This window comes from Microbacterium sp. CJ77, assembly GCF_002911615.1.
Taxonomy (GTDB): Bacteria; Actinomycetota; Actinomycetes; order Actinomycetales; family Microbacteriaceae; genus Microbacterium.
Genome location: NZ_PQBR01000023.1, coordinates 343,568 through 400,310, shown reverse-complemented (window position 1 = coordinate 400,310; position 56,743 = coordinate 343,568). Strand labels below are relative to the sequence as shown.

Genomic DNA, 56,743 nt, shown 5'->3' with positions numbered 1-56,743 from the left:
GTCAGAACCCGAGACCGACACCCGAATCCCGTGCCATCATGGCGCTGGTAAAGGCAACTTCGATGCGGTTCGACAGACACGCACGATTCGACAGACACGCAGTTCGGCAGACACACAGAGAGGTGGGTGGTCGGCTTGTCCGACACGTTGAGTACTGAGGCCCCGGTTCGTACGGGACTGTTCATCGGCGGCGAGGAACGGCAGACGGCGGAGACGATTTCTGTCGTCGACCCGGCTAAGGCAGGCGTGATCGTGGGTGAGGCGGCCTCCGCTTCGGCCGATGACGTCGCCGACGCGGTAGCCGCGGCAAAGGCGGCCTATCCGGCCTGGTCGGCCCTGTCGACGGCCGAGCGGGCGCGCCAGATGGCGGAAGCGATCGCCGGAATCGCCGACGAGCGCGACACGGATGCGGCCATCCTGTCGCAGGAGAACGGCAAGATCCGCATGGAGGCCTGGGTGGACGCCCTGGTCTTCGAGATCCGCTGGAACCTGGCGCTCATGATCGCCGACGAGGTCGACACCGGGAAGACGCTTCCCGTCATGCCCGGCATCCCGGTCAACACCGAGGTGTCCTACCAGTCGCTCGGCGTCGTCACGATCATCGTGCCGTTCAACTGGCCGATCGCGATCCTCGCGGCATCCCTGCCCCACGCGCTGCTCGCGGGTAACACCGTCATCGTGAAGCCGCCGCCCTCGGCGCCCCTCGCGACGACGCGCGTCGTCCAGCGGGTGGCCGAGAAGCTGCCGGCCGGTGTGCTGAACGTCGTCACCGGACGCGACGAGAACATGGGTGCGCTGATCCAGAACCCGGACATCGCGAAGGTGTGCTTCACCGGGTCGGTCAACGGCGGGAAGCGGATCATGGAGATGGCGGCCAAGTCCCTCACCCGCGTCACGCTGGAGCTGGGTGGGAACGACGCGGCGATCTTCACCGAGGACGCCATCATCGATGACGTCCACCTCGACCGCCTGTACGCGGCGATCTTCGACTCGACCGGCCAGATCTGCATGAACGCCAAGCGCGTCTATGTGCATCGGTCCCGGATGCAGGAGGTCGTCGACGGGCTGTCGGCACGGCTCGAGAAGGCCGTCATCGGCTACGGGCTCGATGAGGGCACCACGATGGGGCCCCTGCACTCCCCCGTGCAGAAGGCATTCGTCGCCGAGATCATCGAAGAGGCGAAGGACTCCGGCGCGACGGTGCTCGAGTTCGGCGAGCTCCCCGGCGGAGACCTCGCGGGCGGCAACTTCCTGCGCCCCGCGATCGTCGTCGACCCCGACCCGTCGCTCCGCGTCGTCACGCAGGAGCAGTTCGGTCCGGTCATCCCGATCCTGCCGTTCGACACGGAAGAAGAGGCCGTCCGAGCCGCGAACGACACCTGGGGCGGACTGTGCGGCAGCGTCTGGACCGCCGACCCCGAGACGGCCACCCGCATCGGCAGCCAGCTCGTGTGCGGCTACGTCTGGGTCAACGACCACGGCGCCACCCGCCTCGACCTGCGTGCACCGTTCGGTGGCATGAAGCAGTCGGGCATGGGCCGCGAACAGGGCATCGAAGGCATCCGGGCGTTCCAGGACACCCGCTCTATCGGAGTCATCGACCCCGAGGCACTCGCCGCGATGGCACACTGAGCGACCCCGCTCGGCGCGGCGCCCGGCTCCATACGGAGCCGGGCGCCGCGCCATACCGATCCTCGATGGCGGGCTCGTGGCCACTCGGCATGCGACAGAGAAGGACTTCGATGACGAACATCCCCCCGGTGGACGGTGTCGGGCGCCAGCGCCATCCCGATATCGTCACCGAGCCCCTCCCGAACTCGATCGACCCCGATCACTTCACGCCGCGATTGTTGGCGCTCCTGTCCAACGCGCTCGTCTGGCGGGAATCGCACGAACTGCGTCGGCGGTTCGGGCTCGGCACGAACGACTGGCGCGTCATCTCGTCGCTCGGGCTGCGCCCCGGGATGTCGGCGACCGAGATCGCGGACTTCGCGGCGATGAACAAAGCCGTCGTGTCGAAGAGCGTCAGCGTACTCACCGAACGTCGGCTCGTCGTGCTGCTCGACGGCCCCCGCGGTTCGCGACCGATGTTCCTCACGCGCGCCGGCGCCGAGATGCACGAGCTCATGATGCCGATCTCGCTGCGCGGTCAAGAGATCATGCTGTCGCACCTCGCCCCCGACGACATCACCCGCCTGAATGACCTGCTCCTGGCAATGCTGCAGGAGACCCGCGAGCTCATGACGCTCGAAAGCGAGGCGGTCGTCGACCGAAGCACGGACTCGTGAGCCCACGGTCCGCCAGTCCGCATTCGGCACCTGGCTAGACTGCCCGCGATGGCCACTCACCTCCCCCTCTCCGACGCGGTGCTCGCGCAGGCGACAGCACAGGGGCTCGTGACCGAACCACTCGCCCGCACGATCGACCGCGACTCTTACTCCCCCGCGCTCCTGGGCCTGCTCAACAATGTGCTCGTGTGGGGCGGTTCGCGCGTGTTCAACGCGCTGCATGACGTCGGAGCCAACGAGTGGCGCGTCCTCAGCGCCCTGGGCAACCACCCGGGCGCGACGGCGCGGGACCTGTGCGAGATTCTCGGCATCAACAAATCGATCGCCTCGAAGAGTGTCGGGGCACTTGTCGCGAGCGGCCATGTGGGGCAGGCGGACGGACGTCGCACCTCGCGCCATCTGTTCCTGACCACCGTGGGCGCTGCGCTGCACGACCAACTCATGCCGATCGCGCTGCGACGCACCGAGATCCTGCAGCATCGCCTGTCCGACGACGAGGTCGTCGAGCTCAACCGCCTGCTCTCGAAGATGCTCGAGTCGGCCGCCGACCTCCAAGAATACGAGCGCGCGCTGCTCGCCTCGGGGCCGACTCAGGCACCGAGCCACGCACCGAGCCACGGGCCGAATACAGAGTCGCGCACGAGCCACTAACATGGCGAGAGTTGACAGTTAAACTGAATTGCGGAATCACGAGGGAGTGACCGGACGTGGAATACAGGTTCCTGGGTAACAGCGGGTTCAAGGTCTCGGAGATCACCTACGGGAACTGGATCACGCACGGCTCGCAGGTCGAGAACGACGCCGCCATCGAAACCGTACGTGCAGCGCTCGACGTCGGCATCACCTCCTTCGACACCGCGGACGTCTATGCGAACACCGCCGCCGAGGTCGTTCTCGCGGATGCCCTGAAAGGCCAGCGCCGCGAGTCTCTCGAGATCTTCACCAAGGTCTACTTCCCGATCGGGGTCTTCGGGGCCAACGACTCGGGACTGAGCCGCAAGCACATCATGGACGGCATCCACGGATCGCTGCGGCGCCTCGGAACCGACTACGTCGACCTGTACCAGGCGCACCGCTACGACTACGAGACACCGCTGGAAGAGACGATGCAGGCCTTCGCCGACATCGTCCGCCAGGGCAAGGCGCTCTACATCGGCGTCTCGGAGTGGACCGCGGACGAGCTGCGCGCCGGTCAGGCCCTGGCGAAAGAACTCAAGATCCAGCTGGTCTCCAACCAGCCCCAGTACTCGATGCTCTATCGCGTCATCGAGGGCGTCGTCGTTCCCACGAGTCGTGAACTGGGCATCTCGCAGATCGTCTGGTCTCCCGTCGCGATGGGCGTCCTCACCGGCAAGTACCTGCCGGGTCAGCCCGTCCCGGACGGAAGCCGGGCGACCGACGCGACCGGTGGGTACTTCATCAAACGCTTCCTCGAGGACGACGTGTTGGCGGCGGTGCAGCGGCTGCGGCCCATCGCGGAGCAAGCGGGGCTGACGATGGCTCAGCTCGCGATCGCGTGGGTCCTGCAGAACGACAACGTCGCCGCGGCGCTCGTGGGTGCGTCTCGGCCGCAACAGCTGAAGGACAACGTCAAGGCCGCGGGCGTCCGACTCGATGCCGACACGATGGCCGCGATCGATGCCGCCCTCGCCGGCGCGGTCGTGGACGATCCCGCCCTGACCGAGAAATCCTCGCCGCGCACGCGCTGGAAGGACTGACATGGGCTCGATCACCCCCTTCACCGTCGCCGTTCCCGACGAGGACATCGACGACCTGCACGCTCGGCTCGCGCGGGCACGCTGGGCCGACTCCGCGACCGACGACTGGTCGTGGGGCACCCCACCGACCGCGCTCCGCGCACTCATCGACGAATGGGCGAACGCCTACGACTGGCGCACCACCGAGCGCCGGTTCAACGAGCGGGAACAGTATCTCGTGGAAGCCGGCGGCACGCGCATCCACGTCGTGCGCGCGGGAACGCCCGGCGCCCAGCCGCTCATGCTCGTGCACGGCTGGCCGGATGGCTTCCTGCGCTTCGAGAAGGCACTGCCGCTGCTGGCCGACCGGTTCGACATCGTCATCCCGAGCCTGCCCGGATACGGTTTCTCGGATCGGCCGGCGCGGCCGGGCTGGGGCCCGGTCACCGTGGCCGGCGCGTTCGACGAGGTCATGGCGGCGTTCGGGTTCGACCGCTACGTCGCGCACGGGAGCGATCACGGCAGCGCCATCGTGGAAGCGCTCGGCGCTCTGCGGCCCGATCGGGTCGACGCGCTGCACCTCGGCGACGTTCCGGCGTGGCGCCGATACACGATCGATCCCGCAGCGCACGGCGAGGCCGTGCGGGCGTACGCCGAAACCGGTGCGACGTGGTTTGCGACCGAGGGAGCCTACGCGGCCGAGCACCGCACGAAGCCCCAGACGATCGGGTTCGCCCTCGGCGACTCGCCCCTGGCGCTGGCCTCGTGGGTGTTCGAGAAGCTGCACGGCTGGGCCGACAACGACGCGCCCGGCGGCGGACTGACGATGCACGACGTGCTCGACGACATCTCGCTGTACTGGTTCACCGGCACAGCGGCCTCCGCCATCCGGTACTACCGCGATGCCGGCGACCACCTGCTGCCGCCGTCGTCCCGCGCGACGCAACCGACCGGGTTCACCGTCTTTCCGCACGACACCGTGGTCGCGACGCGCCCGTACGCCGAGCTCTTCTTCGACGTGAAGCACTTTGCGCTGCAACCCCACGGGGGGCTCTTCGGCCCGTGGGAGCAGCCCGAGCTTTTCGCCCGCGACCTGCAGACCTTCACCGACGCCCTCTAGAGCGACCGGCCCGAGGCGGACCCGGGCGGCGCGGACCTCAGACCGCGTCGTCCAGGCCGAGCAGGCGCACCGCGTTGTCTTTGAGCACGAGCCGCTCGACCTCTTCGCCGAGCTCCAGTGCGGCGAAATCCTTGAGCCAGCGGTCCGGGGTGAGAGCCGGGAAGTCCGATCCGAAGAGCATCTTGTGCTTCAGGTAGGTCCGGGTCGCGCGCACGAGATTCGGGCTGAAGTACTTCGGGGACCAGCCCGACAGGTCGATCCACACGTTCGACTTGTGCGTGGCGATCGAGATCGCCTCGTCCTGCCACGGCACGGACGGATGCGCCATGATGATCTGCAGGTCGCGGTGCCGCGCGGCGACCTCGTCGAGAAGCATCGGGTTCGACAGGCCCAGCCGGTAGCCGAGCCCACCGGGCATTCCCGCGCCCACCCCCGTCTGTCCGGTGTGGACGACGATCGGCAGGCCACGCTGCTCGATCTCGGCGAAGAGCGGGGCGTAAGCGGGGTCGGACGGGTCGAAGCCCTGGACGGTGGGGTGGAACTTGAACCCCCGAGCGCCGAGTTCGTCCGCCTGCCGTCGCAACTCGTCGACGGCCGCTTCTCCCTGCAACGGATCGACCGACCCGAACGCGATGAGCGTGTCGGGGTGCCGCTGGGCACCCGCCACGATGTCGTCGATGCTGTTCGGACGGTGCCCGGTATTGGTCGTCGCATCGACCGTGAAGACGACGGCCATGAGTCCCCGCTCGCGGTAGTACGCCGCGGTCTCGTCGAGCGTGCGCGTCGGTTCGGAGCTGCCGAAGTAGCGGTCCATCGCCTCGCGCTGCTCGCGCGAGGCCCCGTGATGTCCGTGATCGTCGATCTGGATGTGCACGTGCGTGTCGATCCCGAGAATGTCCTCGAGGCTCATGTCGTCCCTCCCGATGCGCCGCGGTCGGCGATCACTTCCCCGCGCAGTCGCCCTACGTCGATCTTGCCGGTCGGCGTGCGATCCAGCGATTCGCGGAACATGACGTGCCGCGGCTTCTTGTACCCGGCGACGATGCCCCCCACGTGGGCCGCGAGCTCGTCGGCCGTGACGTCGCCGGAGCGGACCACGACGGCCGCGACGACCTCACCGAAGCGCGGGTCGGGCACCCCGAGCACGGCCGCATCGGTGATCGCGGGGTGGGTGAGCAGCGCCTCCTCGACCTCCAGCGGGTAGACCTTCTCGCCGCCGGTGTTGATCACGCCGCTGCCGCGCCCGATGAACTCGATGTGACGGTCGTCCTGCACGATCACCCAGTCACCCGGGATCACGTAGCGTTCCCCCTCGATCTCGGGGAACGTGGCGCGTGTCTTCTCGAGGTCACGGTGATACCCCAGGGGGAGCGCTCCGCGCTGTGCGAGGATGCCGCGCGAGCCCGGGACGTCCTGAACCTGCCGGAAGTTCTCGTCGAACACCACGGCCGTCGGGAAGAGCTGCGCGCGGCCCGGCAGGTCGGCGACGCCCTTCGTCGAGGTGACCGCGAATCCGCCGCCCTCGGTCGATGCGAGCAGGTCGATGATCTCCATGTCGCCGAGCTCGTGCAGGGCCTTCTTCGTCTCGGCGCTGAAGCGCATGCCCGAGCTCATGATCGAGGCGACCGTGGGAAGCCCGACCCCGAGAGCGCGCGCGGCGTCCGCGATCGGCATGCCGATCGCGTCGCCGGCCACGATGAGCCGCGTGGCCCCCTCCGCGTTGGCGAAACGTACCGCCGCCTCGGCGTCGAGGCGCGCGCGCGAGGAGATCAGCACCGTGCCACCGACGGCGAGCGTGTTCATCGAGGTGGTCAGCGCGGTGCCGTGCATGAACGGCGCGAGCGGCAGATTGATCATCGGGGGGTAGGTGGAATCCACCGAGATCCGGATCGCGTCGTCCATCGTCTCGGGCTGCGGCCGACCCGACAGGGTGTACGCGGCGAACAACTGCACCTCGAAGAAGCTCGGCGCGCTCCACCGCACGGCCTTCGGACGTCCGGTCGTGCCACCGGTGTAGATCCACAGTTCGCCGTCCGCGGGGGCATGCGGCGGAAGCGGCTCATCACCGGCGACCGTCTCGGCCCACGAGATCGCGCCCGCCGCGATCCCCTCGCCCTCATCGACGCTCACGAGCGTGACGTCGACGTCGGCGAGCTGCGCGGCCTCGGTGGCCACGTCGGCCAGCGACGCGGGATGAATCAGCACCGACGAGCCGGAATCATCCAGGAGCGCCGCGACCTCGGCGGGGCGCAGCCGGAAGTTCAGCGGCACGGGTGTGATGCCGGCGGCCAGACACGCGAAGAACGTGATGAGGAACTCGGCGCGGTTGTGCAGCAGCATCGCGACGGTGTCACCGGGGCGCACCCCGGAGCGCTCGAGCCACGCAGCCAGCGACCCGGCCTCGCGCGCGAACCGCCCGTATGTCCATGTCTCGCCGTCGACGGTCTTGAGCGCGAGACGGTCCGGGTCTGCGCTCGCGATCGCCTGCCAGAGGTCGGAGTAGTGCCCCTCCACGATCGCTACTCTCCCGCGCCCGGGCCGGAGCGCTGCGCCAGGCCGTGGAGTTCGTCTCGCCAAGCCCGGCCGATCTGTTCGGGCCTCCAGCCGCCATCCTGATCGAGCGTGCGCAGCACCTGCGGGTGGGAGTACATCGTGAGGCGATCCCCGCCGATGCCGATCGCCTGCCCGGTCACGTCCGCCGCGTCGGCCGAGGCGAGCCAGACGACGAGCGCCGCGACGTCCTCGGCCGTCCCGAGCGCGTGGTCGCGCCGGTACTCGGTCGGAATGCCCCTGCCCGCCACATAGTCCTCGTAGACCTGCGTGTACGCGGGGATCGTCGCGGTCATCGGCGAGAGTGCGGTCGGGATGATGGCGTTCGCCGTGATCTCTGCGCGCGCCAGCTCGAGCGAGAGCGTGCGTGCCATGGCGACCAGACCCGCCTTGACAGCCGCGTAGTTCGTCTGCCCGAAGCTCCCGTACTGCCCGGCGGGCGAGCCGACCAGGATGATCCGGCCACCTTCCCCCCGCTGGCGCATCTCGATCGCGGCGGCACGCGCACAGGTGAAGGAGCCGCGCAGGTGGGTCTCGGCCACCAGGTCGAAGTCGTCATCCGACATCTTCCAGAGCACCCGATCACGCAACACGCCCGCGTTGGCGACGAGGATGTCGAGGCGTCCGAACTCGTGCACGGCCGCGGCGACGAGCGACTCGGCCGTCTCGGTCGGGCCGACCGGACCGACGACCGCAATCGCCCGGCCACCGGCCGCGCGGATCTCGGCGACCGTTTCGCGTGCCGTGACGTCGTCGACGTCGTTGACGACGACCGCGGCACCGGCGTCGGCCAGCGCGATCGCGTACGCCTTGCCGAGACTCCGGCCAGCGCCGGTGACGATCGCCGCCTTGCCATCCAGCCGTACCCGTTCGGCCGCGCTCATCGGTAGAACCTCAGGACGAGCTCGGTCGCGAGGACGGGCTTCTCGCCGCCCTCGACCTCGACCGTCACGGGCACCTCGACCTGGAAGCCGCCCGGCACCTCGGTGACGGATGACACGACACCGCGCAGACGGACACGCGATCCGACGGGAACGGGGGCCGGGAAGCGGAGCTTGTTCGACCCGTAGTTGATGCCCATGCCCACGTCGGTGACCTCGAAGATGCCGGCCATGAGCGGAACGACCAGGCTCAGGGTGAACAGGCCGTGCACGATCGTCCCGCCGTACGGCGTCGACGCCGCGAACTCCGGATCGATGTGGATGGGGTTCATGTCGCCGCTCAAGCGCGCGTAGTCGTTCACCTGTTCCTGGGTGATCTCGAGCCAGTCGGAGGGCCCGAAGGTACTCCCCTGGATCGAGGGAAGGTCGCCGATCGCGACGGACAGTCCGCTGGTCATTCGTGTACTCCTCGTCGAGTCCTGGTCGTCGATGCGAGATTCGGCTACCGACGGTCGTTTGTCAGGTTACCTGAAAGTTGAGGCGTGGGGCGTCTCGGGGCCGGGGTGGGCATCAGCCGCGAGTGAACGCGCTGATCCCCGTGATCGCTCTGCCCACGATGAGGACGTTCATCTCGCGCGTTCCCTCGAACGTGTACATCGCCTCGGCATCCACGAAGAACCGCACCACGTCGTTCTTCAGCAACAGCCCGTCACCGCCCACGATCTCGCGCGCGAGCGCGACGGACTCGCGCAGCCGATCGGCGGCCACGAGCTTGATCATGCTCGGGGCCACGTCATCCGTCACGGGATGCGTCGCCGTTCGCACGGCCAGCGCGAGAGTCTGCGCGATGTTGGCGACGATCTGGACGAGCTTCTCCTGGATGAGCTGGTAGCCCGCGATCGGACCGCCGAACTGGATGCGCTCCTTCGCGTACCGAAGGGCCGCGTCATACGCGCCCAGCTGCATCCCGACCGAGTTCCATGCGATCACCGGACGCAGCGTCCGGAACGCTCGATTGATGTCGTGAAAGGACTCGATCCGCGGCAGCCGCGCCTCGTCCGGGACGTAGACCTCGTCCAGGACGATCTCGGCGTTGTGCACGTGACGCAGAGCGGCTTTGCCCTCGATGACGGAGAGCGTCACGCCCGGGGCCGTCGCCGGAACGAGGAAGGCGAGGACCCGATCGCCATCCTGCTCGCGCGCAACGACGCACAACTCGTCCGAGATGGTCGCGTTGCCGATCCACCGCTTCCGGCCCTCGATCACCCAGCCGTCCCCGGCACGGCGCGCTGTCGTAGACAGCCCGCCCGCGATGTCGGAGCCGTGCTCCGGTTCCGTCAGGGCGAAGCACCCCGTCTTGCGAAACGCGAGGATGTCGTCGTCCCAGGCGGCTATCTGCTCGGGACTGCCGCCCTCGAGAACGAGCGTGCGGAACATCCCCACCTGTCCGCCGTAGATGATCGAGACGCCGAGGTCGAGCCGTGACAGTTCCACGGTCTTGAAGCCCTGATAGAGCGCGCTCGGCCTGCCGTCGTCGCCCAGCAGGGCCGGGTCGTCCTCCAGTCGCAGCGCGGCGAGGGGCCCGCGGATCTCGGCTGGGCACTCCCCGGCCTCCCAGGCCGGGATCAGGAGCGGGCGCACCCGGGTGTTCAGGTGCTCGCGCAGGAGCGCCAGCTTGGCTCGCTCCACGTCGGTCAGGGCATCGGCGAACCCGAGCAGATCGCCGGGATAGTCGAGCACCGCTGGATCCTGGGACTCCGTCGTCTTCAGCACGAGGGCACCGTATCAGGAAACCTGTAATTCATCGAGAGCCGCGACCCGCACCACCACCCGGCGAGTGCCCGCCCGTAAGCTACAGTCGTGCCGATCGGAGGCCCGATGCAGACGTCGAACTTCACCTACGTCATCAAGCAGGTCGAGATGGCACTGCGCCCGCATTTCCTCGCCGTGTGCAAGCAGGCGAACCTCACGCCGGCGCAGTACACGGCGCTCTCCGTCCTCGAACGGCGTCCGGGCCTGACCAGTTCGGAGCTCGCACGCCGGTCTCTGGTGCGCGCCCAGACGATGGCCGCGACCATCGAACCCCTGCTCGCGGAGGGTCTCGTCCGTCGGGAACAGGATCCGGCGCACGGCAGGCGGATGCTGCTGCACCTCACCCCTCTCGGCGTCGAACGCCTGGCCGAGATCGCGCCGCGCATCCGTGCCGTGGAAGACCTGATCGTTGCCGAGCTCGACGCGGAGTCCCGCGAGAACTTCGCGCGGTATCTGCGCAGCGCACGGCATTCCCTGGATTCCGCCGGTCCGCGGCCGAGCGGACGACCGCGCCCCACGGATTGAACATCGCCGACGGCACGGACAGGCGATCTCGTATTTCCCTCTGGACATTCCCTATGTTCATAGGTAACGTCCTTGTCAGGCGGCGCGAAGACGCGCGGCGTACTGAGAGCGGAAAGGACCTCGATCAGTGTCACGTTCTACTCAGCCGGTCAATAAGGCCGCAGCTTTGGAATTGGTCAGCAACTACTCCCTCGAGATGACGGGCAAGGATGTCCCGGGTCTGACCGAGGCGAAGGACTCGATCCCCGCTGGCACCAAGATCAACGTCACGTTCCTCGGCAACGAGGACCTCGACATGCGCGTCACCGCGTCGAAGGCCGTCCGCGACATGGGATTCATCCCGGTCCCGCACATCTCGGCTCGCCGCCTGAAGTCGCAGGACCAGCTCGAGGAGTTCCTCGGGCGCCTGCAGGAGGTCGGCGCGACCGACAGCGTCTTCGCCGTTGGTGGCGACCCCGCCGAGCCCGAGGGCCCCTACCCCGACTCGCTGTCGGTCATCCAGACCGGTCTGCTGCAGAAGTACGGCGTGAAAGAGGTGTCGATCGCCGGGTACCCCGAGGGCCACCCCGACATCGCGACGGACATCCTCTGGCGTCACCTCGAGGACAAGTCGGCCGCGCTCAAGGAGCAGGGACTCGACGCGACGATCCTCACGCAGTTCGCGTTCGACACCGACCCGGTGATCTCGTGGGTGAACGGTGTGCGCGGGCGCGGCATCGAATCCACGATCCGCATCGGCACGCCCGGCCCCGCCGGCATCAAGCGCCTGATCAACTTCGCGCGTCGCTTCGGCGTCGGCGCCAACGCGATGATCGTGAAGAAGTATGGCTTCTCGCTCACGAACCTCATGGGCACGGCCGGTCCCGACACGTTCGTCACGGACTTGTCGGCGCTGCTCGCTGCCGACCCCGCCTCGGGTGAGGTGAAGCTGCACTTCTACACCTTCGGTGGGCTCAAGGCCACGGCAGACTGGGCACACCAGTACGTCGACGGAATGAGCTAGGAGTCCCGCTGTGAGCGTGCACATCGCATCCCGGATCGATCAGGCTTGTCTGATCGTCCACGGCCCGGATCAGCCGGGCATCGTTTCGGCCGTCTCGGCCCTGATCACCCGCAACAAGGGCAACATCATCGCGCTGGATCAGTACTCCGACGACGCATACGGGGGCGCGTTCTTCCAGCGCGTCGTGTTCCATCGCCCGAACCTGTCGGCCGCGTTCGACGACCTCGAGGCCGACCTGGAGAAGACGATCACCCCGCTCGGGCTCGAGTGGAAGCTCACCGACCGCTCGATTCCCAAGCGGATGGCGATCCTGGCCTCCACGTCCGACCACTGCCTGCTCGAACTGCTCTGGCGTCACCGCCGGGGCGAGCTGAACGTCACCATCCCGATGGTGATCTCCAACCACACCAACACCGCGGACGACGTCCGCTCCTTCGGCATCCCGTTCTTCCACGTCCCCTCACAGGGGCCGGACAAGTCCGAGGCCGAGGCCGAGATCGTGCGACTGCTCGACGGCAACGTCGACTTCGTGGTGCTCGCGCGATACATGCAGATCCTGTCGGACGACTTCATCACCGACGTCGGCGTCCCCGTGATCAACATCCACCACTCGTTCCTGCCCGCGTTCATCGGGGCCGGCCCGTACAAGAAGGCCAAAGAACGCGGCGTGAAGCTCATCGGCGCGACGAGCCACTACGTGACGAAGGACCTCGACGAGGGCCCGATCATCGAGCAGGACGTCGCGCGCGTCACCCACGTCCACACGGCCGCGGACCTGCAGGCCCGCGGTGCGTACGTCGAACGCGCGGTGCTGTCACGCGCCGTCGAATGGCACGCCGACGACCGCGTCATCCGACACGGCAACCACACCATCGTTTTCTAACCCACCCGCGGGCATCCGCTCGCATTCCCTAGAGAGAGGTCCAACGTGGCACCCAAGAATCTGCAGGAAGTCATCGACGCGGCAGGAAGCCCCGTCGAACTCCTGCGCAACTCGCAGATCGGCTCGTACATCTACCCGGTCGTTCCGGCCGACTTCCAGAACTGGATCAAGGAGCAGAAGGCCTGGCGCGACACGGCCGTCCTGTACGACCAGTCGCACCACATGGACAACGTGTTCCTCAAGGGATCCGATGCCATCAAGCTGATCTCGGACACCGCGATCAACTCGGTCGCGAACTTCGCGGTCAACAAGGCCAAGCAGTACGTCCCGACCACGGCCTCCGGCCACGTCATCGGTGACGGCATCCTCTTCCGCGAGGCCGAGGACGAGTACGTCTACGTCGGCCGCGCTCCCGCGTCGAACTGGCTGATGTTCCACGGCGAGACCGGTGGATACCAGAACCTCGAGGTCGTCGTCGATCGCCGTTCGCCCTCGCGCCCCTACGGTGACGCCGTCTCGCGCAAGTACTACCGCTTCCAGATCCAGGGCCCGAACGCCTGGGCCGTCATCGAGAAGCTCAACGGCGGACCGCTCGAGAAGCTCGGCTTCTTCAACATGTCCGAGATGAAGATCGGCAACATGAACGTGCGCACGCTGCGCCACGGCATGGCCGGCGCACCCGGACTCGAGATCTGGGGCCCGTACGCCGAGCACCACCAGATCCGCGACCTGATCGTCGAGGCCGGCCAGGAATTCGGTCTGCTTCCCGTCGGATCGCGCGCCTACCCCTCGAACACGCTCGAGTCGGGCTGGATCCCCTCGCCCCTCCCCGCCATCTACACCGGCGCCGAGGAGCAGGCCTACCGCAACTGGCTGCCCGCCGACAGCTACGAGGCGACCGGAACACTGGCCGGTTCGTTCGTGTCGGACAACATCGAGGACTACTACCTCACGCCGTGGGAGCTCGGCTACGGCTCGTTCGTGAAGTTCGACCACGACTTCATCGGTCGCGACGCGCTCGAGAAGATGGACCCCGCCTCGCAGCGCAAGAAGGTCACGCTGGCGTGGGACGCCGAGGACCTCGGCAAGGTCTGGACGTCGCTGCTGAACGTCGACGGCCCGAACTACAAGTTCTTCGACCTGCCGCTGGCCAACTACGGTTCGGCCAACTACGACTCGGTCGTGGACGCCGATGGCACGGTCGTCGGATACTCGATGTTCACCGGCTACTCCTCGAACGAGCGTCGCGGCCTCTCGCTCGCGACGATCGACCCGTCGGTTCCCGAGGGCACCGAGCTCAAGGTCGTCTGGGGCGAGCCGAACGGTGGCACCAAGAAGGCCTCCGTCGAGCCGCACGAGCAGACCGAGGTCCGCGCGGTCGTCAGCCCGATCCCCTACTCCACCGTCGCCCGCGCGACGTACCAGGGCGGCTGGCGTACGGGCTACTCCAACTGAGTAGCTGATCGACCCGAGGGGGTCCGGGCCAGAGCTCGGGCCCCCTCGCACCATTCCCGCTCCGGGGGATTGCTAACCTCGGGTGACCGTCGAAGAGGAGGACAGATGAGCCTGCGTTACGCACTGCTCGCCCTCCTGCGCGTGGGCCCGCAATCGGGGTACGACCTGCAGAAGCAGTTCTCGCTCTCGGTGGGCCACGTCTGGCACGCCCCCGACTCCCAGATCTACCCCGAGCTGCGCAAGATGGAGGCCGAGGGACTCGTCGAGGGCGAGGATCAGCTGCGGGGCGAGCGCGGCACCCGTCGCCTCTACCACGTGACCCCCGCCGGCGACGCGGCGTTCGTCGCGTGGATGGCCGCGCCGCTCGACTACCAGCGCGTCCGGGATCCCGCTCATCTGCGCGCCGCGTATCTCGAGGTCGCGGCACCCGATGAAGCTCGCGCGTTCTTGCGTGCGCACATCGCGCAATGGGAGAGCGAGCTCGAACAGTGGGAGGGGGAGCTGCGCCGCATCGACGCGCGCGACAACCCCATGCTGATGCGCCGCCTCGCCGTCACTCCTCCCGAGCAGCAGGATCGCACGGTCGCCTACAAGCGCTTCGCGTACGAGGGACTCGTCGAGCGCGCTCGTGGCGAGATCGAATGGGCCCGCCGCGGGCTCGAGTTGGTGGACGCGCTCGAGTCCTGAGGCATCCGTTCCGCTCTCGTCCGCTCGCCCGTCCCACCGAGACACCCGCGGGCGTCAGTACACGTACTCCATGAGGTCTACCCCGAGGGTGCGGAACGCGTCGTGCGCACGCAGGCGATGCGCGATCGACAGGTCATCGAAGCAGACGATCAGCGCATAGGCGACACCCGCGCGCGGACCGGCCAGCGCACCCGCCTCGGCGCGCACCCCGGCATCCCGTCCCGTCTTGTTCACGAACAACAGCCCGTGGTCGTCCTCGTGCGCGAACGGATCGAGACCGGTGGCGGATGCGACCAGGCTGAGGTCCTCGTTCAGGCTCAGCCATTCCGAGACCTGCGCGCTCACGGCGGCGTTGACCAGGCTCGTGTTGACCATGGCGGAGAAGAGCCCGGCCAGCTCACGGGCCGAACCGAGCGCGAAATGGGGCGCGTGATCCGGACCGCGTCGATCGCGCAGACGATCGAGCAGCGCAACGCGTTCGAGCCCGAGCGCATCGATCCGCGCGTGCACGCTCTCGATGCCGACGCGATCGAGCAGCAGGTTCACCGCGAGCGAGTCGCCGGTGGCGGACGCGAGGACGGCGAGATCGCAGAGCGGCAGAGCGGGCGCCCGCAGATGCCGCCAGACGCCCGCACCCTCGACCTGTTCGATGCGCGCGCGCTCGACGATCTCGAGCGGATCGAGGGATCCGTCGTCGAATCGGGCCGCGACCTCGATCAGGAGGGGCAGGATGCCGAGGCCGCCGATCGGGCTCGTCAGGAAGTCGTCGCCCGCGAGCACGACCTTGCCGGTGTCGAGGTCGGCCACGTGCACCGAGACCCGCGCCCCCGAGGCGGCCAGCGCATCCAGGGACTTCAGGGACGACGCGAACGAGCGGCGTCCCGCAGCAGGTCGACGTTTCGTGCGGTGCCCGCCGCGGCGCGACCCAGGACGGGACGTTGCGTCCCGAAGTGGCTCAGGGGGCGTACCCACGAGCGAGCGTCCTTCCGATGCGGGATAGGGGCAGAGGGCGTAGCGGCGAACCGTACGTCAGGGGTGTCACCAGATGGTGACACGTTCCGCCGGATCGAGCCAGAGGGCGTCGTCCGCGGTCACCTCGAAGGCGTCGTAGAAAGCGTCGATGTTCCGGACGATCTGGTTGCAGCGGAACTCGTTGGGCGAGTGCGGGTCGATCGTCAGCAGACGGATGGTTTCGGCATCCCGTCCCTTCTGCTGCCAGACCTGCGCCCACGACAGCAGCAGCCGCTGGGTTCCGGTGTAGCCGTCGATGACCGGCGGCTCTTCGCCGGCGAGTGAGAGCGCGTACGCCTTCAGGGCGATCCCGAGCCCCCCGAGGTCGCCGATGTTCTCGCCGATCGTGAGTGCGCCGTTCACGTGGTGCTCGGGCAGCCCGACGGGCGAGAGCTCGTCGTACTGGGCGATCAGGCTCGAGGTGCGCTCCTCGAACGCGGCGCGGTCGGCATCCGTCCACCAGTCGTGCAGACGGCCGTCGCCGTCGAACCGGCTGCCCTGATCGTCGAATCCGTGACCGATCTCGTGCCCGATGACGGCCCCGATGCCACCGTAGTTCGCGGCGGCATCGCGCTCGGCGTCGAAGAACGGGTACTGCAGGATGGCAGCGGGGAAGACGATCTCGTTCATCAGCGGGTTGTAGTACGCGTTGACGGTTTGCGGTGTCATGTGCCACTCGTCGCGGTCGATCGGGCCGCCGACCTTGGCGAGCTGACGGTCGTGCTCGGCGACGTGAGCGCGGCGCACGTTTCCGACCAGATCGGATGCGTCGATCTCGAGCGCGTCGTAGTCGCGCCAGACGTCGGGGTAGCCGATCTTGGGCGTGAACTTGTCGAGCTTCTCGAGGGCGCGCTCGCGCGTCTCGGGGCTCATCCACGGAAGGCTCGTGATGCTCTGACGGTAGGCCTCGATGAGGTTGGCGACGAGTTCGTCCATCGCCTCCTTGGCCGCGGGCGGGAAGTGCCGCTCGACATAGACCTTGCCGATCGCCTCGCCGAGCGCGGCCTGCGTCAGGCTCACGCCGCGCTTCCAGCGCTCGCGGTTCACGGGAACACCCGTCATGTGCGTTCCGAAGAACGCGAAGTTCTCGGCGACGAACTCCTCGGAGAGGAACGCGGCGGCGGCGTGGATCACCTTGAAGGTCAGCCAGGCGCGCCAGTCCTCGATCCGCTCCTCCGTGAGCAGTGGGCCGAGCCCCTCGACGAAGCTCGGCTGCGAGACGACGACCTCGGCGAAGGCCTCTTCGCGACCCGGCGCGACGGCGGCGAGCCAGGGCGCGAGATCGACCCCGGCGAGCGCCGCGAAGTCGTCCCAGGTCATCAGGTTGTAGGTTGCGACCGCGTCGCGGCTCCTGACGTTGTCCCAGTGGTGCGTCGCGAGCTCGGTCTCGAGAGCGAAGATGCGGTCCGCCGTGGCCGAGACTTCGGCGACACCCGCGAGCTCCAGCATCCGCTCGATGTGTGCGCGGTACGCGACGCGGAGTTCGTCGAAGTTCGGAAGTCGGTAGTAGCTCTCGTCGGGCAGTGTGATGCCGCCCTGCAGCAAGAAGGGGACGTATCGGTCCGGTGAACCCGGATCGGGCTCGACATACAGGCCCAGCAGGCCGCCGACGCCCTCGCGCTCGAGGTCGCCGATGACCGTGAGCAGACCGGCCAGGTCCTCGATCGCCGCGACCCGTTCGAGCTGCGGCGCGATCGGGCTCGTGCCCAGCTCGGCGATCCGTTCCGTGTCCATGAAGCTCGTGAAGAGGTCACCGATCTTGCGGGTCTCGGTGCCCGGTTCGGCGAGCTGCGACTGCTCGATGATCTCGCGGACGTGCTCTTCGGCCTGTTCGGCCAGGGCGTGGAACGACCCCCAGCGCGCCTTGTCTTCGGGGATCTCGGTTCTCTCGAGCCACCCGCCGTTGACGTGGCGGAAAAGGTCGTCCTGGGGGCGGATCTCGGAGCTCAAATCATCGAGCGCGAGACCGGACCGGAGCGCGTCGTCCATAGCACCCAGAATAGGCCGCGACGACACCCGCGACGTCCCCCTTGACCGGGCGCGCCGTATCGGGGTAGTCCTCTTAGGCTCGGGGGGTGACCGATTCCGAGCGCGCTCCCGAACGCGCCGCCGCCGCTGGGCTGAACCGGGACATCCTGCGGCTGGCCGTTCCCGCGCTCGGCGCGCTCGTCGCCGAACCGGCTTTCCTGATCGTGGACGCGGCCCTCGTCGGCCACCTGGGTGTCGATCCCCTCGCGGGCCTCGGCATCGCTTCGGCCGTCCTGCAGACCATCGTCGGCCTGATGATCTTCCTCGCATACTCGACGACACCCGCCGTGGCCCGGCGTTTCGGCTCGGGCGACCCGTCCCGCGCGGTGTCCGTGGGAATCGACGGCATGTGGCTCGCGCTCGGCGTGGGCGCGGTGCTCGCGCTCGGTGGGTGGCTCACGACTCCGGCGCTGGTCAGCGTATTCGGACCGACACCCGAGGTTGCCGAACAGGCGCGCATCTACCTGGGCCTGTCGATGGGCGGGCTACCGGCGATGCTGATCGTGTTCGCCGCGACGGGACTGCTGCGCGGGATGCAGGACACCGTGACGCCCCTGTGGATCGCCGGGGTCGGGTTCGCCGCCAACGCCGGCCTGAACGTCCTCCTGATCTACGGGCTCGGCTGGGGAATCGCGGGATCGGCGATCGGCACCGTGATCGCTCAGTGGGCCATGGTCGGCGCCTATGTCGTCGTGATCGGGCGGCTCGCATCGCGACACTCGGCGCGCCTCCGGCCGCAGCGCGAGGGTATCGGCGGTTCGGCGCGCTCCGGTGGGTGGCTCTTCCTGCGCACCGCGAGCCTGCGGGTCGCGCTGCTGTCGACCGTGGTCGTCGCGACGGCGATGGGGCCGGAAGAACTCGCCGGATACCAGGTCGTGTTCACGATCTTCTCGGCAGCCGCCTTCGCCCTCGATGCACTCGCGATCGCCGCACAGGCGCTGGTCGGCAAAGGCCTGGGCGCGGGCGATGCGGCCGGGGTGCGGCGGGTCCTCGGCCGGACGGTGGCGTGGGGCGTGTGGTTCGGCGTGATCGTCGGCGCGGTGATCGCGGTGTTCTCGGGTGCCATCGGACTGGTGTTCACGGGATCGCCCGCTCTCGCCGCGCTCATCCTCCCGGCGTTGCTCGTGCTCGCGGCCGCGCAACCCGTCGCCGGTGTCGTGTTCGTGCTCGACGGCGTGCTCATCGGCGCGGGCGACGCCGCGTATCTCGCCCTCGCGGGCGTTGTGAACCTCGTCGTCTTCTTGCCCGCGCTGGTCATCGTCTCGGTGACCGGGGTCTCGGGCGCGGGCGGGCTCGCGTGGCTCGCCGCATCCTTCTTCGGCGTGTACCTGTGCGCGCGCCTGCTCACTCTCGGCTGGCGCGTGCGCGGCACAGCCTGGCAGCGCATCGGAGCCCACTAGCCTGCACACCCCCGCGCGAGACTTCACCTCTGTCACCTTTTGGGCTCAGAAACGTGACACAGGTGAAGTCTCGCGCCCGGGGCGGGGGTCAGGAGGGGGAGGGGGCGTAGCGACGGGCCCAGTCGTACATCACGACGGCGGCCGCGGCACTCGCGTTGAGTGAACGGGTGGAGCCGTACTGGGTGATCTCGACGACGGAGGATGCCGCGGCGAGCGCCTCGGGCGAGAGCCCCGGGCCCTCCTGCCCGAAGATCAGGACGCACCGCTCGGGCAGGTCCGAACGATCGAGCGGCACCGATCCCTCGACGTTGTCGATCGCGACGATCGGCAACTCGCGCTCGGCCGCCCAGGCGGCGAAGGCCGCGACGTCCTCGTGATGGATGACGTGCTGGTAGCGATCGGTCACCATCGCGCCGCGCCGGTTCCAGCGCCGGCGGCCGATGATGTGCACGGCCTCCGCGAGGAACGCATTGGCGGTGCGGACGATCGATCCGATGTTCATGTCGTGCTGCCAGTTCTCGATCGCGACATGGAACGGATGCCTCCGCTCGTCCAGGTCCGCGATGATCGCGTCCATCGACCAGTACCGGTACGAATCGACGACGTTTCGCCGGTCGCCCTCGGCGAGCAAGACGGGATCGAAGTGCGGATCGTCCGGCCAGGCATCCGGTCCGCCCGGCCAGGGCCCGACCCCGACCGCGCCCTCGGGCTCGGCGCCGGGTCCGGGCTGCGTCTCGGGCGCGCGTTCGTCGGTCACGGGGCCAGCGTATCCGGGGCGACTGTCGCGTCCGCCGCCACAGTCGCCGCGGGCGATGGAGCGCCGAGTCAGCCCTTTCACGTCGAGAACGCCGGTTGCTCACCGCAAACAGGGGGCGGACTCGACGCGAAGCGGCAGACTCGAGGCAACTCGCTCTTTTCGGGTGCCCGAAATATGGCTAGTGTTTCGGTATGCCGAAAGATTCGACGATGACGCATGAGGTTGACCGCCCCCTCAGCACGCCCAAGGTCGCGTGGCTGATCGGCCCCGCGCTGGTCGCGGGGGTCGCCTACCTCGATCCCGGCAACGTCGCGAGCAACATGACCGCGGGCGCCCAGTACGGCTACCTCCTCGTGTGGGTCGTCGTGATCGGCAATGTCATGGCGTGGCTGATCCAGTACCTCTCCGCCAAGCTCGGCATCGTGACGGGCGAGAGCCTGCCCGAAGTGCTCGGTCGGCGCCTGCGCAACCGATGGGCACGTCGCGCGTACTGGCTGCAAGCCGAGCTCGTGGCGATGGCCACCGATGTCGCCGAGGTGATCGGCGGCGCGGTCGCGCTCAATCTGCTCTTCGGCATCCCCCTGATCTGGGGCGGTGTCATCACGGGAGTCGTCTCGATCGGCCTCCTGCTCGTGCAGTCCAAGCGCGGCGCGCGCCCGTTCGAGAACGCCGTCATCGCGCTCATGGTCATCATCGCGGTCGGCTTCACCGCGGGCGTGTTCGTCGGGCCTCCGGACCCCGCCGGGATCGTCGGCGGCCTGGTGCCCCGATTCGAGGATGCGGGTTCGGTGCTGCTGGCGGCATCCATCCTCGGCGCCACGATCATGCCCCACGCGATCTACGCCCACTCCGCGCTCTCGCGCGACCGCTTCGCCCCGCCGCGCGCGACCGGCGAGGGCGGCCCCGTCCCCGCCCTGACCCGCCACGCGGGCGACGAACTCGCGACCCTGCGCGGAGTCGGCACGGCGCGTCTGCTGCGGGCGACGCGGTGGGATGTCTCGATCGCCATGATCATCGCGGGCACGGTCAATCTCTGCATCCTCCTGCTCGCCGCGGCGAACCTCGCCGGAGTGCCGGGCACCGACAGCCTGGAAGGCGCCTACGCGGCGCTTCGGGACGGGCTCGGCCCCCTCGTCGCAACCCTGTTCGCGGTCGGCCTGCTCGCCTCGGGCCTCGCGTCGACGTCGGTCGGCGCCTATGCGGGCGCCGAGATCATGAGCGGGCTGCTGCGTGTGCGCGTTCCGCTCCTCGTTCGCCGATTGGTGACACTCATCCCGGCCCTGCTGATCCTCGGCGCAGGGTTCGATCCGACGTTCGCGCTGGTCCTCAGCCAGGTCGTGCTGTCGTTCGGCATCCCGTTCGCCCTCATCCCCCTCGTGGTGCTGACCGCCCAGCAGCGCACCCTCGGCGAGTTCCGCAACCGGCCGATCACGACGATCGGCGGTGTCATCGCAAGCGTGTTCCTGGTGACGCTCAACGCGGTGCTGCTGTTCCTCGTCTTCACCGGCGCCTGACGTCGTCGTGATCGCCGGACGATAGCCTGAGGCAATGGCACCCCCGAGCGCCGTGGTCGACGACTACCTCAAGGCGATCTACCACCACACCGAGTGGCAGGATCGCCAGATCACCCCGTCGCAGCTCGCGGGCGAACTCGGCCTCGCCCCCTCGAGCGTCACCGAGATGGTCCAGAAACTCGCGGCTCAGGGTCTCGTCACCCACCGACCCTACGGTCCGGTGACGCTGACGGATGCGGGCCGCGCGCGCGCAAGCGGGATCATCCGTCGCCATCGTCTGATCGAGACCTGGCTCGTGCGCGAGTTCGGGTACGGCTGGGACGAGGTCCACGACGAGGCGGAGGTGCTCGAGCACACGATCAGCGACCGCCTGCTCGACAAGATCGACGAGCGACTGGGACGCCCGCGATTCGATCCGCACGGCGATGCGATCCCCGACGCCGAGGGCCGCGTCGAGCGCGTCGACTTCGTGCTGCTCGCCCACGCGGCGCCGGGCCACGAGGGCCGCGTCTTGCGGGTCAGCGATCGGGATGCTCCCCTGCTGCGCCGTCTCGAGCAACAGGGCATCGAGGTCGGGGCGACCGTCCGGGTCGTGTCGCGCGCGGTCCTCGACGGTCGCGACGGCCCGATCCCTCTTCCCGAGGGTGCCGCTCTGGCCGTGTGGCTATCGGCCTGACCGCCTGCGCGGCGCCTTGCGATACGAGGGCCACTGCACCGCGGTGACCTCTTCGCAGAAGGCCCACAACCGCGCCCCCCGCTCGGGGTCGGATGTGAGAGCGGCCGGTCGCGCGACGCGGGGAATGCCCTTCAGCCCGCCCTTCGGCCCCCAGAACGTCCCGCCCTCGGCATCCGGATCGAGGAGCGCACGCAGCGGCGCCCAAGCCCCGCGCTCCTTCGACTGCGTCACCGCGGCCTGCAGGTTGTCGACGAAGCGCGACCCGCGGGTCGGTTCGTTGACGCCTCGGATGCCGGGGGTCCGGCCGCTGACCGAATAGCCCGGGTGCGCGACCAGGCTGCGCACGGCGAAGCCCCGGGAGCGCAGCCGTCGGTCGGCCTCGAAGCCGAGCGCCTGCACGATGACCTTCGACTGCACATAGGCACGCCACGGCGAGTAGTTCTCTTCGAGTTGCGGATCGACGGGGTCGTAGGAGCCCATCGCCGTCGACAGGCTGCCGAGCCACACCATCCGGGCGGGGGTGTCGGCGCGCTCGAGCACGGGCAGCAATGCCCCGGCGAGCGCGAAGTGGCCGAGCACGTTCGTCGCGAGCACGAGCTCGTTGCCGTCCCCCGTCACCTCGCGCGTGCGGGGCGGGTGCACGATTCCGGCGTTCAGCAAGACGCCGTCGAGGCGATCACGACCGCCGACGGACGCCGCGGCAGCACGCACCGAACCCAGATTGCTGGTGTCGAGCAACAACGTCTCGACCGAGGCATCCGGTACCCGTCTGCCGATCGCCGCGCGAGCCGCGGCGAGGCGATTCGGGTTTCGTCCGGACATGACGACGTGCGCCCCGGCGCGGGCGAGTTGTTCGCTCGCGAAGTACCCGAGCCCCGCGTTCGATCCGGTCACGAGAAACACGCGCCCCGCCTGCGAGGGGAGGGATGTCGGGTTCCACTGGTCGCGTGGGGCGCTCATGTTTCGACAGTACGACGCGCGCCGCCGCGCACCCAGCGCCGGGGTGACGACGCGCCGCGCGCGATGCGCATTCGCCGAGCATCCGTCCGGTCTCACGGCCTAGGCTGGCGGCATGGCCGCAGACCGCATCCTCACTCGCACGAGGTCCGATATCGAGTGCTGGCTGACCGACATGGACGGCGTGCTCGTGCACGAGAACCGTCCCGTCCCGGGCGCGGCCGAGCTGCTCGAGCAGTGGCGCAACCAGGGCACGCCGTTTCTCGTGCTGACCAACAACCCGATCTTCACGCCGCGCGATCTCAGCGCCCGTCTGCGCGCCTCGGGGTTGGACGTGCCCGAGGACCGCATCTGGACCTCGGCCCTCGCCACCGCAGACTTTCTCGCGTCCCAGCTGCCCGACGGCACCGCGTTCGTGATCGGAGAGGCGGGACTGACGACCGCTCTGCACGAGGCCGGCTACATCATCACCGAGTCGCAGCCCGACTACGTCGTCGTCGGCGAGACGCGGCAGTACTCGTTCGAAGCCATCACCAAGGCCATCCGCTTCATCAACGCGGGCGCGCGGTTCATCGTGACGAACCCGGATGCCACCGGCCCGACGCCCTCGGGAGTCGTCCCCGCGACGGGCGCGTTCGCCGCCCTCATCACCAAGGCGACGGGCAAGGAACCGTACGTCGTCGGCAAGCCGAACCCGATGATGTTCCGCTCCGCCCTCAACCGCATCGGGGCGCACTCCGAGACGACGGGCATGATCGGCGACCGCATGGACACCGACATCGTGGCCGGCATCGAGGCGGGCCTGCACACGGTGCTCGTCCTCACGGGTATCAGTGACGCCGCCGAGATCGAGCGGTACCCCTTCCGGCCCGACGAGGTGCTCGACTCGGTCGCCGATCTCGTCGCGGCGGAGCCCGCCGAGACCGAGCTCCCCGAGGTCATCTGAGTCCTACCCGGCGCGGGCGGCCCCCGTTCCGGATGTCTGAGCGCGGAGGTATCGTCGCGGCATGGGTGTGCTGGATGAGGGCGAGCGGGTGCGGGCAGCGGACTCCGCCATCTGGCGCGCCTGGCTGGCTGCGAACCACGCTGATTCGACGGGTGCGTGGCTCGTCCGGGGCCGCAAGGGCTTCGCCCACCTGCACATCCCGTACGAAGACGCCATCCGGCAGGCTCTCTGCTTCGGCTGGATCGACGGGCCGGTCCGCGTATTCGATGCCGAGACATCCGGACTGTGGTTCGCCCCGCGCCGCGCAAGCAGCGGGTGGGCGGGCACCAACAAGGCCCGGATCGAGATCCTGAAGGCGTCCGGACTCCTCGAGGCCGCCGGCATCCGTGCGATCGAGGTCGCCAAGGCGAACGGGACGTGGACGATGCTCGATGGACCCGAAGCGCTGATCGAGCCACCCGAGTTCGCCGCGGCGCTCGACGCCGTGCCCGAGGCACGCGCTGCGTGGGATTCGTTCCCGCCGTCCGTGCGGACGTTCGGGCTGACCCAGATCGCCAGCGCCAAGCGCCCCGAGACCCGGGCCACCCGCATCGCCCGGATCGTCGCCGAGGCCGCCGCGGGGCGACGACCCTAGGAGCACCCCATGTCGCAGAGGGACCTGATTTTCGCCGTGTCGATACTGATCGTCGGCGGCAGCCTGGTGACGTTCCTCGTCGCTCTGTGGCGGCGTCGAGGCGACCGCGAAGACCGCGACTGAGGCGCGGCGCAGCGCAGCGCTACTGCGGGTCGAGACCCAGATCGGCCAGCCCGATCGCGGCGCGCCACTCGAGGCCCGCGGCCTCGACGGCGGCCTGCGCCCCCGTGGCACGGTCGACGATCACGGCGACCGCGACGACCTCGGCGCCCTCGCGGCGCAGCGCCTCGACGGCTTTGAGTGCCGACTGCCCCGTGGTCGAGGTGTCTTCGACGACGACCACGCGCTTGCCCGAGACATCCGCGCCCTCGATCTGGCGACCGCGGCCGTGGTCCTTCGGCTCCTTGCGCACCACGAACGCGTCGAGCGGCCGCCCCGCGTGCACCGACTCGTGCAGGATCGCGTTGGCGATCGGATCGGCGCCGAGGGTCAGTCCGCCGACCGATGCCACGTCCGGGATGTCGGCGATCAGGTCGAGCATGATGCGACCGATGGCCGGGGCTGCGCGGTGGTCGAGCGTCAGCTTGCGCATGTCGACGTAGTAGTTGGCCTGCTTGCCGCTCGAGAGGATGAAGTCCCCGCGGAACACCGCCTCGTCGGAGATGAGGGCGATGAGCCTCTGGCGGTCGGCTTCGATTTCGGGTGTCGACGCGGTCATGCGGTCGAGTCTAGGGCGCCGGGGCAGGCCATTCGGATGTCCCCGACACCTCCTAGGCTGGAGGGATGCGGCTCGCCACCTGGAACGTCAACTCCATCCGCGCGCGCGTCGAGCGCACCGTCGACTTCGCCGTGCGCGAAGACATCGACGTGCTCGCGATGCAAGAGATCAAGTGCCGACCGGATCAGTTCCCCTACGCACAGTTCGAGGACGCCGGGTACTCGGTCGAGGCGCACGGGCTGAACCAGTGGAATGGCGTCGCGATCGCGAGCCGCCTGCCGATGACCGACATCGAACATTCCTTTCCCGGCATGCCCGGCTTCGCGAAGGGACACGAGGGTCCGGATGCTCCGCTCGAGGCGCGCGCCCTCGCCGCCACGGTCGACGGGGTGAAGGTGTGGAGCCTCTACGTTCCCAACGGTCGCTCGCTCGACGACCCGCACTTCGTCTACAAGCTCGACTGGCTCGATGCGCTCGCGCAGTACACACGCGAGACCCTGCAGGGCGACCCCGACGCGGCCCTCGCGCTGGTCGGTGATTTCAACATCGCCCCGACCGACGCCGACAACGGCGACCCGACGGTCATCCCGGGCGTCACGACGCACGTGTCCGAGCCCGAGCGTGCGGCCTTCCGCGAGCTCGAGACCGCGGGGCTGAGCGATGTCGTGCGGCCCCTCGTGCCGACCGGGTTCACCTACTGGGACTACAAGCAGCTGCGCTTCCCCCGCAACGAGGGCCTGCGCATCGACTTCATCCTCGGTTCCCACGCCCTTGCCGAGGCCGTGCGGGGCGCGGCGATCCACCGCAACGAGCGCAAGGGTGAGATCCCGAGCGACCACGTCCCCGTCGTCGTCGACCTCGAGCTCGAAAGCGCCTCGGATTCCGACGATGTCCCGATGATCTTCGGCTGAGGCCTCTCCTCCGTCCGGCGGATGTCGCCGCGAGCCGGCCGTCGTACCGTGGAGGAATGAGCGAGTCCGATCGTGCGTCCCTGAGGCGTGTGCCGACGTCGGCCGACCTCCGAGCCGATGCCCTCCTCGCGGCCGCGATGCTCATCGGCAGCATCCTGAGCGCGTGGCTGACCTCGGTCGCGGGGCTCTACGGTGACGAGCAGGCCCCCTTCGGGTGGGGTGTGGTGTACTCCGCCGTCGTGACGGCACCGCTCGCCTTCCGGCGACGCTTCCCCTCCCTCGTGGCGATCGTGGTGTGCGCGGCGTACTTCGTGGCCGTGAGTCTGCGCATTCCCGAGATCTATGTCGGCAACATCGCCGTGTTCATCGCGATCTACACCGTGGGGGCATGGGTCGACGACCGCCGCCGCGCCATGCTCGTGCGGGCCGTGCTGATCGCCGGCATGTTCGTCTGGCTGCTCATCACGACGTTCCAGGGTTCGACCGCCCCGACCGACGAGGGCCTCTCGCGTGTCGGCGCCTTCTCTCCGTACGTCGCGTTCATGTTGATCCAGTTCCTGATCAACGCCCTCTACTTCGGCGGCGCGTACTACTTCGGCGATCACGCGTACGCCGCGGCCCGCAAACGCGCCGAGTTGCGCGAACGCACCGCACAGCTCGAGCGTGAGCGCGAGGTCACCGCCCGGCAGGCGGTGGCGCTCGACCGGCTCCGGATCGCGCGCGAACTCCACGATGTCGTGGCGCACCACGTCTCGGCGATGGGCGTGCAGGCGGGCGCCGCCCGTGCGGTGTTCGACAGCGATCCGGCCGCGACCCGACGCGCATTGTCGGGTATCGAGGCATCCGCTCGCGAGGCCCTCGACGAACTGCGGCAGCTGCTCGGGACCCTGCGCACGCCCGACGATTTCGTCATCGAGGGTGCCGATGACGCGGCGTCCACCGTCCGGCTCGCGGGGCTGCCCGGCCTCGTCGAGCACGCCGTCGAGGCGGGCCTGCCGACGACGCTCAGCGAACTCGGCGACCCCTGGCCCGTGCCGGACGTCGTGCAGGTGAACCTCTACCGGATCGTGCAGGAGGCGCTGACGAACGCGCGACGCCACGGCGGTCCCGATGCCCGCGCGGACGTACGCCTGCGGTACAGCCCCGACGCCGTCGAGATCGAGGTCACGAACGACGGCCGCACCGGCGTGCCCGCACGCGGAGGCCTGGGACTCGTCGGCATGCGGGAGCGCGCGAGCGCCTCGGGCGGCACGATCGATGCCGGGCCACGCTCGCGTGGCGGGTACCTCGTCCGCGTGCGCGTGCCGCGCCAGCCCGCCTGGAGCAACTCGTGAGTTCCGACGGCTCGGCGGGGCAGCCGATCCGTGTCCTGCTCGCGGACGACCACGCCGTCATGCGAACGGGCTTTCGCATGATCCTCGAGGCCGCGGGCGGCATCAACGTCGTCGGCGAGGCCGAGACCGGCGCGGCGGCCGTGGAGCGGGCGCGCACGCACCGCCCCGACGTCATCTGCATGGATGTCCAGATGCCCGTGTTCGACGGCCTCGAGGCGACGCGCCGGATCGTCGCGGACCCGGATGTCTCGGCGGCCGTCCTGATCGTCACGACGTTCGACCGCGACGACTATCTGTTCCAGGCCCTCGCGGCCGGGGCGAGCGGGTTCCTGCTGAAGAACGCGGGCCCCGAAGACCTCGTCGCCGCCGTGCGCGTCGTGGCATCCGGTGACGCACTGCTCGCCCCCGAGGTCACGCGCCGCGTGATCGCCCGGTTCGCGGGCGGACCCGCACGAGCCGACGCAACGGGCGAGGCCGCCGTCACTCCCTGGCCTGCTGCGGGTGCGCCCGGCGGTGGCGCCCCGCCCTTCACCGAGCGCGAGGTCGAGGTGCTGCGGCTGCTCGCCCAGGCGCTCAGCAACGCCGAGATCGCGGCGCGCCTGGTGATCGGCGAGGCGACCGTCAAGACGCACGTCTCGAACGTGCTGCAGAAGCTCGGGGCCCGAGACCGCGTCGCCGCGGTCGTCTGGGCGCACCGCAACGGCTTCGTCTGAGCCTCCCCCGCGCGCCGGAGCATGAAGACCCCCCGGCGGGGGGAGGCCCCATCGAGCGTGCATCCGTAACGTGGAGTCACACCCACGGAAAGGACGACGGATGCTGCGATTGACCGGTATCACGAAGAGTTACGGGGGGCGTCGCGTGCTCGACGATGTCTCGTTCGACGTCTCGCCCGGGCGCCTGACGGGCTTCGTCGGTGGCAACGGCGCCGGCAAGACGACGACGATGCGCATCATCCTGGGCGTCCTCGGCAAGGACGGCGGCCAGGTCGAGCTCGACGGTGCGGCCGTGTCGTCGTCCGACCGGCGCCGGTTCGGCTACATGCCCGAAGAGCGCGGGCTCTACCCGAAGATGAAGGTGCTCGAGCACATCGTCTATCTGGCGCGCCTGCACGGCTACTCGAAGGCCGAGGCCACGACGCGCGCCCAGGGCCTGCTCGAGCAGCTCGGTCTCGGCGAGCGCCTCGGCGACAACGTCGAGACGCTCTCGCTGGGCAACCAGCAGCGCGCACAGATCGCCGCAGCGCTGGTGCACGACCCCGAGGTGCTGATCCTCGACGAGCCGTTCTCGGGCCTGGACCCGCTCGCCGTCGACGTCGTCGCCGGCGTTCTTCAGGCACGGGCCGCCGAGGGCGCCGCCGTGCTCTTCTCATCCCACCAGCTCGATGTCGTCGAGCGGCTCTGCGACGACCTCGTCATCATCGCGAACGGCACGATCCGCGCCGCGGGCAGCCGCGACGCGCTCCGCGCCCAGCACTCGGCCCAGCGTTTCGAGCTCGTCTCGGCGGTCGACGCGGGTTGGGTGCGCGACGTGCCCGGCGTGACCGTGCTCGAGTTCGACGGCGGCTACGCCCTGTTCGACACGGACACCGAAGAGACCGCGCAGGCGGTTCTGCGCCGGGCCGTCGAGCGCGGCGACGTGACGAGCTTCGCGCCACAGCATCCGACCCTCGCCCAGATCTTCAAGGAGGTCATCCAGTGAGCACGCCCATCACGTCGTCCGCCTCTCGTCAATCGCCCTCGACCGCGCAGAGCGTCTGGCTGGTCGCCGAGCGCGAGATCGGATCGAAGCTCCGCTCGAAGGCCTTCCTGATCTCGACGGCGATCCTGTTCGCCGTCGCGCTCGCCGGCGTGATCTGGGGCGGATTCACGGCGCGCGATGCCTCGGGCATCCCGGTCGCGGTGACGCCGGACGCGTCCTCGCAGGTGCAGGGCATCGAGGGTCTCGACATCACCAACACGCCCGATCGCGCGGCCGCCGAAACGCTCGTCCGCGACGGTTCCGTCGACGCGGCGATCGTCGGTGACGCGTCGTCACCCGTGGGCATCGCGCTCATCGCGGATTCGTCCCCCCCGACGACCCTGCTGCTCATGCTGGCACAGACACCCACGGTCGAGCTGCTCAACCCGGACGAGACGGGCGGGGCTCTGCGCTACCTCGTCGCCATCGGGTTCGGCGTGGTGTTCCTGCTGGCCGCATCGCTGTTCGGCGGGACCATCGCTCAGAGCGTCGTGGAGGAGAAGCAGACCCGCGTCGTCGAGATCCTGATCTCGGCCGTCCCGACCCGCGCGCTGCTCGCCGGAAAGGTCATCGGCAACACGGTCCTCGCGATGGCGCAGATACTCGGACTCGCGGCGATCGCGGTGGTGGGCCTGACGGTGACGGGGCAGACGGCGCTGCTGCAGGGCCTGGGCGGACCCATCGCGTGGTTCGCGGTGTTCTTCTTCTTCGGCTTCATCCTGCTCGCGTCGCTGTTCGCCGCCGCAGCCGCGATGGTGTCGCGTCAGGAGGACATCGGTTCGACCACGACCCCGCTGACGATGCTGATCATGGCGCCGTACTTCCTGGTGATCTTCTTCAACGACAACCCGCTGGTGGTCGGCATCATGTCGTACGTGCCGTTCTCCGCTCCGGTCGGCATGCCCCTGCGCCTGTTTCTCGGCGACGCGCAGTGGTGGGAACCTCTGCTGTCCCTCGTGATCCTGATCGCGACCTGCGTCGCCGCGATCTTCGTCGGCGCGAAGATCTACGAGAACTCGCTGTTGCGCATGGGCGGGCGCGTCAAGCTCGTCGAGGCGCTGCGCGGCTGACGAGTCGCATATCGGCTGCTGTTCGCGGCATCCGCGCCATCGATGGGTGGAGCGGATGCCGCGAACGCGCGCCATCGTGTGAATCGGCGGCGTGTGACTCGGCGGCGTGTGAATCGGCGCCGTCAGGACACCCGAGAATCGCCCTCGACGGGCGCGGTGGTCGACGACGGGTGCTTGAGCGCCGACGCGACCGCGCGACCGTAGTGGCCGACCAGTGCGTCGGCGGCACCGACCAGCGCCAGGTGCGACAGGGCCTGCGGTGTGTTGCCTGCCTGACGACGACCGCCGACGTCGTACTCCTCCGACAGAAGACCGACATCGTTGGCCAGGGCACACAAGCGGTCCATCAGGCGAGCGGCATCAGCACCTCGCCCCGAAGCGGCGTATTGCTGGACGAGCCAGAACGAGCAGGCGAGGAACGGATGCTCGTCGCCCTCCAGCCCGTCGACCCCGGTCTCGGTGCGGTATCGCAGCAGGAGTCCGTCGGGCATCAGCGTGCGCTCCATCTGGGCGACGGTCGCCAACATGCGCGGGTCATCGGCCGCGCAGTACCCGACCTGCGGGAGAAGGAGCAGCGAGGCATCCACCTCGCTCGTGCCGTAGAACTGCACGAAGAACCCGCCGTCGGGGTCCACGCCCCGCTCGTCGATCTCGCGCCGCATCCGGTCGCGCAGGCGCTCCCAGTGATCGGCCGGCCCGTCCAGTCCGCCTTCCCGTACGGCACGGATGCCCCGGTCGAGCGCCGCCCAGATCATGACGCGGGAGTGTGTGAACATGTGCGGGTCTGCGCGGATCTCCCAGATGCCGTTGTCGACGCGGTCCATATTCGCCTCGACGTATGCGAGCAACGCGCGCTGCATCGGCCACGATGCTTCGGACTCGGGCAGACCCGCCTTGCGCGCCTCGTCGAGGGCGACCATGACCTCGCCGATGACGTCGGCCTGAAACTGATGTGCCGCGCCGTTGCCGATGCGCACGGGTGCCGCGCCGCCGTACCCCGGGAGGCTGTCGAGCTCGCGCTCGAACAGATCACGCTCGCCGCCGAGCCCGTACATGATCTGGAGTTCCGCGGGATCCCCCGCGATGGCGCGGATGAGCCACGCGCGCCACCGGTCGGCGACTCCGAGAAAACCATGCCCGATGAGCGCCTCGAGCGTGAGCGCCGCATCCCGCAACCAGACGTAGCGGTAGTCCCAGTTGCGGGTTCCCGCGAAATCCTCGGGCAGCGACGTGGTGGCGGCTGCGACGATGCCGCCGGTGTCGTGGTGAGACAGGGCGCGCAGCACCAGCAGCGAGCGGACGACGTCGTCGTGGTGCGGACCGGCGTGATCGATGCGAGCTGCCCAGTCCTGCCACCACGCGGTCGTCGCGGCGAGCGCCCGATCGACGTCGATTGCGGCGGGTGCATCCAGGTAGGAGGGGAACCACGAGAGTGTCAGGTCGACCCGCTCGCTCGCGCCGACCGCCAGTGTGCCGCGGTGCTCATGGTCCGTCGGCGCGAGGCGGGCGCCCCGAAGGATGACCGCATCGGGGCCGGCGACGGCGAGGAGTGCGGGGGCGTCATCGTCGCCGACCTGACGGACCCACGGCACCGCCCGCGCGTAGTCGAAGCGCAGGGTGAGGCGCTGCGTGAACTCCATGGTCCCGCTCACCCCGACGACGCGGCGGACGACCGCTACGCCGTGCTCGGAAAGTCCATCTCCGTGCGGCATGAAGTCCCAGACCTCCGCGACACCGGTCGCGCTCTCCCAGCGCGTCACCAGCACGAACGTGTCGCCGTCGTAGCGTCGCGTGGGGACGGCCGATGGATCCGTGGGGCGGAGGCCCCAGCATCCGTGCCGCTGATCACCGAGCAGGGCGCCGAAGATCGATGCTGAGTCGTAACGCGGCAGGCAGAGCCAGTCGATACTGCCCTCCCGAGAGACGAGGGCCGCGGTGCGCGTGTCGCTGAGCATGGCGTAGTCCGCGATGGGGGAGGTCACCGTCCCCATGGTGTCAGGGGGGACTGGGAGATCTCCCGATCATCCGCGCGGATAGTGTGGGCGCATGACGGTCGAGACCACGCTCCTGATCCTGGGCGCCTCGGGCGACCTCACCTCGCGCCTGCTGCTCCCGGCTCTCGGCGAGCTCCTCACCCGCGAGAGCTGGCGGCGCGTGCACCTGCGCGGCGCGGGCATGGATGACTGGAGCGACGACCACTGGCGCGACGTCGTGCGCGCATCCTTCGCGGCCGGTGGCGCGGATGCCGCGAACGATGTCATCGCGTCGACGAGTTACACCCGAGCGGACATCACGAACGCCGACGACCTGCGCACACTCGTCGCATCGACTCCCGGACGGTTGGCGCTCTACTTCGCCGTCCCCCCGGCGGTCGCCGCGCGGGCGTGCGAGGCACTGACCGACGTCGAGCTGCCCGAGGGGACGATCCTCGCGCTCGAGAAGCCGTTCGGGGTCGACGAAGAGAGCGCACGGGCCCTCAACGCCACCGCGCTCGGGCTCGTACCCGAGCAGCAGATCTTCCGCGTCGATCACTTCCTCGGTCGGTCGACCGTTCTGAACCTGCTCGGAGTCCGGTTCGCGAACCGGGTCCTCGAGCCCGTCTGGTCGGCCGAGAACATCGAGTCCGTCGTGATCCGCTACGACGAATCCCTCGCGCTCGAGGGTCGGGCGGGGTACTACGACCACGCGGGGGCGCTGACGGACATGATCCAGAGTCACCTGCTGCAGGTGCTCGCGTTCGTGGCGATGGAGCCACCCGCGACCCTCGACGAGGTCGACCTGCGTGACGCGACGTCCGCGGCACTTCGGGCGACGGTGCTCTGGAACGACGATCCGGCGCACGCGGCACGACGCGCCGTCTACACGGCGGGGACGAGCAATGGCACGCCGGTGCCCTCGTACGTCGACGAGGTCGGGGTCGACCCCGCGCGCAACACCGAGACGCTGGCCGAGCTGACCTGCGAGGTGCGCAACGCGCGCTGGCAAGGTGTGCCGTTCACGCTCCGGTCGGGCAAGGCCCTGGCCGCTCGCGATGCGGAGATCGTCTTGCGGTTCCGCCCCGTCCGGCATCTGCCCCAGGGCTTCACCGGCGACGCCGAGGGCTCCGTGCTGCGCTTCACGCTCGGGCCCGACCGGATGTCCCTCGAACTCAATGTCAACGGGGCCGATGATCCGTTCCGGATGGAGAAGACCGTGCTCACGGCGGACCTGGGCGACGGCGCCCTGAGGGCGTACGGCGAGGTGCTGTCGGGCATCCTGGACGGCGACGCGACGCTCTCGGTGCGCGCAGATGCCGCCGAGCAGTGCTGGCGCATCGTGCAACCCGCGATCGATGCCTGGCGGAGCGGCTCGGTCCCCCTCGACGAGTACGCCGCGGGGTCGAGCGGCCCCGCGGGCTGGGCGAGCCTGGACTGACCGTCAGTCGCCCTCGAGCACCGAGAGGACATTGCCGGCGGGGTCGCGGAACCACGCGATATCGGGCCCCATTCCTCGCGAGATGCCCTTTTCGTCGGTGCCGTAATCGGGGTCGGTGTAGATCTTCGTCGCGACCCCTCGCGCGTTGAGGTCGTCGACCGCCGCCTCGACATCGTCGACGGGGAAGTTCAGGATCGTGAAGCTCGCGGGCTCATGCCCCTGCTTCCCGTAGATCAGGATGTCGGCTCCCGACCCGAGCCGCAGCCGCAGGAATCCCATGGGGTCGTCCTCGACCGTCATGCCCAGGATGTCGGCGTAGAAGTGCCGCGCGGCGTCGATGTCATCCACCGAGAATCCGCCGAATGCGTGCTCGTTCGTGAACATGCGTCCTCCTCGTGTCCGTGCGCACCAGGGTGCTCCCGAGTGGCGCGGATGTCCAGACCCGGTCGCACCGGATCGAACCCACCCGACTCGGCTGTCAACCCCCGGCCCCGGGCGCGCCCGCGCTGGTTACTCTGAGACATGCCCGCCCACATCCTCGGCATCGGCACCGCTGTGCCGACCACCGTCCTGCCCCAGTCCGTGGTGCGCGACCTGTTCCTGGCGCAGCCCGGTGTCGACAGATTGACCGCGCGCTTGATCGGCGCGGCGTTCGACCAATCCGCGATCGACACCCGGCACACGGTGCTGAGCGAGCTCGGCAGCCAGCAGGCAGGATCGTCCGACTTCATCGACGGCGAGAGCCGCGAAGTGCGCTCACCCCTGACGGGTACGCGCAACGACGTGTACCGCCGTGAAGCGCCGCCGCTCTTCGCCCGGGCTGCGCGTGAAGCGCTGGCGCGAGCGGATGTCGAGGCATCCGCCATCACACACGTCGTGACGGCCTCGTGCACGGGGTTCTTCGCGCCGGGACCCGACTATCGCCTGGTCCGCGATCTCGGGCTAGTCACCACGGTCGAGCGCGACCACCTGGGCTTCGTGGGCTGCGCGGCCGCGTTCCCGGCCCTCCGGCAGGCCGCGCGCATCTGCGCCGCCGACCCGCACGCCGTCGTCCTGGTCGTGTGCGGCGAGATCTGCAGCATCCACCTGCGCGCGTCGTCGGATCCCGAGCAGATCGTCGCCTCAGCGGTCTTCGCGGATGGCGCCGCCGCGGCCGTCGTGACGGCCCGGGCATCGACCGATGCGCCGAGCCTCGCGCTCGAGGGATTCGCGACCGCGCTGACGAGCGAGGGCGAGGACGACATGCGCTGGATCATCGGCGACCACGGGTTCGAGATGACCCTGACGGCCGAGGTCCCCCGCATCGTGGGGCGCGAGGTGCGCGATGCGCTCGCGCCCGTCCTCGCGCGCGACGGGCGGGTCGACCGGTGGCTCGTGCATCCCGGAGGCCGGAGCATCCTGGATCGCTTCGAGACCGCACTGGATCTGCCGGGCGACGCCCTCGAGCTCTCGCGCGACGTTCTGCGGCGATACGGCAACATGTCGTCGGCGACCGTGCTCTTCATCCTCGCGCGGATGCTCGAGGAACCGGACCTGGTGGACGGTTCGCGGGCGATCGGGGTCGCGTTCGGCCCGGGACTGACCGTCGAGTCGGCGCTCCTCACGGCCCGTGTGCCGACGGTCGTGAACGCCGACGAGATCGCCGGACTCCGCCCCGAGCCGATCACCGCGGGATGACCCGGATGGCCCGGGTGACCACCGGCCGGGGGCGTCCGACCCTGAACGAACGCGCCGAGAACCTGCGCGAGCTCATGGACGACCCCGACTGCGACCCCGATCGGCTGCGCGCGACCCTCGAGCGCTTCACCCTCGTCAACCGACTGATCGCCGCCTGGGGCACCGTGTACCGGACGCGCGTCAGACCAGCGCTGGCCACGGCACCGGGTCCCGTGCGTCTGCTGGACATCGGATGCGGTGGGGGCGATGTGCTGCGTGGACTCGTCGCACGCGCGAGGGCGGACGGCTTCGACGTGACCGGTGTCGGAATCGATCCGGACGAGCGGAGCCTCGCCGTCGCGCGCGCCGCGCGACCCGTGCCTCGCATCGAGTACCGGCTGACCGACAGCACTCGGCTGGCAGATTCGGGCGAACGCTTCGACGTGACCCTGTCGAGCCACGTCATGCACCACCTCACGCCCGCCGAACTGCGTACGGTGCTCGAGGACTCGGCGCGCCTCGCCACCCGCCTCGCCCTGCACTCCGATATCGCCCGCTCGCGCCTGGCCTACGCCGCCTACGCCGTCGGCATCACCCCGCTGGCACCGGGCACCCTTCTGCGAACCGACGGCCTCCGCTCGATCCGCCGCAGCTGGACGCCGACCGAGCTCGCCGGGCTGGTACCGGAGGGGTGGCTCGTCGAGCGCCCGGCGCCCTTCCGCCTCCTCGCCGTCCGAAACCTCGCGGCATGAACGACGTGCTCATCGTCGGTGCCGGGCCGGTCGGCGTGATGCTCACCGCCGAACTCGCGCGCCTCGGCGTCGAGGCGACCGTCATCGAGGGACGCGCGGACCGATCTGCGGGGACCCGGGCCGTCGGCGTGCACTCCGCGGCATTGACGGCGCTCGAGCAGTCGGGCGCAACGGATCGACTGCTCGCCGCCGCTCGACGGGTTCGCACCGGCGTTGCGTTGGCGCAGGGACGACGCCTCGGCACGGTCCACTTCGATCGGCTGCACTCGAGGCATCCGTATGTCGCCACGCTCCCCCAGCACGCAACCGAGGCCGCGCTCGCCGCGACCGCGGACGCCTGGGACGCACCCGCCGTCCGCCGCGGGCTGACAGCGCAACGCGTCTCTCAACGGGGGCCTGCCGTCGAGGTGGAGATCGTCGACCGCGCCGGGCGAGCGACGGTCGAACGATCACGGATCGTCGTCGTCGCCACGGGATCGCGGGGACGCACGATCAGCCCGCTCACCGCGGCCGTGCGCACGAAGACCTACCCCGATCGGTACCTGATGACGGATGCTCCCGACACGAGTCGCGACGGCGACTCCGCCGTCGTGCGACTCGAGCCCGACGGCGTACTCGAGTCGTTCCCTCTGCCGGACGGGATGCGCCGGTATGTCGCCTGGGTCGAGGAAGGCGGTGTCGAGGAGGGGGACGCCGCGACAGACCGTCTGCGCGCCATCGTGGAACGACGGATGGGGACCGCATCCGGGGCCGATGGCATCCGGGCGGCGACGGCATTCGGGGTTCGCCGTTCGCTCGTTCCCGCGATGCGCGGCGGCGCGGTCTTCGCGATCGGCGACGCCGCGCACGAGGTCAGCCCCATCGGGGGTCAGGGCATGAATCTCGGCCTGATCGACGCGGCCACCCTCGCTCCCCTGCTCGCGCTGTGGGTGAGGGACGGCGTCGCGCCCGAACGGGAACTCGCAGGGTGGGAACGTCGTCGGCTGGCGGCGGCTGTTCTGTCGGGTCGCATCGCCGCGGCGAACACCGCGCTGGGCCGGGCGGGGGGCCGCGCAACGACCCGAGCACGCCGGGCGGCTGTCGGCCTGGCGCTCCGCGGGATCACCGGCAACATGCTGACGCGGGCATACGCGATGGGCTTCGACCCCGCCTCGCGGACTCGGTCCTGAATACTCGAGCGCCTCAGCCCGTCAGCCCGCCACCCGACAGCACGAGCTGGAGCGCCAGCACGAGGGCGGCGAACATCACGAGCCGGAACAGGACGCGACCCGGGGTGCGGGTCACGGCCAGCACGATCGTCGCAATGGCGGCAACCATGACGACCGCGGCGAACACCCACGACAGGGGGCCCACGCGCTGGACGTCGCCGTTCGCCGAACCCCACACGACCGCGACCGCTCCGACGATGATCCCGAGCGCCGCGAGCACGGCCGACCACCGCGCCCCGGTCCGATGGGGAAACCCCCGAATCCCGGTCACTCGATCGTCGTCCAGGTCGGGCAGCACGTTCGTGAGGTGCACGGCGGCGCCCAGGATCGCGCCCGCGAGCGTGGACCACCAAGCGGCCAGAGCGGGCTCCGGGGCTGAGAGGGTGGCGACCGAGGGGAAGAGCCCGAAGCTCACGAGGAACGGGACGATCGAGATCGCCGTGGACTTCAGCCCGGCGTTGTAAGCCCAGGCCGAGGCCAGCACGATGGCGTGGGCCGCGAGCGCCCCGAGCCCGAGCCATCCCGTGAGGACGAGCGCGATCACCAGTGACCCGAGAGCCGCGACCCAGGCCGCGCGAAGCGACACATCGCCGCGCGCGATCGGCTTGTCGCTGCGTCCGACGCGGCGATCCCGGTCGCTGTCGATCGCGTCGTTCGACAGGCCGATGGAGAGCTGCCCGGAGAACACCGCGATCACGAGCACGGCGACGCGCCAGGCATCCAGGCCCGCCGCGATGCCGAGACCGAGCGAGAGAGCGGTGACGACGAGCGTCGGACCGGGGTGGGTCGAGCGCCAGAGGGCGAGGGCGGCGCGCATGCCCGCAACCCTATCCGTACCTCGCCGGGGCAGACCGGGCACAACCGGTCGCCTCGACGAGCTCAGTGACGCAACCCCGAACCCCACGCGACGAACCCGACGCGAAAGGGCGCCCCGAATGACCCGGGGCGCCCTTTCGGATGTGTGCTCGTTACGCGGTCAACTCGGCCGCGGTCAGACCACCCGCGAGCTCGTCGATCACGTCGTCGCCGGGCGCCGCGTCCTGGAACGGTGCGACGATCTCGGCGCGCTCGAGCATCTCGGTCATCTTGCGACGACGCTGGCGCGTGATCAGCGTGACGACGCGCCCCTGCTTGCCCGCGCGACCGGTACGGCCCGAGCGGTGCAGGTACGTCTTGTACTCGTCGGGAGCGTCGGCCTGGATGATCAGGTCGATGTCGTCGACGTGGATGCCGCGTGCCGCGACATCCGTCGCGACGAGCACGTTGACCCGTCCCGACGTCAGACGCTCGAGGTTGCGCGTGCGCTTCTGCTGGTTGAGGTCGCCGTGCAGAGCGACGGCCGGGATGCCCTCGTCGGCGAACTGCTCGGCGAGCATCTCGGCGAACGCGCGGGTGCGGGCGAAGACCAGGGTCTTGCCGTCGCGGTCGACCAAGCGGCTGAGGATCTCGGCCTTGTTGCGGTGGTCGATCACGAGCACGCGGTGCTCGATCGTGCTGGAGGCCTGGTCTTCACCGGCGACCTCGTGCACGGCCGGCTCGACGAGGAACTCGTCGACGAGCGCCGAGACCTCGCGGTCCAGCGTCGCCGAGAAGAGCAGCTTCTGCGAGCCGTCGGATGTCTCCCGCAGGATGCGCTGCACGGGCTCGAGAAACCCGAGCTCGCACATGTGGTCGGCCTCGTCGATGATCGCGACCTGGACCTCGCTCAGGTCGAGGCGGCCCTGGTTGATGAGATCTTCGATGCGTCCGGGGGTACCGATGATGATGTCGACGCCCTTCTTGAGCGCACCGACCTGACGCGCCTGGGGCACGCCGCCGTAGATCTGGGTCGTGAAGAGCCCGACGCTGCGGGCGATCGGCTGGATCGTGCGGTCGATCTGCAGAGCGAGTTCGCGGGTCGGGGCGAGGATGAGCGCCTTCGGCTTGCGACCGAACTCGCGTCGCTGGCCGGCCTGGCCGCGGAGCACGTTCTCGACCATCGGAGCGCCGAAGGCGATCGTCTTGCCCGAGCCCGTGCGACCGCGGGCGAGCATGTCGCGGCCCGCGATGATCTCGGGGATGGTCGCGGCCTGGATCGCGAACGGTGCGGCGGCACCGAGATCGGCGAGGGCGCGGACGATGTTGTCGCCCAGTCCCAGATCGCCGAAGCTCACGCCGTCGACATCCGTCGCCTGGATGGCTTCGGCCTGCAGCCGCTCGTGCACGACGTCGACGTGCTGCTCGTGCGATGCGGTGCGCTCGGGCTTCTTCGACCAGTCGGAACGGCCCGCGGGTGCACCGTTGCGGTCATCGCGACGGGGGCGATCGCTGTTGTATTCGCGCTTCGGGCGGTCGTCGAACGAACGCTTGGGGCGGTCGTCGAACGACCGCGCGGGACGCTCGCCATACGTCCGAGCCGGGCGATCGTTGTTGTACTCACGACGCGCGGGACGCTCCGCGCCGTCGCGCGACGGTCGGTTGTCGTACGAGCGCGCGGGACGCTCGTCGAACGAACGGGCGGGACGCTCGTCACGACCGCGCGGGGGACGGCCCTCGAACGAACGCTTCGGGCGGTCGTCGAATGACCGTGCCGGGCGCTCATCGAACGAACGCGCGGGCCGCTCACCGTAGGTGCGCGCCGGCCGGTCGTTGTTGTACTCACGACGCGTGGGACGCTCCGCACCATCGCGCGGGGGACGGTTGTCGAACGAACGGGCCGGACGCTCACCGTAGGGGCGGGCGGGCCGGTCGTTGTCGTACTCACGACGCGCGGGACGCTCCGCACCATCGCGCAGGGGACGGTTGTCGAACGAACGGGCCGGACGCTCCTCGAACGAACGAGCCGGGCGGTCGCCCTGCGCGTGGGTGCGGATGCCGCGGGCTTCTTCACGACCCGCGCGCTGCGCCGAGGTCCAGCGGGCCTTGGGCGCGCCCGACTCTTCAGACGAACCACGGAAGCCACGGTGACCAGCGCTGCGGCTTCCCGGCTTCTGCGTGCGGGCTTCGGTTGCCGCGCCCTGACGCTTGCGGTCCTGATAGGGGGTCTTCTCGCCGCGACGCGGTTCGAAGTTCTTGGCGGGTCGGCCGCCGGCCGGCTTCTTGTTCTTGGGCATGGTGGTGTCCTTCTGGGTTGTCTCATGTGAGAACAGCACTCCACTGATCGCACCAGAGTGCGCCGGTCAGATCTGCGTCTGATCGCGGTCGGAGTTACCCGGACTCTCGTCGGCCGGGGGCCATTCAACGTGATGGTCGCCGGGGCGGATTCGCCCCCACCATCGGCCCCTTGGACTCACAAACCCATCCGCACAAGCGCGCGGTGTCCAGAGCCGACCGCACAACACTACCGCACGGGGGCAGTCCGGAGCTGGGACGAAGCCGGGTACGACGCGACGGGGAGCGCGCCGACGGTTGAATAGCATGGGAATGTTCGGCCGGTCGCGGTCGACTGAAGGAGGCTCCACCCGTGACATTCACCTCAGAGGCACGCGACGTGCGAACGGGACCCACGGGAGCGCAGTTCGTCCTTCGCAACGCGCACACCGGCGTCGGCGCGCACATCACGCAGGTCGGTGCCGCGCTTCGGGGTCTCACGGTGGGCGGCGTCGACCTCGTTCCGCCCTACCCGCCCGATGCACCCTCTCCGGCGGCATCCGGTGTCGTGCTCGTGCCGTGGCCGAACCGGATTCGTGACGGCGCCTGGATGCAGGACGGCAAGCCCCGCCGACTCGCGATCACGGAGCCCGCGCTCAACAATGCCTCCCATGGCCTGTTGCGCTTCGCCGCCTATCAGGCCATCGAGGTCGAGGCGGACCGGGTGACGCTCCAGGCCGATGTCTACCCGCAGACGGGATACCCCTTCCACCTGTCGACCCGCGTGACGTATGCACTGGCCGAGACAGGTGTCACCGTCACGCACGAGATCGTGAACGTCGGGAAGGATGCCGCGCCGGTCGCCGTCGGAACCCACCCCTACCTGATGATCGGCGGCGTTCCTACGCGCGACCTCGTCCTGCGCTCGTCCGGTACCCATCGATTCGTCGTGGACAAGCAGCTCGTGCCGACGGGTGAAGAACCGGTGGGCCCGGGCAACGACCTGCGCGAGGGCCGACGGCTCGGCGACGTCACCCTCGACACCGCGTATTCGGGACTCGCCCGCGATGACGACGGACTCATCCGTCACTCACTGACGGCTCCGGATGGTCGATCGCTCGTCCTGTGGCAGGGGCCGGGGTTCGACTTCGCTCAGGTCTTCACCACGGACCGCTATCCGGGCCAGTCGCTCGCGGTGGCAATCGAGCCGATGACCGCGCCCGCGGATGCTTTCAACTCCGGACGAGGCCTGAAATGGCTCGCCTACGCCGAATCCTGGTCGCTGAGTTGGGGGATTGAACTGACCCGTACATGAGATAACTCTCATGTACGGGTCTCCAGGGGGCTAAATGGCCGCTGGCGGAAATGATAGCCCGCTATACTCCTCGCAATAGCCACGCATCCCGACACCCCCCGAAAGGTCTGGACGTGACACCCCCCGGTCTCGTCACACCCTCCGTCAACATCGCCCCGTCCAACTTGCGCGCTTGGCGCGCCCTCCGCGCATCAATCCTCGCGGTGGGCGCCACGGTGCTCACGCTCGGTGCGACCCCTGGCGACCCCACCGTACCCCTCTGGGGCCACTGGTCGGTGGGCATGCTTGCCGCCTTCGCGGCCGCCGCGACGGGCGGGGTCCTGGCGTATCGCGCGTACACGCGGCGCACCGAGGTATCGATCGCACGGGGCCAGCACGACGGCCACTGGAGCCACCGGATCGACGCGGTTTCGGCGGGCCTGGCGCAGGCGCTCATATCGGGACTGCTGGTCGCCCTCGCCTTCATCCTGTTGAACAACCTCACGGGCGGCGCTCACGTCACCGCGCTGCAGGCGACGGTCGCAGCGGGGGTGAGCATCGCGATCGTTTCGCTGGTCGCCACGCTGGCGGCGTCGCGCAACGAGACGATCCACGCGGTCGGGATGCTCATGTCCTTGACGGTCCTCGGGTCGCTCACGTCGATCCTGACGACGCCCGACCCGGACTGGTGGCAGCTGCACTTCAGCCAGCTGGGAACATTCCACGCCTTCTCGGGCTACATGTTCAACGGCACACTCATCGCGACCGGCACCCTGATCGTCGCATTCTCGTTCCGTGTCCGTCGCGTTCTGATCAACGCCCGACGCCAGGAACGGCTGCGGAGCGTCCGCGCACCGCGCGTCTTCGCGATCCTGGTCGCGTGCGTGGGCTTTCACATGGCGATGGTGGGGTTCATCCCGGTGAACCAGCAGCAGTTCCTGCACGACCGCGCGGCCACGGGAATGACCCTGTCGTTCGCGGCACTGCTCATCCTCACGCCGTGGTTGTTGCGTGGCCTCCCCCCGCGCCTCACGCGCGCAACCGGCGCCATCGCGGCAATTCTCGTGGTGGGCGCGACCGTCTTCATCTTCGGCGTGATCAACCTCGCCGCCTTCGAGATCGTCGCCTTCGGCCTGATGTTCGGCTGGATCGCCGTCTTCGCGACCTGCGTCGAGACGCGGCACTCGCCGATCGCGCTTCCGCCCGCTGAGGTATCGACTCCCGCGCCGGTGTCGGCATCCGTCCCGCGCCGCGACGTCGCGACGGGCCGCCCGCGCCGCCCCGTCCTCGTCAGCCGTCGTGTTCGCCGCGGCGCACCCGACGGGTCTGCTGCACGGGCGCTGCCGCCGGATACCCGCCGAGCAGCGGTGAGCCCGCTTCGGCCGTCTCGCGCGTCGACTGTCCGCCGTCCGTTCCGCGGGGGTCCGGCTCGTGCGGCCCTGAATCAGACGATGCGGCGCCGCCCCGGCGAGCGTCTCGCCGCTCACTAGCACCCTCGACCAGGTTGTAGAGCGTCGGCAGCACGACCAGGGTCAGCACCGTCGATGAGACCAGCCCGCCGATGACGACGATCGCCAGCGGCTGCGAGATGAATCCTCCGTGGCCCGTGATGCCGAGCGCCAGCGGCAGGAGCGCGAAGATCGTCGCCAGGGCTGTCATCAGGATGGGGCGCAGCCGTCGCGCGGACCCCGCCATCGTGGCCTCGTATGCGCTCAGCCCCTTCTCGCGGTACTGATTGACCAGATCGACGAGCACGATGGCGTTCGTCACGACGATGCCGATCAGCATCAGAACGCCGATCAGCGACGCGACCCCGAGAGGAACACCGGTCACGATCTGCAGCAGGATAGCTCCCGTGGCGGCGAATGGCACAGATACCAGCAGCAGCAGGGGCTGCCGTAGCGACTTGAACGTCGCGACCATGATGATGTAGACGATCAGGATCGCGGCCAGCAGCGCGATGCCGAGCTGGGTGAAGGCGTCCTGCTGCTGCGATACGACCCCACCCACCTCGGCGTCGGCACCCACCGGCAGGTCGATGTCCGCCAGGGCCTCGGTGACCGACGCCGAGGCGGCGTTCAGGTTGTCCGTCGAGGGCGTGACGGTGATCGTCGCGGTTCGCTGCCCGCGCTGGGTCGTGATCGAGGTCGGTCCGTCCGTCTCGTCGACGGTGGCGATCTGGTCCAGCCGAACGGGGCCGGTCGCCGTCGGCACCTCGAGCGCCCGTAGCTCATCGAGGCTGGCGGGAGATACGGATGCCGCGAGGTAGACGGTCAGGGCCGTGTCATCGATCTCGATGGACCCGATCGCCTGGGGCTGCATCGCGCCCGAGACGAGCGCACCCACCGCGACCTCGGACAGGCCACGGGCGGCAGCGGCTTCACGATCGACGACGACCGCGATGTACGGCAGCGATGCGGACAGATTGCTGGTCACCTGACCGATGCCGTCGCGCCCACCGAGTGCGTCAGCGACGTCCGCCGTCGCCTGCTCGAGCGTCGCGCGGTCGGGGGCACTCACGTCGACCTCGATGTCGCTCGACCCGAAGCCTCCTCCGGACCCGCCTACCGCGATCTCGCCGGCACCGTCGAGATCGGCCAGCGTCGTCTGAACACGCTCACGCAACGCGACCTGATCCGCGTCCGAGTCGGTCGTGATCGAGTAGGTGATACCCGCGCCGCCGCCCGAGAATGCGTCACGAAGCGCCGAACCGCTCGATCCGATCGAGACCTGGACGGTCTCGATGCCATCGATGCCCAGGAGCACCTCTTCCACCCGCACCGCGGCGGCGTCCTCGCTTTCGAGGCTTGCCGCAGGGCCGAGATTCTGCGTCACGGTGAAGGTGTTCTGTCCGGAGTCGCCGAGGAAGTTCGTCTTCATGAACGGCGCCGCCGCGGCCGTGCCGCCGAGCACGACGAGCGCCAGCGCCAGCGTGATCCACGAGTGCTTGAGGGTCCAGGTGAGGATCGGCAGGTACGACTTCTGCAGGCGCGTGTGCGGTGCCCTCGGTGACTCGGGGTCGACGGCAGCACCGTCGGCGTCGACCAGCGGCTTGCCCGGGCGGAGGAACCAGTAGGCCAGCACGGGCACGATCGTCAGCGCCACGAAGAGCGAGGCGAGCATCGCGATCGTGACGGTGAGCGCGAACGGCCGGAAGAGCTCGCCGGTGACGTCGCCGACGAAGACGATCGGCAGGAAGACGGCGACGCTCGTGAGCGTAGACGCGGTGATGGCCGCGGCGACCTCACGCACGGCCAGCAGGATGGATGCGGTCTTGTCCGCGTCGCCCACGTAATGGCGCTTGATGTTCTCGATCACGACGATCGCGTCATCGACCACCCGCCCGATCGCGATCGTCAGCGCACCCAGGGTGAGGATGTTGAGGGAGTACCCGAACGCCTGGATCCCGATGAACGTGATGAGAACGCTGGTCGGAATCGAGATCGCCGTGACGAGCGTCGAACGCACCGACAGCAGGAACAGCAGGATGACGAGCACCGCGAAGACGAGCCCGAGCAGGCCCTCCTGTGCGAGCGACTCGATCGACTGCTGGATGTACGGGGCCTGGTCGAACACGACCGTGAACGTCGGTCCTCCCAGGCTCCGCTCGAGCTCCGGCAGGAGCGCGAGCACGCCGCGCGACACGTCGACGGTGTTGGCAGCGGGCAGCTTCGTGATGGCGATCGTCAGAGCCGGCTCTCCATCGACGCGAGAGATCGACGTGACCGGGTCCGTGTCCTCCACGACGGTGGCGACATCCCCGATCGTCACCGTCTCGGGTCCGAACTGATCGGCGCTCGTCGGCACGAGCGGCAGTGCAGCGAGTTCATCGACGGTCGTGATCTTGGCACCGGTCTGCACCGTGAGCGACTGGTCGGCCTCGGTTATCTGACCGCCGGGAAACAACACGCCGTTCTGATCGAGGGCGTCCCGGATGGCCTGCTGGCTGAACCCGGCGGCCGCCAGCGACGCCCTGTCCGGCGTGATGGTGATCCTCTGACCGATGCCCCCGACGATCTGCGCGGCGTTCACGCCGTCGACATCCTCGAGATCCGGGATCACGCTCTTCTCGAGCTGCGCCTGGATCGACAGCGCGTCATCGAAGCCGGTGACGGCGAGCTGGATGACGGGGAAGTCGTCGAAGCTCGCGGAGATCACGTTCGGCTCGACGGACTCGGGCAGCTGAGCGTCGATGCGGTTGATCGCCTGGGTGATCTTCTGCTCGGCCGTCGCGAGGTTCGTGCCATAGGTGAACGACGCCGAGATGATGGACGCGTTCGTGGTGCTCGTCGCGACCGTCGACTCGAGCCCCGCGATGCCCTGAATGGCCGTCTCGATCGGCGTCGAGACATCCGTGTTCACGACTTCCGGTGAGGCACCCGGGTAGGCCGTGACGATGGCGAGCTGCGGGAACTCGATCGACGGGATCAGCTCCTGCTTCAGGCTGGTCAGCGCGAGCCCGCCGAACACAGCCGCCACGATCGTGATGAGGGCGATGAGCGCGCGGTTCTTCAGGCTCAGAATGGCGAGATTCGACACGGTCGGCCTTCGATGTGAGACGGCGCGGACACCGAGCCGGAGTCCGGGGAACGATACGCGAACGTATCCTGATCAGTATCGCATCCGTCGGCGCCCTCCTACCCCGTGAGCAGCTCGCGAATGGCCGTCTCGGCGGCCACGTTCAGATCCAGGAGCCGGCCCCTCTCGTAGGCGCGGAACACGCGGGGATCGATGTAGCTCCCGCGCGCCACGGCGGGGGTGTTCCCCAACGACTCCGCCGTGGCCCGAACGGCCAGCTGCTCGGCCCGCTTGCGGTCGGACTTCGTCGCAACGGGCCCGATGCGCGCCAGCGCTTCCGCGGCGAGGATCGTGCCACGGAGCGTCCGGAAATCCTTCGCCGTGAACGATCCGCCGGTGAGCGCGCGCACGTGCGCATTGACGTCACGCGACGTGAGCGCGACACGCCGTCGGCCCCGCTCGTACGCGAGCAGGGGCGAACGCGGTCGACCGGCGACGAGCTGCGTGATGACGAGGGCGAGATCCGCATCGTCGACGTCGATCAGCGCCCGCTTGCCGCTCTTGGCGGGGAACGAGAGGGTGACCACGGTTCCCTCGACCGTCGCATCCCTGCGGATCAGCGTGGTCAGGCCCCGGCTGCCGTTCGCTTTCAGGTAGCGGGCGGACCCGACGCGGGGCGCAGCCTGATCGAGCAACCGGAACGCCGCGCCGAGCACCCGCTCGCGGTCGAGCTGCTCTCGGCGCAAGGCCGTCGTGACTCGCGCTCGAGCCCGGGGGATCACCTCGGCTAGCTGCAACGCCCGCGCGAACTTGCCGCGGTCGCGCGTGGAGCTCCATGCGGAGTGATACAGGTACTGTCGTCGACCCGCATCGTCCGTGCCGACGGCCTGGATGTGTCCCCGAGCCTCACGGGCGATCCAGACGTCCCGCCACGCGGGCGGGATCACCAGAGCTTCGATGCGTGCGACGTCACGTGCAGATGCCGGCTTGCCGCGGTGGTCGGCGTATCGGAATCCGGATCCGGACCGGATGCGTCGCAGACCGGGGTCTTCGAGGGGGCGGACCCGGACGAGGCGGCGTGCGCCAGAACTCCCTGCTCGTGCAGCCGTCATCGCCCCGCACTCCCCCGTCCCCGACCGCGACGTGCGATCCCGTCGAAACCTAGCGCCTTCGGCGCCCCTCGAGGGAGGACTTGACACCCGGCATCCGGACTCGACCCGGGACAGCCATGCGCGGACCCCACGCGCACATGCTCGTCGCACGTATCACTGTGCCCGCGTCGCGATTAGCACCGTCCGTGCAGGCCCGTCAACCCCCTCGCACGCTCTCCGGGACCCGCATAGCGTCTGCTGTCAGTGCCACCCGCACACCGTCCGCGTGCGTCCGCCGAGGCATGAGCCCGGCGCACGACCGAGCGGACGAAACACAAAGGAGCCTCACCATGAACCTCGCAGCCCTCATCATCATCATCATCGCGGTCGTGCTGGCCATCACCGGCGGCATCTGGTCTGCAGCCAACTGGCTGATCTGGGTCGCCATCGTGCTCGCCGTGATCGCCTTGATCATGTTCCTGCTCCGCCTCATCACGGGTCGAAGCAAGGTCTAGAGATGTCCGGCCGCGCGCGTTTCGGGTGCGCGCGTAGGCCTTCCGCCGCGGATGCCGCGGTCCAGCTATCGTGCTGGACCGCGGCATCCGTCTTTTCGGGATCCGCTCTTGCGGCTACAGCTCGCGCCCCACGTAAGTGTGCAGCGCGTCGCGAACGAACTCCGCTCCCGCCGTTCCTCCGTCCGCCGTGGCGTAGTTTGCGCCGAACCGCGGATCGGCGACGTACATGTCGGCGAGACCCGTGACGTACGCACGCATGTCGGCACCCGACGGCGTCCCCGGCATGCCCGCGAGCCACTCGACGTGACGACGGGCCATACCCAGGGCGATCGGAGAGTCTGCCGCGACGCCGCTTTCGGCGGCACGGATCCAGTCACGCGCGAGGTCCGCGGCGCGCTGTTGCCACGCTGACCTGTCGTCGGCCGACATGCCGCGCCACCAGGCGTCGTTGCGGGAATAGGCCTCCGCTCCCCAACGGGTCTCGACCTCGTCGCGGTACGCGGTGTGGTCGAATCCATCGAACATCGTGTCCATCATCAATTCTTCACCCCCTCTCAATGCCGCGATCGTCTTCTCGACGGCCGTGATCTGTCGCGTCAGCCGCTCGCGCTCTTCGCGCAGGGCCGCAGCGTGCTCGGCGAGGGCATCTGCTTCGTCGGCGGCCGCCGTCTCGTCGAGGATGCGGGCGATGCGCGACAGACCGACTCCCAGGCCGCGCAGCAGAAGGATCCGTTGCAGGCGCAAGAGGCCGGCACTGTCGTAGATCCGCTGTCCACCGGATGCGGCGCGGATCGGATGCAGCAGCCCGATCGCGTCGTAGTGACGCAGTGCACGGCTCGTCGTCCCGGCGCTCCGCGCCACCTCCTGGATCGTCCATTCCATGTCGCTCCCCCTTCGAGAAGCCACGCTAGGCGTTGACGCTGCGTCAATGTCAAACCGGTTCGTCTTCTCCCGACGACACCCTTGTACTCACGATATATCGTGTTATTCTGTACTCACGATATATCGTGTCTTCGAATCTCAAGGAGCGTGCCATGACATTGGAAAAGTGGATCGTCCACCCGGGCGAATCGCGCGTGATCGACATCGAGTCCGTCCGCAAGCTGAAGGTAGGCCTGGTGGGTGGCCAGATCGACGTCATCGCCCACGACGAGCCCGGAATCCGCATCGAGGTCCACGCCGTCACGATCAAGGATCTGCGTATCGAAGCGACGGGCGACACCATCGAGATCGATCACCCGCAGCTGCGGTGGGACAACTTCCTCGAGGTCTTCCGCAACTTCGGGACCGGCGGGCCCAAGGCCGAGATCAGCGTCGCCGTACCACGCAACATCGCCCTGAATCTCGGCGTCGTCTCCGCGAGCGCGCTCGTGGCGGGCCTCGAGAACGACGTCCGGCTGAACACGGTCTCGGGCGACATCATCGTCGACGGGCTCACCGGCGACCTGCAGGTCAACGCCGTCTCGGGCGACGTGCAGGCACACCGACTCGTCGGTGCCCTCAGCGCGAACAGCGTGTCGGGCGACGTCGCGGCCACCGGCAGTCTGCGCAAGGCCACCGTGGACACCGTTTCGGGCAGCGTCATGCTGGACACGACGGGCGCCGTCAACCAGATCAGCCTCAACACGGTCAACGGCAACGCGACCGTTCGGCTCGACCAGGCATTGGCCGCCAACTACGTCGCGCGGAGCGTCAGCGGACGCGTACAGGTGGACGGCGTCGTGCGGTCGGGGTCCGGTCCCACCAACTTCACCGGTTCGACCGGCGAACTCAGCGGGACCTTCGCCGACATCCGCACCAACACGGTGTCCGGCGACGTCACCGTTCTACGGCGGCCCCCGATGGACGCCGCACCCGTCACCGACGCCGGCAGCGCAGACCAGAACGAATCCGACCACGGTTCCCAGGACGCGCTATGAGTCCCGTCTTCTCCCACGGCGACCTGCGCCTCTACCTGCTCAACCTCCTCGACGAGGCACCTCGGCATGGCTACGACATCATTCAGGCACTCTCGGACCGCACCGGCGGCACCTACACCCCGAGCGCGGGCACGATCTATCCGCGGCTCGCGAAGCTCGAAGAGGAGGGGCTCGTGACCAAGAGCATCGACGGTCGCAAGACGATCTACGAGATCACGCCGGCCGGACGCGCCGAGGTGGCATCCCGCGCGGGCGACCTCGAGGGCATCGAGGCAGGCCTCGCCGACTCCGTCCGCCTCATCGCGGACGAGGTGCGCGGGAGCGTACGCGAGGCGATGAAGAGCCTTCGCGCGGACCTCGCGGCATCGGCTCGCGAAGAACTCAAGGCGGACACCGCGACCCCGCGTTCGGAAGACCCGCGAACCCGCAGCCGCGAAGAGCTGCACCGCGCCGATGCGATCGTGAACGACTTCCGCGGTCGCCTCCGCGCCGAGTTGCGCACGCACGTGGCACGCGGCGGCGTGCTCGAGACATCCGTCGTCGACGATCTCGCGACGAACGTCGAGAACGCCATGCGCGAGCTGCGGTCCGCGCTGCGGTGATCGACGCCAACTGACGCAGAACAGGAACGAGTGACGGGGCGGCCGAATTGACCGCCCCGTTCTCAGTCCTGGGGCCAAAGGTCCTCGTCGTCGGCCGCCGCCGTGCCGAGCGGCACGACGAGGATCGGGCGATGCTGGCGATGGGCCAGGCGCGCGGCCACCGATCCCGTGAAGAACTCGCGGATCGATTCGCCGATTCCCCGGTCGCGGGTGCCGACGACGAGCAGCTTGGCGTCGAGACGTTCGGCCAGGCCCTTCAACGCGATCGCGGGGTCACCGACGAGCTGACGCAACTCCCACGCCACGCCCTGTGCATCGAGGGCATCGTGCGCGGCCTGACGCACTGCTTCGAGCTCTGCGCCCCCGGGCGCGACATCGATGTCGATGGGTGCCGAGTGGACGTAGCCATCCGGGTCCTCGTACGTGACGAACCGCGTCATGTCGACGTGCACGATCACGAGCGGCGCCTGCATGAGGCGGGCGAAGTGGGCCCCCTCGCGCATCACTCGCGCGGATTGACCGGGCACCACGGCGACGATGACCGCCCCGTGGAGGGCGGTATCACGCGCTCCGCCCGTGTCGCCGCTCGGGGATTCCGGGCTCATATCGGTCATCGCTACTCCCTCACGGTGGTGGCGCCCCCGGCTTGCCCTCGTGCGCCCGTGCTATTCTGAATGCTACTCTTACCGGCCTCGAGCCGGTCTCGTGAATGCTTCGGGCACCTCAGACATGTCCGCCGCTCTAGTCGTGAGGGGGTCTCGCATGGGTCGTGGCCGTCAGAAGGCGAAACACACAAAGATCGCTCGCGAGCTCAAGTCTTACAGCCCGTCGGTCAACTACACCGCGCTCGAACGCGAGCTCGGGCACACGAACGACGACCTGTACGTCGACAAGTGGGCAGACGAGTACGAGGACGAGAAGGCCTAGCCCTCCCCCTCAGCGAGCTCCACGCCAGGGCAGCCGGTGCGATCAGCGGCTGAGCGTCGCGAACTTCCGCACGGATAGCGGCACGAACACGGCAAGCATGACCACGGCGAAGATCAGCACATAGATCACCGGGTGCTGCAACGGCCATGCGTCGGCCGTCGGGGAGTTCTCGGGAACGTTGCCGAAGAGCACACGGGCCGCCTGCACCAGCGCGGACACGGGGTTCCATTCCGCGAAGACGCGGAGGGGACCCGGCAGATTCTCGCTCGGCACGAATGCGTTCGAGATGAACGTGAGCGGGAAGAGGATGAGGAACGAGGCGTTGTTGATGACCTCGGGGCTCCGTACCGAGAGTCCGAGGAAGCTCATCACCCACGAGAACGCGTACGAGAACAGGATGAGCAGTCCGACGCCCGCCACGAAGCCCACGACCGACGACTCGACGCGCCAACCGACCAGCAACCCGGTCAGCATCATCACCACGAGCGAGAGCACGTTGATGACGAGGTCACCCACCGTTCGCCCGATCAGGACCGCGGACCCGTTCATCGGCAGCGTGCGGAATCGGTCGATGATCCCGTCCTTCAGATCCTGCGCCATGGCCGAGCCGGAGTAGGTCGAGCCGAACACGATCGTCTGCGCGAAGATTCCCGCCATCAGGAACGACGTGTAGCTCTCGCCGGGGATGTCGATCGACGAGCCGAACACGAAGGTGAACAGCAGCACGAACATGATGGGCTGGATGAGCGTGAACACCAGGATGTCGGGCACGCGCACGATCTTCTTGATGTTCCGCCACGTCGCGACGTAGCCGTCGGAGAAGAACCGGCTGATCGCGCTGCCGGGAAGCGGCTGGAGTGCCGCGGTGGACGTGCGGGAGGCCGACCCACCCGGGGGGATCGTCGTCATGCCACCGCCTCCTCGTCTGACGTCGCCTCGGCCGCGTGGCCGGTGAGCTGCAGGAAGACGTCGTCGAGGGTCGGTCGCCGCATCCCCGCGTCGTGCAATTCGATACCGGCCGCAGCCACTTCCGCCATGATGCTGCCCAGCGCGTCCGCGCCGTCGGCGACGGGGACGACCAGCGTGCGTCCCCCATCGGACACGACGGTACCGGTGCCGTGACGCTGCAGAATCCGCTCGACCGCGGGCGCATCCGCCTCTTGAGCGAAGCTGATCGCCACGCGCTGCCCTCCCACGGATGACTTCAGCTCGTCGGCCGTACCCTCGGCGATCACCCGCCCGTTGTCGATGATCGAGATCGAATCGGCGAGGCGGTCCGCCTCTTCGAGGTACTGCGTGGTCAGCAACACCGTCGTGCCGCCCGCCACGAGCGACTCGATGATGTCCCACAGCGCCAGCCGGCTCCGCGGATCGAGCCCCGTGGTCGGCTCGTCCAGGAAGAGGACGGGCGGATTGATCACGAGGGCGCCCGCGAGGTCGATCCGGCGCCGCATTCCGCCCGAGAATCCCTTCACCGGGCGGTTCTGCGCGTCGACCAGATCGAACAGCTCGATGAGCTCATGCGCGCGCTCGGCCGCGCGCTTGCGGCCGAGGTGATACAGCAGACCGACCATGAGCAGGTTCTCGAAACCGGTCAGGTTCTCATCCACCGCGGCATACTGGCCGCTGGCCCCGCTCATGCGTCGAACGGCCTGGGGATCGGCGAGGACGTCGATTCCGTTGATGTGCGCCGATCCGGAGTCGGGCTTGATCAGCGTCGTGAGGACCTTCACCGTTGTGGTCTTGCCTGCGCCGTTGGGCCCGAGCAGCGCGGTGACGGTTCCCTCGGGAACCGTCAGGTCGAGGCCGTCGAGCGCCCGCACGGTGGGAGCGCCCTTGGGCTGATAGGTCTTGACGAGATCCCTCGCCTCGATGAAGGCCATGCGCGCGATCGTACCCCGGGCCGGCGACGTCGGCGTAACAGCCCGACGGTCAGGACGTCTGGGACCCCTCGACCCACGCCAGGTACTCCTCCGAGACCGTGCCGGTTACGTAGTGCCCATCGAAGCAGCTCATATCGAGGTCCGTGACGTCCGAACCCTCGAGGATCGCGGCTTTGAGGTCCTCGACCTCTTGATAGACGAGGTAGTCGCAGCCGAGCTCTTCCGCGATCTCGGGGATCGTGCGGCCATGAGCGACGAGCTCCTGACGCGACGGCATGTTGATGCCGTAGACGTGCGGAAAACGCACGGGCGGGGCGGCCGATGCGAACGTCACGGTCTTGGCACCCGCATCCCGTGCCATCTGGATGATCTGCTGGCTCGTCGTGCCGCGCACGATCGAGTCGTCGATCAGCAGGACGTTCTTGCCCTTGAACTCGCTCGACATGGCGTTGAGCTTCTGCCGCACGCTCTTTCGGCGCACCGCCTGCCCGGGCATGATGAACGTCCGCCCGACGTAGCGGTTCTTGTAGAACCCCTCGCGATACTCGATGCCGAGCTTGCGAGCGACCTGCATGGCGGCGGGCCGCGACGAGTCCGGGATGGGCATGACGACATCGATCGTCCCGGTCGGGGTGTACTTGGCGATCGTGTCGGCAAGACGGTCGCCCATGCGCAGGCGGGCCTCGTACACCGAGATGCCGTTCATGATCGAGTCGGGACGCGCGAGGTAGACGTACTCGAAAGAGCACGGTGCCAGCCGCGTGTCCTTCGCGCACTGGCGCGTGTGGAGGTGCCCCTCGAGGTCGATGAACACGGCCTCGCCCGGCATGACATCACGGACGACGTCGTAGTCCCCGTTCTCGAGCACGAGGGACTCGGACGCGACCATCCACTCGTACCCGCCTGCCGCGGTCTTGCGCGTGCCGAGGATGAGGGGACGGATGCCGAACGGATCACGGAAGGCGAGCAGCCCGTGGCCCGCGATCAGGGCGATCGTCGCGTACGACCCCTCGACGCGCTCGTGCACGCGCGAGACGGCCTGGAAGATCTGGTCGGGGTCGAGGTCGAGGCCCGAGATCGACGCCTGGAGCTCGTTGGCGAGGACGTTGACCAGGAGCTCGGTGTCCGAGCTCGTGTTGAGGTGACGCCGGTCCTTCGAGAACAACTCTTGCGTGAGCTCACGCGTGTTCGTCAGGTTGCCGTTGTGCACCAGCACGATGCCGTACGGGGCGTTGACGTAGAACGGCTGCGCCTCTTCTTCGTTGCCCGCCGTGCCCTTCGTGGCGTAGCGGACGTGACCGAGCCCGATCGTGCCGAGCAGCGCACGCATGTCACGGGTGCGGAACGCCTCGCGCACCTGCCCGCGCGCCTTCGCGAGGTGGAAGATCCCGTTCGGCTCGGCCGTGGCGATGCCCGTCGAGTCCTGGCCGCGGTGCTGCAGAAGCAGCAGGGAGTCATAGATCTCCTGGTTGACCGGCCCCTGGCCGACCATTCCGACGATGCCGCACATGGGGGTTAGTTCGCTCCATCCGCGTAGGAACCGACGAGCCGCACGGCGCCGCCGTCGACCCCCTTCGCCCCCTGTTCGAAATCTCCCTCGGGCAGCGCATCGCCGCGCACGACGCCCACGGGCCAGGCGGCGATCCCGTCGCGACCGAGCGCGGCCACCGCGGCGTCGGCCTGGTCGGCCGCGACGACCGCGAGGAATCCGATGCCGAGGTTCCACGTGCCCTCGGTCTGCTCCAGCGTGATGTGTCCCGCGTCGGCCAGCACGCGGAAGACCGGAGACGGCGACCAGGTCGCACGGTCGACGTCCACCCAGGTTCCCCGGGGGAGAACCCGAGCGAGGTTGGCCGCGATCCCGCCGCCCGTGACATGGCTCAGGGCGTGGACCCCGGCACCGGGTCGCAGATCGTCGACGAGGCGGAGGAGGGGGGTCGTGTAGAGCCGAGTGGGTTCGAGGAGTGCCTCGCCCCAGGATGTCGCGACACCGAGTTCGTCGGCACGGTCGGTGTATCCGATCCCACGGTCGCTGACGATCCGGCGAACCAGCGAGAAGCCGTTCGAGTGCAGACCGCTCGAGGCCAGGGCCAGCACGACATCACCCGGGACGATCCGCTCGTGACCGAGGACATCCGCCGCCTCGACGACACCCGTCGCCGCTCCGGCGATGTCGTAGTCGTCATCGGCGAGCAGACCGGGGTGCTCGGCGGTCTCGCCGCCGACGAGGGCCGTGCCCGTCTCGGCGCAGCCGCGCGCAATGCCCGCGACGATGTCCGCGATGCGCGCCGGCACGACCTTGCCGCACGCGATGTAATCCGTCATGAACAGCGGCCGGGCGCCGACCACGACGATGTCGTCGACGATCATGCCGACCAGATCGATGCCGACCGTGTCGTGTTTGTCGATCGCGCGGGCGATCGCGATCTTCGTGCCCACGCCATCCGTGCTCGTCGCGAGAAGCGGATGATCGAAGTCACGAAGAGCGCGCGCGTCGAAGAGGCCGGCGAAGCCACCGACACCCCCGAGGACTTCGGGACCGTGCGTCGCACGCACCGCCGACTTCATGAGTTCTACGGCGAGGTCGCCGGCCGCGGTGTCTACTCCTGCGGCGGCGTATGGGTTGAGCGAGGCTGAGGCCACCCGCACAGCCTACCGGCCCGCCCGAGGTGCCGGATTCGATCGGGGCCCGTCGTGGCTCCGGCGCTCGGCGCGCACGGGTGGCGCCACCTACAATGACGGCATGCCCAGCGCCGCCGGTCCGGAGTGGGTGATCCGCGAGGACGCGAACATCGCGGTCATCCTGGCCCTTGCGCTGCGTCAGCTCGTGGGCGTGCGATGGCCGGACGAACTGCCTCCCCTGCGCGGTCTGCCGTCGAACGAGTCCCTACGCGACGAGCAGGAGCAGTCCCGCCTCGAACGGCAGTGGCGCGAATACTGGGCGATGACCGTCGAACCCCAGGCACACCCCGCCTCGAGCCCCCTCGACCTGGTCGACGGGTTCGAGACCTATGTCGCGCTCCCCGTCGAGGGCTTCGACGACCTGCGCGAGGCCATCGCTCCCCATACGAGTGCCGTGGCGTTCGCGCGAGCCGCACACGATCGCCACGCGGGCAACGCCCTCGGCAAGGCCGGTGTCTCGTACCGCGCCTATGCCGGGGCGATCGCGCAACACGAACGAGAGGTCGGGCGCAGGGCACACGCCTTCGAACTCAACGTGCAGGTGCTACCGCTCACCCAGCGTGGCGTGTGGTGGATCGGGTCGCTCACGATCGCGGTCACGGACGGGCTGCGCAGCGAC

The 56,743-nt window shown here is 68.9% G+C and carries 52 protein-coding genes and 1 pseudogene (1 of these 53 only partly in view); 31 read left to right on the top strand and 22 right to left on the bottom strand.

Annotated features, from left to right (window positions below; genetic code table 11):
• Positions 1-147: 147 nt before the first annotated feature.
• From C2868_RS13765 to C2868_RS13745, 5 genes are all read left to right on the top strand, one after another.
• Positions 148-1,632, top strand: coding sequence for an aldehyde dehydrogenase family protein (locus tag C2868_RS13765; RefSeq protein ID WP_198519641.1), 1,485 nt, complete (start codon positions 148-150; stop codon positions 1,630-1,632).
• A gap of 110 nt (positions 1,633-1,742) precedes the next feature.
• Positions 1,743-2,288, top strand: a complete 546-nt coding sequence (locus tag C2868_RS13760; protein WP_100812688.1) for a MarR family winged helix-turn-helix transcriptional regulator — start codon at positions 1,743-1,745, stop codon at positions 2,286-2,288.
• Positions 2,289-2,336: 48 nt separating this feature from the next.
• Positions 2,337-2,939 carry a MarR family winged helix-turn-helix transcriptional regulator gene (locus C2868_RS13755; RefSeq protein WP_100812687.1) on the top strand — a complete coding sequence of 201 codons (603 nt, stop codon included), beginning with the start codon at positions 2,337-2,339 and terminating at the stop codon, positions 2,937-2,939.
• Between the two features lie 56 nt (positions 2,940-2,995).
• Positions 2,996-4,006, top strand: coding sequence for an aldo/keto reductase family protein (locus C2868_RS13750; RefSeq protein ID WP_100812686.1), 1,011 nt, complete (start codon positions 2,996-2,998; stop codon positions 4,004-4,006).
• Between the two features lies 1 nt (position 4,007).
• Entirely contained in the window at positions 4,008-5,105 is a 1,098-nt protein-coding gene (locus tag C2868_RS13745) for an epoxide hydrolase family protein (RefSeq protein ID WP_100812685.1), read from the top strand.
• 37 nt (positions 5,106-5,142) lie between these two features.
• Here the strand turns inward: C2868_RS13745 and C2868_RS13740 are convergent, their stop codons facing one another.
• From C2868_RS13740 to C2868_RS13720, 5 genes are all read right to left on the bottom strand, one after another.
• Positions 5,143-6,015 carry an amidohydrolase family protein gene (locus C2868_RS13740; RefSeq protein ID WP_100812684.1) on the bottom strand — a complete coding sequence of 291 codons (873 nt, stop codon included), beginning with the start codon at positions 6,013-6,015 and terminating at the stop codon, positions 5,143-5,145.
• Positions 6,012-7,619: an AMP-binding protein gene (locus C2868_RS13735; protein ID WP_146048073.1), complete on the bottom strand. Its 1,608-nt coding sequence runs from the start codon at positions 7,617-7,619 to the stop codon at positions 6,012-6,014. Before C2868_RS13735 ends, C2868_RS13740 begins: the two co-directional genes overlap by 4 nt.
• 5 nt (positions 7,620-7,624) lie before the next feature.
• On the bottom strand, positions 7,625-8,539 hold the full coding sequence (locus C2868_RS13730; protein ID WP_100812682.1) for an SDR family NAD(P)-dependent oxidoreductase: 915 nt from the start codon (positions 8,537-8,539) through the stop codon (positions 7,625-7,627).
• Positions 8,536-8,994, bottom strand: a complete 459-nt coding sequence (locus tag C2868_RS13725) for a MaoC family dehydratase (protein WP_100812681.1) — start codon at positions 8,992-8,994, stop codon at positions 8,536-8,538. Before C2868_RS13725 ends, C2868_RS13730 begins: the two co-directional genes overlap by 4 nt.
• Positions 8,995-9,106: 112 nt before the next feature.
• A complete protein-coding gene (locus C2868_RS13720; protein ID WP_232711379.1) occupies positions 9,107-10,309 on the bottom strand; it encodes an acyl-CoA dehydrogenase family protein in 1,203 nt (400 codons plus the stop codon).
• Between the two features lie 87 nt (positions 10,310-10,396).
• On the opposite strand from C2868_RS13720, the gene C2868_RS13715 reads away from it, so the two are divergent.
• The 5 genes from C2868_RS13715 to C2868_RS13695 all read left to right on the top strand — a co-directional run bounded on the left by C2868_RS13715 (position 10,397) and on the right by C2868_RS13695 (position 14,901).
• Positions 10,397-10,873, top strand: coding sequence for a MarR family winged helix-turn-helix transcriptional regulator (locus C2868_RS13715; RefSeq protein ID WP_146048072.1), 477 nt, complete (start codon positions 10,397-10,399; stop codon positions 10,871-10,873).
• Between the two features lie 196 nt (positions 10,874-11,069).
• Entirely contained in the window at positions 11,070-11,876 is an 807-nt protein-coding gene (locus tag C2868_RS13710; RefSeq protein ID WP_146048084.1) for a methylenetetrahydrofolate reductase, read from the top strand.
• A gap of 10 nt (positions 11,877-11,886) precedes the next feature.
• Complete coding sequence (gene purU, locus C2868_RS13705; RefSeq protein ID WP_100812678.1) at positions 11,887-12,759, top strand: formyltetrahydrofolate deformylase; 873 nt, start codon at positions 11,887-11,889, stop codon at positions 12,757-12,759.
• Positions 12,760-12,804: 45 nt separating this feature from the next.
• Positions 12,805-14,214, top strand: coding sequence for an aminomethyltransferase family protein (locus tag C2868_RS13700; RefSeq protein WP_100812677.1), 1,410 nt, complete (start codon positions 12,805-12,807; stop codon positions 14,212-14,214).
• 105 nt (positions 14,215-14,319) lie between these two features.
• Entirely contained in the window at positions 14,320-14,901 is a 582-nt protein-coding gene (locus C2868_RS13695) for a PadR family transcriptional regulator (protein WP_100812676.1), read from the top strand.
• Positions 14,902-14,955: 54 nt separating this feature from the next.
• On the opposite strand, the gene C2868_RS13690 is transcribed toward C2868_RS13695, so the two are convergent.
• On the bottom strand, positions 14,956-15,873 hold the full coding sequence (locus C2868_RS13690; RefSeq protein ID WP_100812675.1) for a serine hydrolase: 918 nt from the start codon (positions 15,871-15,873) through the stop codon (positions 14,956-14,958).
• 66 nt (positions 15,874-15,939) lie between these two features.
• Complete coding sequence (locus C2868_RS13685; RefSeq protein WP_100812674.1) at positions 15,940-17,901, bottom strand: M13 family metallopeptidase; 1,962 nt, start codon at positions 17,899-17,901, stop codon at positions 15,940-15,942.
• 86 nt (positions 17,902-17,987) lie between these two features.
• Here C2868_RS13685 and C2868_RS13680 point away from each other — a divergent pair, with 86 nt between their 5' ends.
• Positions 17,988-19,340 carry an MATE family efflux transporter gene (locus tag C2868_RS13680; protein ID WP_232711378.1) on the top strand — a complete coding sequence of 451 codons (1,353 nt, stop codon included), beginning with the start codon at positions 17,988-17,990 and terminating at the stop codon, positions 19,338-19,340.
• Positions 19,341-19,428: 88 nt separating this feature from the next.
• Here the strand turns inward: C2868_RS13680 and C2868_RS13675 are convergent, their stop codons facing one another.
• Positions 19,429-20,097: a TrmH family RNA methyltransferase gene (locus C2868_RS13675; RefSeq protein WP_100812673.1), complete on the bottom strand. Its 669-nt coding sequence runs from the start codon at positions 20,095-20,097 to the stop codon at positions 19,429-19,431.
• A gap of 209 nt (positions 20,098-20,306) precedes the next feature.
• Here C2868_RS13675 and C2868_RS13670 point away from each other — a divergent pair, with 209 nt between their 5' ends.
• Positions 20,307-21,611, top strand: coding sequence for an Nramp family divalent metal transporter (locus C2868_RS13670; protein ID WP_100812853.1), 1,305 nt, complete (start codon positions 20,307-20,309; stop codon positions 21,609-21,611).
• Positions 21,612-21,645: 34 nt separating this feature from the next.
• On the top strand, positions 21,646-22,287 hold the full coding sequence (locus C2868_RS13665) for a metal-dependent transcriptional regulator (RefSeq protein WP_100812672.1): 642 nt from the start codon (positions 21,646-21,648) through the stop codon (positions 22,285-22,287).
• On the opposite strand, the gene C2868_RS13660 is transcribed toward C2868_RS13665, so the two are convergent.
• The gene (locus tag C2868_RS13660; RefSeq protein WP_100812671.1) at positions 22,276-23,247 is read right to left on the bottom strand and encodes an SDR family NAD(P)-dependent oxidoreductase; all 972 of its coding nucleotides are present in this window, start codon (positions 23,245-23,247) and stop codon (positions 22,276-22,278) included. The genes C2868_RS13665 and C2868_RS13660 overlap by 12 nt on opposite strands.
• Before the next feature lie 112 nt (positions 23,248-23,359).
• Here C2868_RS13660 and C2868_RS13655 point away from each other — a divergent pair, with 112 nt between their 5' ends.
• Both C2868_RS13655 and C2868_RS13650 read left to right on the top strand, forming a co-directional pair.
• Positions 23,360-24,190 (top strand): HAD-IIA family hydrolase, encoded by an 831-nt coding sequence (locus C2868_RS13655; protein WP_100812670.1) that lies wholly within the window; start codon positions 23,360-23,362, stop codon positions 24,188-24,190.
• A 61-nt stretch (positions 24,191-24,251) separates the two neighbouring features.
• Positions 24,252-24,824 carry a YdeI family protein gene (locus C2868_RS13650; protein ID WP_100812669.1) on the top strand — a complete coding sequence of 191 codons (573 nt, stop codon included), beginning with the start codon at positions 24,252-24,254 and terminating at the stop codon, positions 24,822-24,824.
• Between the two features lie 142 nt (positions 24,825-24,966).
• Here C2868_RS13650 and pyrE read toward each other — a convergent pair whose 3' ends face one another.
• Positions 24,967-25,542, bottom strand: a complete 576-nt coding sequence (gene pyrE, locus C2868_RS13645; RefSeq protein WP_100812668.1) for an orotate phosphoribosyltransferase — start codon at positions 25,540-25,542, stop codon at positions 24,967-24,969.
• 65 nt (positions 25,543-25,607) lie between these two features.
• On the opposite strand from pyrE, the gene C2868_RS13640 reads away from it, so the two are divergent.
• The 5 genes from C2868_RS13640 to C2868_RS13620 all read left to right on the top strand — a co-directional run bounded on the left by C2868_RS13640 (position 25,608) and on the right by C2868_RS13620 (position 30,594).
• A complete protein-coding gene (locus C2868_RS13640) occupies positions 25,608-26,453 on the top strand; it encodes an exodeoxyribonuclease III (protein WP_100812667.1) in 846 nt (281 codons plus the stop codon).
• Between the two features lie 56 nt (positions 26,454-26,509).
• The gene (locus C2868_RS13635; RefSeq protein ID WP_100812666.1) at positions 26,510-27,787 is read left to right on the top strand and encodes a sensor histidine kinase; all 1,278 of its coding nucleotides are present in this window, start codon (positions 26,510-26,512) and stop codon (positions 27,785-27,787) included.
• A 59-nt stretch (positions 27,788-27,846) separates the two neighbouring features.
• A complete protein-coding gene (locus C2868_RS13630) occupies positions 27,847-28,500 on the top strand; it encodes a response regulator transcription factor (protein WP_100812852.1) in 654 nt (217 codons plus the stop codon).
• Between the two features lie 100 nt (positions 28,501-28,600).
• Positions 28,601-29,485: an ABC transporter ATP-binding protein gene (locus C2868_RS13625; RefSeq protein WP_100812665.1), complete on the top strand. Its 885-nt coding sequence runs from the start codon at positions 28,601-28,603 to the stop codon at positions 29,483-29,485.
• Positions 29,482-30,594, top strand: coding sequence for an ABC transporter permease (locus tag C2868_RS13620; RefSeq protein ID WP_232711377.1), 1,113 nt, complete (start codon positions 29,482-29,484; stop codon positions 30,592-30,594). Before C2868_RS13625 ends, C2868_RS13620 begins: the two co-directional genes overlap by 4 nt.
• A gap of 122 nt (positions 30,595-30,716) precedes the next feature.
• Here the strand turns inward: C2868_RS13620 and C2868_RS13615 are convergent, their stop codons facing one another.
• Entirely contained in the window at positions 30,717-32,585 is a 1,869-nt protein-coding gene (locus tag C2868_RS13615; RefSeq protein WP_100812664.1) for a glycoside hydrolase family 15 protein, read from the bottom strand.
• A gap of 55 nt (positions 32,586-32,640) precedes the next feature.
• Between C2868_RS13615 and C2868_RS13610 the strand changes: the two genes are divergently transcribed.
• Positions 32,641-34,008, top strand: a complete 1,368-nt coding sequence (locus C2868_RS13610; RefSeq protein WP_100812663.1) for a glucose-6-phosphate dehydrogenase — start codon at positions 32,641-32,643, stop codon at positions 34,006-34,008.
• A gap of 3 nt (positions 34,009-34,011) precedes the next feature.
• Here the strand turns inward: C2868_RS13610 and C2868_RS13605 are convergent, their stop codons facing one another.
• Positions 34,012-34,392, bottom strand: a complete 381-nt coding sequence (locus tag C2868_RS13605) for a VOC family protein (protein ID WP_100812662.1) — start codon at positions 34,390-34,392, stop codon at positions 34,012-34,014.
• Between the two features lie 138 nt (positions 34,393-34,530).
• Here C2868_RS13605 and C2868_RS13600 point away from each other — a divergent pair, with 138 nt between their 5' ends.
• Genes C2868_RS13600 through C2868_RS13590 form a run of 3 tightly spaced genes read left to right on the top strand, consistent with a single transcriptional unit; the run spans position 34,531 to position 37,585 of the window.
• Entirely contained in the window at positions 34,531-35,685 is a 1,155-nt protein-coding gene (locus C2868_RS13600) for a type III polyketide synthase (RefSeq protein WP_103663495.1), read from the top strand.
• Positions 35,682-36,416 carry a methyltransferase domain-containing protein gene (locus C2868_RS13595; RefSeq protein ID WP_103663494.1) on the top strand — a complete coding sequence of 245 codons (735 nt, stop codon included), beginning with the start codon at positions 35,682-35,684 and terminating at the stop codon, positions 36,414-36,416. Before C2868_RS13600 ends, C2868_RS13595 begins: the two co-directional genes overlap by 4 nt.
• Positions 36,413-37,585, top strand: coding sequence for an NAD(P)/FAD-dependent oxidoreductase (locus C2868_RS13590; protein ID WP_100812660.1), 1,173 nt, complete (start codon positions 36,413-36,415; stop codon positions 37,583-37,585). Before C2868_RS13595 ends, C2868_RS13590 begins: the two co-directional genes overlap by 4 nt.
• 13 nt (positions 37,586-37,598) lie before the next feature.
• On the opposite strand, the gene C2868_RS13585 is transcribed toward C2868_RS13590, so the two are convergent.
• Together C2868_RS13585 and C2868_RS13580 are read right to left on the bottom strand one after the other, a co-directional pair.
• Positions 37,599-38,441, bottom strand: a complete 843-nt coding sequence (locus C2868_RS13585) for a UbiA family prenyltransferase (RefSeq protein ID WP_100812659.1) — start codon at positions 38,439-38,441, stop codon at positions 37,599-37,601.
• Positions 38,442-38,592: 151 nt separating this feature from the next.
• Positions 38,593-40,716: a DEAD/DEAH box helicase gene (locus tag C2868_RS13580; RefSeq protein WP_100812658.1), complete on the bottom strand. Its 2,124-nt coding sequence runs from the start codon at positions 40,714-40,716 to the stop codon at positions 38,593-38,595.
• A 350-nt stretch (positions 40,717-41,066) separates the two neighbouring features.
• Between C2868_RS13580 and C2868_RS13575 the strand changes: the two genes are divergently transcribed.
• Together C2868_RS13575 and C2868_RS17790 are read left to right on the top strand one after the other, a co-directional pair.
• Positions 41,067-42,008, top strand: a complete 942-nt coding sequence (locus tag C2868_RS13575; protein ID WP_308455400.1) for an aldose 1-epimerase family protein — start codon at positions 41,067-41,069, stop codon at positions 42,006-42,008.
• 50 nt (positions 42,009-42,058) lie between these two features.
• Positions 42,059-43,090: pseudogene (locus C2868_RS17790) on the top strand (DUF998 domain-containing protein); the annotation flags it as partial.
• A 187-nt stretch (positions 43,091-43,277) separates the two neighbouring features.
• Here C2868_RS17790 and C2868_RS13565 read toward each other — a convergent pair.
• Positions 43,278-46,526, bottom strand: a complete 3,249-nt coding sequence (locus tag C2868_RS13565) for an efflux RND transporter permease subunit (RefSeq protein WP_100812656.1) — start codon at positions 46,524-46,526, stop codon at positions 43,278-43,280.
• 98 nt (positions 46,527-46,624) lie between these two features.
• A complete protein-coding gene (locus C2868_RS13560) occupies positions 46,625-47,617 on the bottom strand; it encodes a DNA topoisomerase IB (protein WP_100812655.1) in 993 nt (330 codons plus the stop codon).
• 329 nt (positions 47,618-47,946) lie between these two features.
• Between C2868_RS13560 and C2868_RS17500 the strand changes: the two genes are divergently transcribed.
• Positions 47,947-48,111 (top strand): hypothetical protein, encoded by a 165-nt coding sequence (locus tag C2868_RS17500; RefSeq protein ID WP_181003470.1) that lies wholly within the window; start codon positions 47,947-47,949, stop codon positions 48,109-48,111.
• 114 nt (positions 48,112-48,225) lie between these two features.
• On the opposite strand, the gene C2868_RS13555 is transcribed toward C2868_RS17500, so the two are convergent.
• Positions 48,226-48,993, bottom strand: a complete 768-nt coding sequence (locus C2868_RS13555; protein WP_100812654.1) for a TipAS antibiotic-recognition domain-containing protein — start codon at positions 48,991-48,993, stop codon at positions 48,226-48,228.
• 152 nt (positions 48,994-49,145) lie between these two features.
• Between C2868_RS13555 and C2868_RS13550 the strand changes: the two genes are divergently transcribed.
• On the top strand, positions 49,146-50,030 hold the full coding sequence (locus C2868_RS13550; RefSeq protein WP_100812849.1) for a DUF4097 family beta strand repeat-containing protein: 885 nt from the start codon (positions 49,146-49,148) through the stop codon (positions 50,028-50,030).
• On the top strand, positions 50,027-50,632 hold the full coding sequence (locus C2868_RS13545; RefSeq protein WP_100812653.1) for a PadR family transcriptional regulator: 606 nt from the start codon (positions 50,027-50,029) through the stop codon (positions 50,630-50,632). Before C2868_RS13550 ends, C2868_RS13545 begins: the two co-directional genes overlap by 4 nt.
• Before the next feature lie 62 nt (positions 50,633-50,694).
• On the opposite strand, the gene C2868_RS13540 is transcribed toward C2868_RS13545, so the two are convergent.
• Positions 50,695-51,237, bottom strand: a complete 543-nt coding sequence (locus tag C2868_RS13540) for a universal stress protein (RefSeq protein ID WP_374935789.1) — start codon at positions 51,235-51,237, stop codon at positions 50,695-50,697.
• Positions 51,238-51,394: 157 nt separating this feature from the next.
• On the opposite strand from C2868_RS13540, the gene C2868_RS13535 reads away from it, so the two are divergent.
• Complete coding sequence (locus tag C2868_RS13535; RefSeq protein WP_081766276.1) at positions 51,395-51,559, top strand: DUF3073 domain-containing protein; 165 nt, start codon at positions 51,395-51,397, stop codon at positions 51,557-51,559.
• A gap of 42 nt (positions 51,560-51,601) precedes the next feature.
• Here C2868_RS13535 and C2868_RS13530 read toward each other — a convergent pair whose 3' ends face one another.
• Genes C2868_RS13530 through purM form a run of 4 tightly spaced genes read right to left on the bottom strand, consistent with a single transcriptional unit; the run spans position 51,602 to position 56,085 of the window.
• On the bottom strand, positions 51,602-52,468 hold the full coding sequence (locus C2868_RS13530) for an ABC transporter permease (RefSeq protein ID WP_100812651.1): 867 nt from the start codon (positions 52,466-52,468) through the stop codon (positions 51,602-51,604).
• Positions 52,465-53,442 carry an ATP-binding cassette domain-containing protein gene (locus tag C2868_RS13525; RefSeq protein ID WP_100812650.1) on the bottom strand — a complete coding sequence of 326 codons (978 nt, stop codon included), beginning with the start codon at positions 53,440-53,442 and terminating at the stop codon, positions 52,465-52,467. Before C2868_RS13525 ends, C2868_RS13530 begins: the two co-directional genes overlap by 4 nt.
• Positions 53,443-53,491: 49 nt before the next feature.
• Positions 53,492-54,952 (bottom strand): amidophosphoribosyltransferase, encoded by a 1,461-nt coding sequence (gene purF, locus C2868_RS13520; protein WP_100812649.1) that lies wholly within the window; start codon positions 54,950-54,952, stop codon positions 53,492-53,494.
• Between the two features lie 5 nt (positions 54,953-54,957).
• Complete coding sequence (gene purM, locus C2868_RS13515) at positions 54,958-56,085, bottom strand: phosphoribosylformylglycinamidine cyclo-ligase (RefSeq protein WP_181003469.1); 1,128 nt, start codon at positions 56,083-56,085, stop codon at positions 54,958-54,960.
• Between the two features lie 100 nt (positions 56,086-56,185).
• On the opposite strand from purM, the gene C2868_RS13510 reads away from it, so the two are divergent.
• Positions 56,186-56,743, top strand: partial view of a zinc-binding alcohol dehydrogenase gene (locus tag C2868_RS13510; protein WP_100812647.1) — the 5' portion only. The gene runs 51 nt beyond the window's last position; only the first 558 of its 609 coding nucleotides appear in the window; the start codon lies at positions 56,186-56,188; the stop codon falls past the right edge of the window.

Excerpts from the sequence above, each read along its gene's own strand:
- C2868_RS13550 (WP_100812849.1), top strand. The coding sequence starts at position 49,146 with ATGACATTGGAAAAGTGGATCGTCCACCCGGGCGAATCGCGCGTGATC.
- C2868_RS13755 (WP_100812687.1), top strand. The coding sequence starts at position 2,337 with ATGGCCACTCACCTCCCCCTCTCCGACGCGGTGCTCGCGCAGGCGACA.
- C2868_RS13555 (WP_100812654.1), bottom strand. The coding sequence starts at position 48,993 with ATGGAATGGACGATCCAGGAGGTGGCGCGGAGCGCCGGGACGACGAGC.
- C2868_RS13560 (WP_100812655.1), bottom strand. The coding sequence starts at position 47,617 with ATGACGGCTGCACGAGCAGGGAGTTCTGGCGCACGCCGCCTCGTCCGG.
- C2868_RS13660 (WP_100812671.1), bottom strand. The coding sequence starts at position 23,247 with ATGAGCGCCCCACGCGACCAGTGGAACCCGACATCCCTCCCCTCGCAG.
- C2868_RS13625 (WP_100812665.1), top strand. The coding sequence starts at position 28,601 with ATGCTGCGATTGACCGGTATCACGAAGAGTTACGGGGGGCGTCGCGTG.
- C2868_RS13580 (WP_100812658.1), bottom strand. The coding sequence starts at position 40,716 with ATGCCCAAGAACAAGAAGCCGGCCGGCGGCCGACCCGCCAAGAACTTC.
- C2868_RS13760 (WP_100812688.1), top strand. The coding sequence starts at position 1,743 with ATGACGAACATCCCCCCGGTGGACGGTGTCGGGCGCCAGCGCCATCCC.
- C2868_RS13710 (WP_146048084.1), top strand. The coding sequence starts at position 11,070 with ATGACGGGCAAGGATGTCCCGGGTCTGACCGAGGCGAAGGACTCGATC.
- C2868_RS13655 (WP_100812670.1), top strand. The coding sequence starts at position 23,360 with ATGGCCGCAGACCGCATCCTCACTCGCACGAGGTCCGATATCGAGTGC.
- C2868_RS13540 (WP_374935789.1), bottom strand. The coding sequence starts at position 51,237 with ATGAGCCCGGAATCCCCGAGCGGCGACACGGGCGGAGCGCGTGATACC.
- C2868_RS13545 (WP_100812653.1), top strand. The coding sequence starts at position 50,027 with ATGAGTCCCGTCTTCTCCCACGGCGACCTGCGCCTCTACCTGCTCAAC.
- C2868_RS13640 (WP_100812667.1), top strand. The coding sequence starts at position 25,608 with ATGCGGCTCGCCACCTGGAACGTCAACTCCATCCGCGCGCGCGTCGAG.
- purF (WP_100812649.1), bottom strand. The coding sequence starts at position 54,952 with ATGTGCGGCATCGTCGGAATGGTCGGCCAGGGGCCGGTCAACCAGGAG.
- C2868_RS13630 (WP_100812852.1), top strand. The coding sequence starts at position 27,847 with ATGCGAACGGGCTTTCGCATGATCCTCGAGGCCGCGGGCGGCATCAAC.
- C2868_RS13685 (WP_100812674.1), bottom strand. The coding sequence starts at position 17,901 with ATGGACGACGCGCTCCGGTCCGGTCTCGCGCTCGATGATTTGAGCTCC.
- C2868_RS13535 (WP_081766276.1), top strand. The coding sequence starts at position 51,395 with ATGGGTCGTGGCCGTCAGAAGGCGAAACACACAAAGATCGCTCGCGAG.
- C2868_RS13650 (WP_100812669.1), top strand. The coding sequence starts at position 24,252 with ATGGGTGTGCTGGATGAGGGCGAGCGGGTGCGGGCAGCGGACTCCGCC.
- C2868_RS13665 (WP_100812672.1), top strand. The coding sequence starts at position 21,646 with ATGGCACCCCCGAGCGCCGTGGTCGACGACTACCTCAAGGCGATCTAC.
- C2868_RS13610 (WP_100812663.1), top strand. The coding sequence starts at position 32,641 with ATGACGGTCGAGACCACGCTCCTGATCCTGGGCGCCTCGGGCGACCTC.
- C2868_RS13725 (WP_100812681.1), bottom strand. The coding sequence starts at position 8,994 with ATGACCAGCGGACTGTCCGTCGCGATCGGCGACCTTCCCTCGATCCAG.
- C2868_RS13590 (WP_100812660.1), top strand. The coding sequence starts at position 36,413 with ATGAACGACGTGCTCATCGTCGGTGCCGGGCCGGTCGGCGTGATGCTC.
- C2868_RS13730 (WP_100812682.1), bottom strand. The coding sequence starts at position 8,539 with ATGAGCGCGGCCGAACGGGTACGGCTGGATGGCAAGGCGGCGATCGTC.
- C2868_RS13525 (WP_100812650.1), bottom strand. The coding sequence starts at position 53,442 with ATGGCCTTCATCGAGGCGAGGGATCTCGTCAAGACCTATCAGCCCAAG.
- C2868_RS13530 (WP_100812651.1), bottom strand. The coding sequence starts at position 52,468 with ATGACGACGATCCCCCCGGGTGGGTCGGCCTCCCGCACGTCCACCGCG.
- C2868_RS13635 (WP_100812666.1), top strand. The coding sequence starts at position 26,510 with ATGAGCGAGTCCGATCGTGCGTCCCTGAGGCGTGTGCCGACGTCGGCC.
- pyrE (WP_100812668.1), bottom strand. The coding sequence starts at position 25,542 with ATGACCGCGTCGACACCCGAAATCGAAGCCGACCGCCAGAGGCTCATC.
- C2868_RS13585 (WP_100812659.1), bottom strand. The coding sequence starts at position 38,441 with ATGCGCGCCGCCCTCGCCCTCTGGCGCTCGACCCACCCCGGTCCGACG.
- C2868_RS13745 (WP_100812685.1), top strand. The coding sequence starts at position 4,008 with ATGGGCTCGATCACCCCCTTCACCGTCGCCGTTCCCGACGAGGACATC.
- C2868_RS17500 (WP_181003470.1), top strand. The coding sequence starts at position 47,947 with ATGAACCTCGCAGCCCTCATCATCATCATCATCGCGGTCGTGCTGGCC.
- C2868_RS13740 (WP_100812684.1), bottom strand. The coding sequence starts at position 6,015 with ATGAGCCTCGAGGACATTCTCGGGATCGACACGCACGTGCACATCCAG.
- C2868_RS13615 (WP_100812664.1), bottom strand. The coding sequence starts at position 32,585 with ATGGGGACGGTGACCTCCCCCATCGCGGACTACGCCATGCTCAGCGAC.
- C2868_RS13695 (WP_100812676.1), top strand. The coding sequence starts at position 14,320 with ATGAGCCTGCGTTACGCACTGCTCGCCCTCCTGCGCGTGGGCCCGCAA.
- C2868_RS13600 (WP_103663495.1), top strand. The coding sequence starts at position 34,531 with ATGCCCGCCCACATCCTCGGCATCGGCACCGCTGTGCCGACCACCGTC.
- C2868_RS13595 (WP_103663494.1), top strand. The coding sequence starts at position 35,682 with ATGACCCGGATGGCCCGGGTGACCACCGGCCGGGGGCGTCCGACCCTG.
- C2868_RS13670 (WP_100812853.1), top strand. The coding sequence starts at position 20,307 with ATGACGCATGAGGTTGACCGCCCCCTCAGCACGCCCAAGGTCGCGTGG.
- C2868_RS13605 (WP_100812662.1), bottom strand. The coding sequence starts at position 34,392 with ATGTTCACGAACGAGCACGCATTCGGCGGATTCTCGGTGGATGACATC.